This window comes from Gordonia sp. NPDC003376, from assembly GCF_053589235.1.
On the sequence record NZ_JBSFRM010000024.1, the window covers coordinates 14718 to 71788 of the forward strand.

General features: G+C 67.6%; 58 protein-coding genes. 47 read left to right on the plus strand and 11 right to left on the minus strand.

Annotation, left to right across the window (positions count from 1 at the left end):
* The first annotated feature begins 634 nt into the window (after positions 1–634).
* The 14 genes from rpsH to ACWDUA_RS20240 all read left to right on the plus strand — a co-directional run bounded on the left by rpsH (position 635) and on the right by ACWDUA_RS20240 (position 13164).
* Positions 635–1033: a 30S ribosomal protein S8 gene (rpsH, locus tag ACWDUA_RS20175; protein WP_449752789.1), complete on the plus strand. Its 399-nt coding sequence runs from the start codon at positions 635–637 to the stop codon at positions 1031–1033.
* 15 nt (positions 1034–1048) lie between these two features.
* Positions 1049–1585, plus strand: coding sequence for a 50S ribosomal protein L6 (gene rplF / locus ACWDUA_RS20180; protein ID WP_449752790.1), 537 nt, complete (start codon positions 1049–1051; stop codon positions 1583–1585).
* A gap of 3 nt (positions 1586–1588) precedes the next feature.
* Positions 1589–1993, plus strand: a complete 405-nt coding sequence (gene rplR, locus ACWDUA_RS20185; protein WP_449752791.1) for a 50S ribosomal protein L18 — start codon at positions 1589–1591, stop codon at positions 1991–1993.
* A 43-nt stretch (positions 1994–2036) separates the two neighbouring features.
* The gene (gene rpsE, locus ACWDUA_RS20190) at positions 2037–2687 is read left to right on the plus strand and encodes a 30S ribosomal protein S5 (RefSeq protein ID WP_449752792.1); all 651 of its coding nucleotides are present in this window, start codon (positions 2037–2039) and stop codon (positions 2685–2687) included.
* Between the two features lie 3 nt (positions 2688–2690).
* A complete protein-coding gene (gene rpmD, locus ACWDUA_RS20195) occupies positions 2691–2873 on the plus strand; it encodes a 50S ribosomal protein L30 (protein ID WP_449752793.1) in 183 nt (60 codons plus the stop codon).
* Complete coding sequence (gene rplO, locus ACWDUA_RS20200) at positions 2873–3313, plus strand: 50S ribosomal protein L15 (protein WP_449752794.1); 441 nt, start codon at positions 2873–2875, stop codon at positions 3311–3313. Before rpmD ends, rplO begins: the two co-directional genes overlap by 1 nt.
* Positions 3314–3588: 275 nt before the next feature.
* Positions 3589–4905, plus strand: a complete 1317-nt coding sequence (secY, locus tag ACWDUA_RS20205; RefSeq protein ID WP_449752795.1) for a preprotein translocase subunit SecY — start codon at positions 3589–3591, stop codon at positions 4903–4905.
* A complete protein-coding gene (locus ACWDUA_RS20210; RefSeq protein WP_449752796.1) occupies positions 4902–5456 on the plus strand; it encodes an adenylate kinase in 555 nt (184 codons plus the stop codon). The genes secY and ACWDUA_RS20210 overlap by 4 nt, the downstream gene beginning before the upstream one ends.
* A gap of 154 nt (positions 5457–5610) precedes the next feature.
* The gene (gene map / locus ACWDUA_RS20215; protein WP_449752797.1) at positions 5611–6408 is read left to right on the plus strand and encodes a type I methionyl aminopeptidase; all 798 of its coding nucleotides are present in this window, start codon (positions 5611–5613) and stop codon (positions 6406–6408) included.
* 157 nt (positions 6409–6565) lie between these two features.
* Positions 6566–8647 carry a bifunctional lysylphosphatidylglycerol flippase/synthetase MprF gene (locus tag ACWDUA_RS20220; protein ID WP_449752798.1) on the plus strand — a complete coding sequence of 694 codons (2082 nt, stop codon included), beginning with the start codon at positions 6566–6568 and terminating at the stop codon, positions 8645–8647.
* Positions 8648–8841: 194 nt separating this feature from the next.
* A complete protein-coding gene (locus ACWDUA_RS20225; protein ID WP_449752799.1) occupies positions 8842–9756 on the plus strand; it encodes a carbohydrate ABC transporter permease in 915 nt (304 codons plus the stop codon).
* Positions 9756–10592, plus strand: coding sequence for a carbohydrate ABC transporter permease (locus tag ACWDUA_RS20230; protein WP_449752800.1), 837 nt, complete (start codon positions 9756–9758; stop codon positions 10590–10592). Before ACWDUA_RS20225 ends, ACWDUA_RS20230 begins: the two co-directional genes overlap by 1 nt.
* A 52-nt stretch (positions 10593–10644) precedes the next feature.
* Positions 10645–11967, plus strand: a complete 1323-nt coding sequence (locus ACWDUA_RS20235; protein ID WP_449752801.1) for an ABC transporter substrate-binding protein — start codon at positions 10645–10647, stop codon at positions 11965–11967.
* A 126-nt stretch (positions 11968–12093) separates the two neighbouring features.
* Entirely contained in the window at positions 12094–13164 is a 1071-nt protein-coding gene (locus ACWDUA_RS20240) for an ABC transporter ATP-binding protein (RefSeq protein ID WP_449752802.1), read from the plus strand.
* 130 nt (positions 13165–13294) lie between these two features.
* Here ACWDUA_RS20240 and fdhD read toward each other — a convergent pair whose 3' ends face one another.
* Both fdhD and dtd read right to left on the minus strand, forming a co-directional pair.
* Positions 13295–14131 (minus strand): formate dehydrogenase accessory sulfurtransferase FdhD, encoded by an 837-nt coding sequence (gene fdhD, locus ACWDUA_RS20245; protein ID WP_449752803.1) that lies wholly within the window; start codon positions 14129–14131, stop codon positions 13295–13297.
* Positions 14131–14583 (minus strand): D-aminoacyl-tRNA deacylase, encoded by a 453-nt coding sequence (gene dtd / locus ACWDUA_RS20250; protein WP_449752804.1) that lies wholly within the window; start codon positions 14581–14583, stop codon positions 14131–14133. Before dtd ends, fdhD begins: the two co-directional genes overlap by 1 nt.
* A gap of 242 nt (positions 14584–14825) precedes the next feature.
* Between dtd and ACWDUA_RS20255 the strand changes: the two genes are divergently transcribed.
* Positions 14826–15671, plus strand: coding sequence for an LLM class F420-dependent oxidoreductase (locus ACWDUA_RS20255; protein WP_449752805.1), 846 nt, complete (start codon positions 14826–14828; stop codon positions 15669–15671).
* A gap of 621 nt (positions 15672–16292) precedes the next feature.
* Here the strand turns inward: ACWDUA_RS20255 and ACWDUA_RS20260 are convergent.
* Positions 16293–16697 carry a phage holin family protein gene (locus ACWDUA_RS20260; RefSeq protein WP_449752806.1) on the minus strand — a complete coding sequence of 135 codons (405 nt, stop codon included), beginning with the start codon at positions 16695–16697 and terminating at the stop codon, positions 16293–16295.
* Between the two features lie 263 nt (positions 16698–16960).
* Between ACWDUA_RS20260 and infA the strand changes: the two genes are divergently transcribed.
* From infA to truA, 8 genes are all read left to right on the plus strand, one after another.
* Positions 16961–17182, plus strand: coding sequence for a translation initiation factor IF-1 (infA, locus tag ACWDUA_RS20265; RefSeq protein ID WP_005170487.1), 222 nt, complete (start codon positions 16961–16963; stop codon positions 17180–17182).
* A gap of 90 nt (positions 17183–17272) precedes the next feature.
* Complete coding sequence (gene rpmJ / locus ACWDUA_RS20270) at positions 17273–17386, plus strand: 50S ribosomal protein L36 (RefSeq protein WP_005207978.1); 114 nt, start codon at positions 17273–17275, stop codon at positions 17384–17386.
* A gap of 233 nt (positions 17387–17619) precedes the next feature.
* Complete coding sequence (gene rpsM, locus ACWDUA_RS20275) at positions 17620–17988, plus strand: 30S ribosomal protein S13 (RefSeq protein WP_020790663.1); 369 nt, start codon at positions 17620–17622, stop codon at positions 17986–17988.
* Entirely contained in the window at positions 17988–18395 is a 408-nt protein-coding gene (gene rpsK, locus ACWDUA_RS20280; RefSeq protein WP_006338095.1) for a 30S ribosomal protein S11, read from the plus strand. Before rpsM ends, rpsK begins: the two co-directional genes overlap by 1 nt.
* Positions 18396–18419: 24 nt before the next feature.
* Entirely contained in the window at positions 18420–19025 is a 606-nt protein-coding gene (gene rpsD / locus ACWDUA_RS20285) for a 30S ribosomal protein S4 (protein ID WP_449752807.1), read from the plus strand.
* Between the two features lie 151 nt (positions 19026–19176).
* A complete protein-coding gene (locus ACWDUA_RS20290) occupies positions 19177–20229 on the plus strand; it encodes a DNA-directed RNA polymerase subunit alpha (RefSeq protein WP_449752808.1) in 1053 nt (350 codons plus the stop codon).
* 61 nt (positions 20230–20290) lie between these two features.
* Positions 20291–20827: a 50S ribosomal protein L17 gene (gene rplQ / locus ACWDUA_RS20295; RefSeq protein ID WP_449752809.1), complete on the plus strand. Its 537-nt coding sequence runs from the start codon at positions 20291–20293 to the stop codon at positions 20825–20827.
* Between the two features lie 14 nt (positions 20828–20841).
* Complete coding sequence (truA, locus tag ACWDUA_RS20300) at positions 20842–21720, plus strand: tRNA pseudouridine(38-40) synthase TruA (RefSeq protein WP_449752810.1); 879 nt, start codon at positions 20842–20844, stop codon at positions 21718–21720.
* A gap of 34 nt (positions 21721–21754) precedes the next feature.
* Here the strand turns inward: truA and ACWDUA_RS20305 are convergent, their stop codons facing one another.
* From ACWDUA_RS20305 to ACWDUA_RS20315, 3 genes are all read right to left on the minus strand, one after another.
* A complete protein-coding gene (locus tag ACWDUA_RS20305; RefSeq protein WP_449752811.1) occupies positions 21755–22417 on the minus strand; it encodes an NINE protein in 663 nt (220 codons plus the stop codon).
* Positions 22418–22558: 141 nt separating this feature from the next.
* Positions 22559–23074: a hypothetical protein gene (locus ACWDUA_RS20310; protein WP_449752812.1), complete on the minus strand. Its 516-nt coding sequence runs from the start codon at positions 23072–23074 to the stop codon at positions 22559–22561.
* A gap of 26 nt (positions 23075–23100) precedes the next feature.
* Positions 23101–24201 (minus strand): alpha/beta fold hydrolase, encoded by a 1101-nt coding sequence (locus tag ACWDUA_RS20315; protein ID WP_449752813.1) that lies wholly within the window; start codon positions 24199–24201, stop codon positions 23101–23103.
* A gap of 235 nt (positions 24202–24436) precedes the next feature.
* On the opposite strand from ACWDUA_RS20315, the gene ACWDUA_RS20320 reads away from it, so the two are divergent.
* Positions 24437–25144: a DedA family protein gene (locus tag ACWDUA_RS20320; protein WP_449752814.1), complete on the plus strand. Its 708-nt coding sequence runs from the start codon at positions 24437–24439 to the stop codon at positions 25142–25144.
* Between the two features lie 57 nt (positions 25145–25201).
* On the opposite strand, the gene ACWDUA_RS20325 is transcribed toward ACWDUA_RS20320, so the two are convergent.
* Positions 25202–26599 carry a MinD/ParA family ATP-binding protein gene (locus ACWDUA_RS20325; protein WP_449752840.1) on the minus strand — a complete coding sequence of 466 codons (1398 nt, stop codon included), beginning with the start codon at positions 26597–26599 and terminating at the stop codon, positions 25202–25204.
* 385 nt (positions 26600–26984) lie between these two features.
* Between ACWDUA_RS20325 and ACWDUA_RS20330 the strand changes: the two genes are divergently transcribed.
* The 11 genes from ACWDUA_RS20330 to ahcY all read left to right on the plus strand — a co-directional run bounded on the left by ACWDUA_RS20330 (position 26985) and on the right by ahcY (position 36037).
* Positions 26985–27368, plus strand: coding sequence for a hypothetical protein (locus tag ACWDUA_RS20330; protein ID WP_449752815.1), 384 nt, complete (start codon positions 26985–26987; stop codon positions 27366–27368).
* 7 nt (positions 27369–27375) lie between these two features.
* Entirely contained in the window at positions 27376–27699 is a 324-nt protein-coding gene (locus ACWDUA_RS20335; protein ID WP_449752816.1) for a YbaB/EbfC family DNA-binding protein, read from the plus strand.
* Between the two features lie 151 nt (positions 27700–27850).
* Positions 27851–28159, plus strand: coding sequence for a type VII secretion target (locus ACWDUA_RS20340; RefSeq protein ID WP_449752817.1), 309 nt, complete (start codon positions 27851–27853; stop codon positions 28157–28159).
* A 92-nt stretch (positions 28160–28251) separates the two neighbouring features.
* Positions 28252–29538: a hypothetical protein gene (locus tag ACWDUA_RS20345; protein ID WP_449752841.1), complete on the plus strand. Its 1287-nt coding sequence runs from the start codon at positions 28252–28254 to the stop codon at positions 29536–29538.
* A 42-nt stretch (positions 29539–29580) separates the two neighbouring features.
* Positions 29581–29895 (plus strand): PE domain-containing protein, encoded by a 315-nt coding sequence (locus ACWDUA_RS20350; protein ID WP_449752818.1) that lies wholly within the window; start codon positions 29581–29583, stop codon positions 29893–29895.
* A gap of 108 nt (positions 29896–30003) precedes the next feature.
* Positions 30004–31014: a PPE domain-containing protein gene (locus ACWDUA_RS20355; protein WP_449752819.1), complete on the plus strand. Its 1011-nt coding sequence runs from the start codon at positions 30004–30006 to the stop codon at positions 31012–31014.
* Positions 31011–31853: an ESX secretion-associated protein EspG gene (locus ACWDUA_RS20360; RefSeq protein WP_449752820.1), complete on the plus strand. Its 843-nt coding sequence runs from the start codon at positions 31011–31013 to the stop codon at positions 31851–31853. Before ACWDUA_RS20355 ends, ACWDUA_RS20360 begins: the two co-directional genes overlap by 4 nt.
* Positions 31854–31956: 103 nt before the next feature.
* Positions 31957–32283, plus strand: coding sequence for a WXG100 family type VII secretion target (locus ACWDUA_RS20365; RefSeq protein ID WP_449752821.1), 327 nt, complete (start codon positions 31957–31959; stop codon positions 32281–32283).
* A gap of 112 nt (positions 32284–32395) precedes the next feature.
* A complete protein-coding gene (locus ACWDUA_RS20370) occupies positions 32396–32695 on the plus strand; it encodes a WXG100 family type VII secretion target (RefSeq protein WP_020793342.1) in 300 nt (99 codons plus the stop codon).
* A gap of 203 nt (positions 32696–32898) precedes the next feature.
* On the plus strand, positions 32899–34425 hold the full coding sequence (locus ACWDUA_RS20375) for an amino acid permease (RefSeq protein WP_449752822.1): 1527 nt from the start codon (positions 32899–32901) through the stop codon (positions 34423–34425).
* A 139-nt stretch (positions 34426–34564) separates the two neighbouring features.
* A complete protein-coding gene (gene ahcY / locus ACWDUA_RS20380) occupies positions 34565–36037 on the plus strand; it encodes an adenosylhomocysteinase (protein ID WP_449752823.1) in 1473 nt (490 codons plus the stop codon).
* A 93-nt stretch (positions 36038–36130) separates the two neighbouring features.
* Here ahcY and ACWDUA_RS20385 read toward each other — a convergent pair whose 3' ends face one another.
* Both ACWDUA_RS20385 and ACWDUA_RS20390 read right to left on the minus strand, forming a co-directional pair.
* Entirely contained in the window at positions 36131–37099 is a 969-nt protein-coding gene (locus ACWDUA_RS20385; RefSeq protein WP_449752824.1) for a hypothetical protein, read from the minus strand.
* 65 nt (positions 37100–37164) lie between these two features.
* The gene (locus ACWDUA_RS20390) at positions 37165–37818 is read right to left on the minus strand and encodes a dTMP kinase (protein ID WP_449752825.1); all 654 of its coding nucleotides are present in this window, start codon (positions 37816–37818) and stop codon (positions 37165–37167) included.
* 170 nt (positions 37819–37988) lie between these two features.
* On the opposite strand from ACWDUA_RS20390, the gene mtrA reads away from it, so the two are divergent.
* Genes mtrA through lpqB form a run of 3 tightly spaced genes read left to right on the plus strand, consistent with a single transcriptional unit; the run spans position 37989 to position 42107 of the window.
* Entirely contained in the window at positions 37989–38666 is a 678-nt protein-coding gene (mtrA, locus tag ACWDUA_RS20395) for an MtrAB system response regulator MtrA (RefSeq protein WP_020792982.1), read from the plus strand.
* Positions 38663–40342, plus strand: a complete 1680-nt coding sequence (gene mtrB / locus ACWDUA_RS20400) for an MtrAB system histidine kinase MtrB (RefSeq protein ID WP_449752826.1) — start codon at positions 38663–38665, stop codon at positions 40340–40342. The genes mtrA and mtrB overlap by 4 nt, the downstream gene beginning before the upstream one ends.
* Positions 40343–40355: 13 nt before the next feature.
* On the plus strand, positions 40356–42107 hold the full coding sequence (gene lpqB / locus ACWDUA_RS20405; RefSeq protein WP_449752842.1) for an MtrAB system accessory lipoprotein LpqB: 1752 nt from the start codon (positions 40356–40358) through the stop codon (positions 42105–42107).
* Between the two features lie 49 nt (positions 42108–42156).
* Here lpqB and ACWDUA_RS20410 read toward each other — a convergent pair whose 3' ends face one another.
* Positions 42157–42846: a ComF family protein gene (locus ACWDUA_RS20410; protein ID WP_449752827.1), complete on the minus strand. Its 690-nt coding sequence runs from the start codon at positions 42844–42846 to the stop codon at positions 42157–42159.
* A 510-nt stretch (positions 42847–43356) separates the two neighbouring features.
* On the opposite strand from ACWDUA_RS20410, the gene hpf reads away from it, so the two are divergent.
* The 3 genes from hpf (at position 43357) to ACWDUA_RS20425 (ending at position 48450) form a co-directional block, all read left to right on the plus strand.
* Positions 43357–44109, plus strand: coding sequence for a ribosome hibernation-promoting factor, HPF/YfiA family (gene hpf, locus ACWDUA_RS20415; RefSeq protein ID WP_449752828.1), 753 nt, complete (start codon positions 43357–43359; stop codon positions 44107–44109).
* A 180-nt stretch (positions 44110–44289) separates the two neighbouring features.
* Positions 44290–47112 (plus strand): preprotein translocase subunit SecA, encoded by a 2823-nt coding sequence (gene secA, locus ACWDUA_RS20420; protein WP_449752829.1) that lies wholly within the window; start codon positions 44290–44292, stop codon positions 47110–47112.
* Between the two features lie 708 nt (positions 47113–47820).
* Positions 47821–48450: an Rv3235 family protein gene (locus ACWDUA_RS20425; protein ID WP_449752830.1), complete on the plus strand. Its 630-nt coding sequence runs from the start codon at positions 47821–47823 to the stop codon at positions 48448–48450.
* 14 nt (positions 48451–48464) lie between these two features.
* Here the strand turns inward: ACWDUA_RS20425 and ACWDUA_RS20430 are convergent, their stop codons facing one another.
* The gene (locus tag ACWDUA_RS20430; RefSeq protein WP_449752831.1) at positions 48465–49544 is read right to left on the minus strand and encodes a 2,3-butanediol dehydrogenase; all 1080 of its coding nucleotides are present in this window, start codon (positions 49542–49544) and stop codon (positions 48465–48467) included.
* A gap of 109 nt (positions 49545–49653) precedes the next feature.
* On the opposite strand from ACWDUA_RS20430, the gene ACWDUA_RS20435 reads away from it, so the two are divergent.
* The 6 genes from ACWDUA_RS20435 to ACWDUA_RS20460 all read left to right on the plus strand — a co-directional run bounded on the left by ACWDUA_RS20435 (position 49654) and on the right by ACWDUA_RS20460 (position 57041).
* On the plus strand, positions 49654–51123 hold the full coding sequence (locus ACWDUA_RS20435) for a wax ester/triacylglycerol synthase domain-containing protein (RefSeq protein ID WP_449752832.1): 1470 nt from the start codon (positions 49654–49656) through the stop codon (positions 51121–51123).
* 73 nt (positions 51124–51196) lie between these two features.
* The gene (locus ACWDUA_RS20440) at positions 51197–51763 is read left to right on the plus strand and encodes a DUF6912 family protein (RefSeq protein WP_449752833.1); all 567 of its coding nucleotides are present in this window, start codon (positions 51197–51199) and stop codon (positions 51761–51763) included.
* Positions 51764–51975: 212 nt separating this feature from the next.
* Entirely contained in the window at positions 51976–53103 is a 1128-nt protein-coding gene (locus ACWDUA_RS20445) for a ferredoxin reductase (RefSeq protein ID WP_449752834.1), read from the plus strand.
* Between the two features lie 86 nt (positions 53104–53189).
* On the plus strand, positions 53190–54293 hold the full coding sequence (locus tag ACWDUA_RS20450; RefSeq protein WP_449752835.1) for a GNAT family N-acetyltransferase: 1104 nt from the start codon (positions 53190–53192) through the stop codon (positions 54291–54293).
* 165 nt (positions 54294–54458) lie between these two features.
* On the plus strand, positions 54459–55781 hold the full coding sequence (locus tag ACWDUA_RS20455; protein WP_449752836.1) for a fatty acid desaturase family protein: 1323 nt from the start codon (positions 54459–54461) through the stop codon (positions 55779–55781).
* 45 nt (positions 55782–55826) lie between these two features.
* A complete protein-coding gene (locus ACWDUA_RS20460) occupies positions 55827–57041 on the plus strand; it encodes a fatty acid desaturase family protein (protein ID WP_449752837.1) in 1215 nt (404 codons plus the stop codon).
* Positions 57042–57071 lie beyond the last annotated feature (30 nt).

A 57071-nucleotide genomic window follows, 5' to 3' on the forward strand; every position in this document is an offset into this window, starting at 1 on the left:
GTGTGTTTGGTGGTTGAGCTGCTGAGGAGCGCAGCGACGAGGTGTGTCGAAACCTTCGAGGTGGTTGGCGACATTGTCGGGTTGCGGGGTCTCGACACGGGTCCTCGCGATGCTCGGTCCCGGCTCGACCACCAACGAACGGTGGTTGAGCTGCTGAGGAGCGGAGCGACGAGGCGTGTGTGTTTGGTGGTTGAGCTGCTGAGGAGCGCAGCGACGAGGTGTGTCGAAACCTTCGAGGTGGTTGGCGACATTGTCGGGTTGCGGGGTCTCGACTCGGGTCCTCGCGATGCTCGGTCCCGGCTCGACCATCGGAGGGGCTTTCGGACGCTGGTCGAGCCGATGGGGTGCGGGGCAACGCGGCGTGCCGCGCGTGGCGACCGGTTTGCGTCGGGGGAGTGGGGCGCCGATTTGGTCCTGAGCTCGGTGTTCTCTACACTAGAGCGGTTGCCTGTGCACTTCAGGTGCTCGGGACACAACTGAATAGTCTCCGGTGCCGGCGAAAAGCCAAGGGCACCGGCGACGAGAACCTTCAGATACAACTATCCACTTCGTGGAAGGCCCACCGCAGGTCAGGGATTCGCATCCCCGTGCTGCGTTGTATGGGAACCGCTACGAGAAAGGTTGACGGTCAACCATGACCATGACTGACCCGATCGCAGACTTCTTGACGCGTCTGCGTAACGCCAATTCGGCGTTCCATGACGAGGTGACTCTTCCCTCGTCGAAGATCAAGGTGAACATCGCCGAGATCCTCAAGCGTGAGGGCTACATCACCGACTACCGCGTCGAGGACGCGGAGGTCGGCAAGAGCCTCATCGTCTCCCTCAAGTACGGCCCCAGCCGTGAGCGCAGCATTGCCGGTCTGCGTCGCGTGTCCAAGCCGGGTCTGCGTGTGTACGCAAAGTCCAACAACCTGCCCAAGGTCCTCGGCGGCCTCGGCGTGGCGATCATCTCCACGTCGTCCGGTCTGCTCACCGATCGTCAGGCAGCCAACCAGGGTGTGGGCGGCGAAGTCCTCGCCTACGTCTGGTAAGGGAGGTAGCAACACATGTCACGTATCGGTAAGAACCCGATCCAGATCCCGGCTGGTGTCACCGTCTCCATCGACGGTCAGAACGTCACCGTCAAGGGACCCAAGGGTGAGCTCACCCACGCCGTCACCGAGCCGATCGCCGTCGCCCAGGAAGACGGCGCCATCGTGGTGACCCGCCCCAACGACGAGCGTCGCAGCCGTGCCCTGCACGGCCTGAACCGTTCGCTGGTGAACAACCTGGTCACCGGCGTCACGCAGGGCTACACCACGAAGATGGAGATCTTCGGTGTCGGCTACCGCGTCCAGGCCAAGGGCAAGGACCTCGAGTTCGCGCTCGGTTACAGCCACCCCGTGCCGATCGAGGCTCCCGAGGGCATCACCTTTGCCGTCGAGTCGCCCACCAAGTTCTCGGTGTCGGGTATCGATAAGCAGCAAGTCGGCCAGATCTCGGCGAACATCCGCCGCCTGCGTCGTCCGGACCCCTACAAGGGCAAGGGCATTCGCTACGAGGGTGAGCAGATCCGTCGCAAGGTCGGAAAGACGGGTAAGTAAGCCATGAGTGATACCGCAACCAAGAACGATCGCAAGCCCCTCGGCAAGGACGTCTCGACCCGTCGTCGCACCGCGACCACCCGTCGTCACTTCCGCCTGCGCAAGAAGGTCTCCGGCACGCCTGAGCGTCCGCGCCTGGCCGTCAAGCGTTCCAGCCGTCACATCCACGTGCAGGTCATCGACGACCTGGCCGGCAAGACCCTGGCTGCCGCGTCGACCATCGAGGCCGACGTCCGCGCTGCCGGTGGTGACAAGTCGGCGCAGGCCCGCAAGGTCGGCGAGCTGATCGCCGCCCGCGCCAAGGCCGCCGGTGTCGAGGCCGTCGTGTTCGACCGTGGTGGCAAGGAGTACCACGGCCGGATCGCCGCGCTCGCCGACGCCGCCCGTGAGGGAGGCCTGAGCTTCTGATGACCACTCTTATCTTCACCAACATGACCGGAGGGAACCTCTGATGCCCGGACGTCAGCGTGACGGCGGAAACGGACCCGCCGGTAACGACAACAACAACCCGAACGCCGGTGGCGATCGCAACGACCGTCGCGGTGGCCGCGACCGTCGCGGCGGTGACCGTGGTGGTCGCGACCAGGATCGCAACCAGCTCGAGCGCGTCGTCGCGATCAACCGCGTCTCCAAGGTGGTCAAGGGTGGCCGCCGGTTCTCCTTCACCGCCCTCGTGGTGGTCGGTGACGGCCAGGGCATGGTCGGCGTCGGCTACGGCAAGGCCAAGGAAGTTCCGGCCGCGATCCAGAAGGGCGTCGAAGAGGCTCGCAAGAACTTCTTCCGCGTGCCGCTGATCGGCGGCACCGTGACCCACCCGGTCCAGGGCGAGGCAGCTGCCGGTGTCGTGATGCTGCGTCCGGCCAGCCCGGGTACCGGTGTGATCGCCGGTGGCGCCGTGCGCGCCGTGCTCGAGTGCGCCGGTGTGCGTGACGTGCTCGCCAAGAGCCTCGGCTCGGACAACGCCATCAACGTCGTCCACGCGACCGTGGCAGCCCTGAAGATGCTGCAGCGTCCGGAAGAGGTCGCCGCACGTCGTGGTCTGCCGATCGAAGACGTCGCTCCCGCGGGCATGCTCCGGGCGCGCGCAGGGCAGGGAGTCTAAACCATGGCCGAGCTGAAGATCACCCAGATCAAGGGCACCATCGGTACCAAGAAGAACCAGCGTGACAGCCTGCGGACCCTCGGACTGAGGGGCATCCGCAAGAGCGTCACCCGCGAGGACAATGCGGTCAATCGCGGCCTCATCAACGTGGTGCGGCACCTCGTGACAGTCGAAGAGGTTAAGTAATGACCATCAAGCTCCATCACCTGCGCCCCGCGCCGGGTGCGAAGACCGAGAAGACCCGTGTGGGTCGCGGTGAGGGCTCCAAGGGTAAGACCGCCGGTCGCGGCACCAAGGGCACCAAGGCCCGCAAGAACGTCCCCGCCGGCTTCGAGGGCGGCCAGATGCCGATCCACATGCGGCTGCCGAAGCTCAAGGGCTTCACCAACCGCAACCGGATCGAGTACCAGGTCGTCAACGTCGGCGACATCGCGAAGCTGCTCCCGCAGGGCGGCACCATCGGCGTCGACGAGCTCGTCGCCGCGGGTGCGGTTCGCAAGAACCAGCTCGTGAAGGTTCTCGGCGACGGCGAGCTGGGCGTGGCGGTCAACGTCACCGCCGACAAGTTCACCGCTTCGGCCAAAGAGAAGATCGCCGCTGCCGGTGGCAGCGTGACCGAGCTCTGACACAACCGATATGTGCCGGGTCCGCAGTGGGAGGCGAGCAATCGTCCCCACTGCGGACTTCGGTGTTCTGTCGTCATCGGTGAGGCCGGTCGCCGCGCGGACGTCGTGCGATCGTCGGAACACGACGACGTCACAGCGTCCGTCTGACCGGCACCGATCCGGCGGCTGTTAGAGTTTCACACGGTGTTGCCCAGCAACCCGATCAACGTCGATAGCCGAGCACGTGCAACCGGGATCCCGGTGACCCTGATGCGTGGTCGTCCAAGGAGGAATTAGTGCTCTCCCCCCTCGTCGCGGCCTTTCGGACGCCCGATCTGAGGAAGAAGATCCTCTTCGTCGTCGGCATCATCGTGCTCTATCGACTGGGTGCGACGGTCCCGTCACCGGGAGTGAACTACAAGGTCGTCCACGAGTGCCTCGACACGCTCAACAGCGGTGGCGGCAACCAGGTCTACTCGCTGATCAACCTGTTCTCCGGCGGCGCGCTGCTGCAGCTGTCGGTGTTCGCGATCGGCATCATGCCCTACATCACGGCGAGCATCATCGTGCAGCTGCTGACCGTGGTCATCCCGCGCTTCGAGCAGTTGCGCAAGGAAGGCCAGTCCGGCCAGGCCAAGATGACGCAGTACACCCGCTACCTGACGGTGGCGCTCGCATTGCTGCAGGCCACCGGCATCGTCGCCCTCGCCGACCGCGGAAACCTGCTCCCGTCCAACTGTGACCAGCCGCTCAACGACCAGTCCATCTTCGGACTGGCGATCATCGTGCTCGTCATGACCGCCGGCGCCTGCCTGGTCATGTGGTTCGGTGAGCTGATCACCGAGCGCGGCATCGGCAACGGTATGTCGCTGCTCATCTTCGCCGGCATCGCCGCCCGTATCCCCGCCGAGGGTCGCACCATCCTGACCAGCCGCGGTGGTCTCGTCTTCGCCCTCGTGTGTTTGGCCGCGCTCATCATCGTGGTCGGCGTGGTGTTCATCGAGCAGGGTCAGCGTCGTATCCCGGTGCAGTACGCCAAGCGCATGGTCGGCCGCAAGATGTACGGCGGATCGTCGACCTATCTGCCCCTCAAGGTCAACCAGGCCGGCGTCATCCCGGTGATCTTCGCATCGTCGCTGCTGTATCTGCCGCAGCTGATCGTGGAGCTCACCAGAGGGTCGGACGCGCCCAACGGATGGCAGCTGTGGGTGCAGACGTACCTGACCGACCCGAGCAATTACGTCTACATCATCGTCTACTTCCTGATGATCATCTTCTTCACGTACTTCTACGTGGCGGTGACCTTCAATCCGGAAGAACGCGCCGATGACATGAAGAAGTACGGCGGCTTCATCCCAGGAATTCGCCCCGGTCAGCCGACCGCCGACTACCTCGGATACGTGCTGAGCCGCATCACCCTGCCAGGCTCCATCTACCTGGGTATCATCGCCGTACTGCCGAACCTGTTCCTCGAGATCGGGAACAGCGGTGGTGTACAGAACCTGCCATTTGGGGGCACGGCCGTCCTGATCATGGTCGGTGTGGGTCTGGACACCATGAAGCAGATCAACAGTCAATTGATGCAACGCAAGTACGAAGGATTCCTGAAGTGAGACTTGTCATTCTCGGCCCCCCCGGAGCAGGTAAGGGTACCCAGGCGGAACTGCTGAGCGAAGCGCTCGGCATCCCGCACATCTCCACCGGAGACCTGTTCCGCGCGAACATCTCACAGGGAACGCCGGTCGGTATCGAGGCCAAGCGTTACCTCGACGCCGGAGACCTCGTGCCGTCGGAGATCACCGTCGACATGGTCCGCGCCCGCGTATCCGAGCCGGATGCCGCGAAGGGCTTCATCCTCGACGGCTTCCCGCGCTCGACCGAGCAGGCCGATGCCCTCAAGGACATCCTGGCCAACGCCGGCGGATCCCTCGACGCCGTGCTGTCGTTCGTCGTCGACGCCGACGTCGTGGTGGAGCGGATGCTCTCCCGCGGTCGCGCCGACGACACCGAGGCCGTCATCCGCAACCGCATGTCGGTGTACCAGTCGGAGACCGCGCCGCTGCTCGACTACTACGGCGATCAGGTCAAGACCATCGACGCCGTCGGCGACATCAACGATGTGCACCAGCGCGTGCTGAGCGCTCTCGGGGCGGGCGTCTCCTAGGGGGCCGTGTCTCCCTCCCTGCGCGGTTCTTTGCGGCCGGCAGACGAATGGGGAGACACCACCCTCGCGAGACACCACCACAGTGATCTCCCGACGCCGGGCCACACCGATCGATCGGTGTGGCCCGGCGTCCTATTTGCTCTAGGGGTTGGACATGGGATTCCGTAAGAAGCGCGTACCTTTCCGCAGCGCAGGCGAACTCGACGCGATGGCCGCAGCCGGCGCGATCGTCGGTGCCGCGCTCGTCGCCGTCCGCGACGCCGCAAAGGTGGGTGTGAGCACACTCGACCTCGACGAGGTCGCCGAAACCGTCATCCGCGAGGCCGGCGCCGTGCCGTCGTTCAAGGGCTATCACGGGTTCCCCGGTTCGATCTGCTCGTCGGTCAACGACGTGGTGGTGCACGGCATCCCGTCGGCCGACGTGGTGCTCGCCGAGGGCGACCTCGTGTCGATCGACTGCGGCGCCATCCTCGACGGCTGGCACGGGGATTCCGCCTGGACCTTCGGTGTGGGCGCGCTCACCCAGGACGACGCCGAGTTGTCGGAGGCCACGCGACTGTCGATGGAGGCGGGTATCGCCGCGATGATCGAGGGCAACCGACTCACCGACATCTCGCACGCGATCGAGAACGGAACACATGACGCCGAACGGAAGTTCGGCCGGTCCTTCGGCATCGTCGACGGCTACGGCGGGCACGGCATCGGCCGCGAGATGCACATGGACCCGTTCCTGGCCAACGAGGGCGCACCCGGCAAGGGGCCGCACCTGGTGATCGGTTCGACCCTGGCGATCGAACCGATGCTCACCCTCGGCACCTGCGACACCTCCGTCCTCGACGACGACTGGACCGTCGTCACCGACGATGGCACCCGCGCCGCACACTGGGAACACACCTTCGCGGTCACCGCCGACGGCCCCCGAATCCTGACACCGCGACCCGCCGGGGCCTGACACCCGCGAGGGGCCGAACACCTGCAGGGGTCGGGACCGGCCCGTCGTCCACGCCGGTTCACGCGTACGGCAACGGATCCACGACGTCGTCGACGAATTCGGGACCGATCACGGTCCAACCGGGCGTCCCGACGGCGTGTGCGTCGTAGTGTTGTTCATGCACCTTCATGTGTCCTGGCGTGAAGCCGCGCGTCGGCTGCCGTTCACCTTTGCGCTGATCCTCACGCTGGTGGTCGTGGGCGTGGCGACCGGATCGCTGTGGGGAAGGGCCTCGGACAAATCCTGGTATCGCGACGTGGCGTTCGGACTGCCCGCCCTCCGCGAGGGCCGATGGTGGACTCCGCTCAGTTCGGTGGTCGTCGAACCCGGACCCTGGCTGTACCTGGTCTTCGTCGCAGTGGTCGCGATCGGAATGGGTTGGGCCGAATGGCAACTCGGCACCGTGAAGGCGATCCTCGTCGGCGTCGGTGGGCATGTGGTGTCGTGCCTGCTGACCGTCGCCCTGGTGTGGCTGTTCTCTTCGGGATTCACCTCGTGGCGCTGGGCCGACCAGCTCGCCGACACCCGGGCGACGGGGGTCGGAGCACTGGTGGTGTCGGCAGTGGCGGTCGCCTCGGCAACCATCCGCTCACCGTGGCGGCTGCGCGTGCGGGTGCTGCTGGGTTCTGTCGTCGCGATCGTCTTCTTGTTCCAGGGCACGCTTGCCTCGGTGGAATATGTTCTCGCGGCGGTGATCATGCTGATCGTCGGCGAGAAGTTCTTCGCGGTCAACGAACACGGATATGTGCCGCGGACCCGCCGCGAGGTCCGGATGCTCGGCTGTGCGTCGCTGGTGGTGATCGCGGGCGCCAACCTGATGGTGTTCCTGTTCCCGGGCAGCGGACCACTGGGCCCGACCGATGCCGGTGACGAATCGGTGTTCACCATGCTGATCGGTCTGGTGATCAATCTCCTGATCGCCGACCAGCTCCGGCGCGGTAAGCGCTGGGCGTGGTGGGTGGCGGTGATCCTCGGTGCGCTCAACGTGATCGTGACCACGGTGGTGATCGCCCTGGTGGCGTTCACCGACGTCGACACCCGAGGCGCGGTGACCGTCGGTACGACGCTGCTGTGGGGGCTGGTGCTGGCGATCCTCATCCCGGGGCGGTTCGCATTCGCGGTGCCGTGGCGGGTGCGGCACATCGGGACATCGGCCGGTGAGGTGGAGAACGAGCCGGTCGACCACGTGCGGGCGCTGCTGGCGGAGTTCGGCGGCGGCACGATGTCGTGGATGACGACGTGGCCCGGGAACCACTACCTGTTCACCGACGACGGACGGTCGGTGGTGACCTATCAGCCTCACGTCGGAACGCTTCTCGCGCTGGCCGATCCGGTCTGCGCACCGGACCGGCGGCGCGCCGCGGTGGACGCCTTCGTCGACCTCGCCGAGAGATCGGGCGCCACACCCTGCTGGTTCTCGATCGGCAGCGAGACATCGGAGATCATCACCGATCGCGGATGGCTCAGCATCCAGATCGCCGAGGACACCATCGTCGACCTGCCGGACCTGGAGTTCAAGGGCAAACCATGGCAACACGTGCGGTCGGCGATGAACAAGGCGGCCAAGCAGGACATCTCGATGCGGATGGTCGTCCTGCCCGAGGAGTCGTTCGCTGTCCGCACCCAGGTCCGCGCGATCTCCGAGGAATGGGTCGGGGACAAGGGGCTTCCCGAGATGGGATTCACTCTCGGCAGCGTCGAGGAGGCGATGGACCCGCAGGTGCGGGTGGCCCTCGCGGTGGACCCGGACGGCAATGTGCACGGGGTGCTGTCGTGGTTGCCGGTGTTCGCACCCGGCGGTGATGTCGCGGGCTGGACGCTCGACATCATGCGTCGGCGCACCGATGGTTTCGGACCGGTGGTGGAGTATCTGATCGCGTCGTCGGCGGTGGCGTTCAAAGACGAGGGTGCCCAGTTCATCTCGTTGTCGGGGGCGCCGCTGGCACGGACCGGGGAATCAGACGCCGAACCACTGGACAACCTGCTCGACGCGTTGGGGCAAGCGCTGGAACCGTATTACGGATTCCGGTCGCTGCACACGTTCAAGAAGAAGTTCAACCCCCGGTACGAGCCGGTGTATCTCGCGTTCCGGGACGAGTCGGATCTTCCCCGGATCGGGTTGGCGGTGTCGCGGGCGTATCTGCCCGATGCGACCGCGGGGCAACTGCTCCGGCTGGCCGCCTCCGCCAAGGAGGACTGACCCGGCGCCGGCGTCGTCTGCTCCGAGTGCGAGGCGCCGAGGCCGGCCGAGCACCACCGACGACGTCGAATCCTGTTGGTCACCAGTGGGTCACCTGGCGTGGGGTGCGCGCGCACGCATCCGTCGACGGCTGGTCACCGGAACGCCACCGGATCGTTCGCAAGGCGTACGAATCGGGCTGAATACTCCCCCGAGTGCCTGCGGTGACCGAACATGTACTGCCCCCAGCGGGGCGACGACGTCCGTGGCGTACCTACGCGTTGTTCCTCGCTATCGTCGGCCCGAATCTCATTCTGCTGGCGGTGTTCACCTACCGTCCGCTGATCGAGAACATCCGGATGTCGTTCTACGACTGGAACATCTCGTCACCGGGCGCCACGTTCATCGGCTGGGCGAACTATCGTGAATGGGCGACCCGCTCGGACACCTGGACGATCGTCTCGAACACCGTGATCTTCACGCTGTTCGCGGTGGTGGGCAGCATGGTGATCGGGCTGGCGCTCGCGCTGCTGCTCGATCGTGCGCTCAGGGGACGAAACCTGGTGCGGTCGACCATCTTCGCTCCGTTCGTCATCTCCGGCGCCGCGGTGGGCATCGCCTTCCAGTTCGTCTTCGATCCGCACTTCGGCCTGATCAACGACCTGATGTCGCGGTTCGGGCTCGGTGCGGCGCCGGATTTCTACCAGCAGCCGCACTGGGCGCTGTTCATGGTGACGGTGACCTACCTGTGGAAGAACATCGGCTACACCTTCGTCATCTACCTCGCCGCGCTGCAGGCCCGACGCAGTGACCTTGACGAGGCCGCGAAGATCGACGGGGCCGGTCCCGCAACACATTTCCGGCGCGTCCTACTGCCGCAGCTGCGCCCCACGACCTACTTCCTGTCGATCACGGTGATGCTCAACTCGCTGCAGGTCTTCGACATCATCAACGTGATGACCCGCGGCGGGCCGCTCGGTAACGGCACCACCACGATGGTCTATCAGGTGTACGAGGAGTCGTTCCGGAACTTCCGTGCCGGCTACGGCGCCACCGTCGCGACGATCATGTTCCTCGTGTTGCTGATCATCACCGTCGCGCAGGTGCGGTTCATGGATCGAGAGGGCTGATGAGCACGTCGACCAGGTCACGGATCGCCATCGTCTGCGGCTACGTCGCAATGCTGCTGGTGGTGCTCGTCGTGGCCCTGCCGCTGGTGTGGATCGTGCTGGCGTCCTTCAAGGACCGCTCCGAGATCTACGTCCAGCCCGCGATCTGGTGGCCGTCCGCCTGGCATCCCGAGAACTATACGGAGGCAACGACATCGGTGCCATTCTGGCAGTTCCTCCGGAACTCGATCATCGTCACGGGAATCCTCACCGTGGTGAAGTTCGTGCTCGGAGTGCTCAGCGCCTACGGGCTGGTGTTCCTCCGGTTCCCGTTCAAGAACGTGGTGTTCATCGTGATCATCGCGGCCCTGATGGTGCCCAACCAGATCACCGTGATCACCAACTATTCGCTGGTCGCGCAACTCGGTTTCCGTAACACCTTCATCGGCATCATCGTGCCGCTGGCGGGGGTGGCATTCGGGACCTTCTTGATGCGCAACCACTTTCTGTCCATCCCCGGCGAGATCATCGAGGCCGCGCGGATGGACGGTGCAGGTCACCTGCGGCTGCTGCTGCGGGTGGTGCTGCCGATCTCGATCCCCACGATGGTCGCCTTCGCGCTCATCACCCTGGTCAACGAGTGGAACGAATATCTGTGGCCGTTCTTGATGGCCGACGACTACTCCGTGGCCACCCTGCCGGTGGGTCTGACCCAGCTGCAGAACAACGACGGTGTCACCAACTGGGGCCCGGTGATGGCTGCGACCGTGCTGGCGATGCTACCGATTCTGGTGGTGTTCCTGGTGCTGCAACGTCAGATGATCAAGGGCCTGACCTCCGGAGCGGTCAAAGGCTGACCGCCTCGGGCACAACGTATCTCGACAACAACCACAAAAGGGGTATGACAGCATGACCGACATCTCGCGTCGCGGGTTCCTCACCGCGGCCGCCGCAGCGGCCGCCGGCCTGACCCTGGCCGCGTGCGCCGGGTCCGGCGACGGCGGTTCCTCCTCGTCGTCCGGTGGCGGCGACGCCGGCAACCTCACCTGGTGGTCGAACCACCCGGGCAAGTCCGGGGATGTGGAGAAAGAACTGATCAGCCGGTTCGAGGCCGCCAATCCCGGCATCAAGGTGCAGTTGGTCGACGGTGGCAAGAACTACGAAGAGGTCGCGCAGAAGTTCAACGCGGCACTGTCGGGGGGATCGGTGCCCGACATCGTCGTGCTGTCGGATGTGTGGTGGTTCAACTTCGCACTGATGGGCGCGATCTCGCCGCTCGACGACCTCTTCGGCAAGGCCGGGGTGAACACCTCGGAGTACGTCGCCTCGCTGGTCGCCGACTACGAGTGGAACAACCAGCACTGGGCGTTGCCGTATGCCCGCTCGACCCCGCTGTTCTACTACAACAAGGACGTCTGGTCCAAAGCCGGTCTGCCCGACCGCGGTCCGGCGAGCTGGCAGGAATTCGGCGAGTGGGGCCCCAAGATCCAGCAGGTCGTGGGTTCCGGTAAGCAGGCGCACGGGTGGGGTAACGCCACCGACTACCTCGGCTGGACCTTCGAGGGACCCACCTGGACCTTCGGCGGTGCGTACTCCGATCAGTGGGAGCTGAAGTTCACCGATCCCAAGACGATCCAGGCGGCACAGTACCTGTCGGATTCGATCAACAAGGACAGGTACGCAGCGATCTCCAACGACATCGCCGCCGACTTCAGCGCGGGGATCATCGCCTCGACCATCGCGTCGACCGGTGACCTCTCCGGCATCACCAAGGGCGCCTCGTTCGACTTCGGCACCGCGTTCCTGCCGGCGCCGAACGGTGTGAAGGGCTGCCCGACGGGTGGTGCGGGCCTGGCCATCCCGGCCAAGATCTCCGATGAGCGGAAGGTCAACGCGCTCAAGTTCATCGACTTCATCACCAATACCGCCAACACCTCGTACTTCTCGCAGAACGTCGGCTACATGCCGGTCCGCGCCGGCGCGGCGAGCGATCCGTCGATGGCGGCGTTCCTGGCGAAGAACCCGAACTTCACGACCGCCATCGAACAGCTGCCGAACACCAGGTCGCAGGACTACGCGCGCGTGTTCCTGCCCGGTGCGGACAAGATCATCGGTACGGGTTACGAGCAGATCGGGCTGCAGAACGCCGATGTGACCAAAGCGCTCGGCGACGTCCAGCAGCAGTTGCAGCGGATCTACGACGGCCAGATCAAGCCCAAGCTGCCGGCCTGATCGGCCACCGAAGTCGATGACCCGGGGAACGATCCGATCGGATCGTTCCCCGGTGATCATCACCCCATCCCGTGACACGGCGCCGGCTGACAGCGCCGTGCGACAGAGCAGGATTCGAGAGATCTCATGGCCTCAGTGACCTTTGATGCGGCGACCCGCCGATTCGCCGACGACATGCCGCCCGCCGTCGACGCCCTCGACCTGCACATCGGGGACGGCGAGTTCATGGTGCTCGTCGGACCGTCCGGGTGTGGCAAGTCCACCACGCTGCGCATGCTCGCCGGACTCGAGTCGATCGAGTCGGGCCGTATCCTGATCGACGCCGGCGACGTGTCGGGGATGGCGCCCAAAGAACGCGACGTGGCGATGGTCTTCCAGAACTATGCGCTGTATCCCAACATGACCGTCGCGGGGAACATGGGCTTCGCCCTGCGCAATGCCGGGATGTCCAAGGCCGACACCGCTGCCCGCGTCGCCGAGGTCGCCCGGATGCTCGAACTCGAGGCCTTTCTGGACCGTAAGCCCGCGAAACTGTCCGGCGGACAGCGTCAGCGGGTCGCGATGGGACGGGCGATCGTGCGGCGCCCGCAGGTGTTCTGCATGGACGAACCGTTGTCCAATCTCGACGCCAAGCTTCGGGTCGGCACGCGCGCCCAGATCGCGTCCCTGCAACGCGAACTCGGCACCACCACGCTCTACGTCACCCACGATCAGGTGGAGGCGATGACGATGGGGCATCGTGTCGCCGTCCTGGATCGTGGTGTGCTGCAGCAGGTCGGGACCCCACGGGAGATCTATCGCCGACCGGCCAACATGTTCGTCGCCGGGTTCATGGGGACTCCGCAGATGTGTTTGGTCGACGCCGACACCTCGACCGGCACAGCATCATTCGCCGGCGTCGAGGTGCCGCTGCCGACCGGTGCGCCGGCCCGCACGACGGTGGGGCTGCGCGCCGAGGCGTGGGAACTCGGGCCGGTGGGTCCGGGTGCGGTGACCGCACAGGTCGACCTCGTGGAGGAACTCGGGGCCGAGCAGTTCGTGTACTGCACCGCCGACGCCGCGATCCGACATGGCCGCATCGTCGTTCGCGCCGATCATCGTCAGGAGTTCGTCGTCGGCGAGGAGATCGGCCTGACACCGGTCGTTCGGGAACTGCACTGGTTCGACACCGAGTCCGGGGAGCGGTTCGACATCTGACGTGTCCCGGCGGTGGTGACTGCAACCGGTCGTGGGGACGGTACCCGGTCGACGGGATGTGGTGTCCGGTGAACGTGTTGGGGTGCCCGGTCGATGCGATGTGGCGCCCGGTCGACGGGAGACGGTGCGGTCAGGCGACGGTGATGTCGGTGACGCGTTCGGTGTGGGTGTACAGCACCATCGACTCGCCGCGGACGAAGCCGGCCAGGGTGAGGCCCTGTTCGTCGGCCAGATCGGCGGCCAGCGACGACGGTGCCGACACCGCCGCCAGCATCGGGATGCCGGCCATCACCGCTTTCTGCACGAGCTCGAATCCGGCCCGTCCGGACACCTGCAGGATGTGGCCGCGCAGCGGCAGCAGGTCCCGCGCCAGGGCCCATCCGATCACCTTGTCCACTGCGTTGTGGCGTCCGATGTCCTCGCGGATCACCAGCATCTCGCCGGTGGCCGCATCGATCAACCCGGCTGCGTGCAACCCGCCGGTCTTGTCGAAGGTCTTCTGCCCCTGGCGAAGTCGATCCGGTAGCGCCAGAACCGTCGCGGCGTCCACACGCATGTCGTCGGCGCCGAGGTCGAACCGTGAACGGACTGCGACGTCATCGATGCTGTCCTTGCCGCACACTCCGCAGGCGCTGCTCGCCGGTAGTGACCGGTTGGGTTCGGGCGGCGTGACGTGCGGGGCGAGGGCGACGTCGAGGACGTTGTAGGTGTTGGCGCCGGTGGCGTCGGTCCCGGCGCAGTACCGGGCGGTGACGAGGTCGTCGGCGCGCGCGATGATGCCCTCGGACACCAGGAATCCGGCCGCGAGATCCACATCGTTGCCGGGCGTGCGCATGGTGACGGTGAAGGACTGCCCACCGATCCGGATCTCCAGTGGTTCCTCGCCCGCGAGGGTGTCGGCGCGTGTGGTGGGTTCGGTCCCGCGTCGGATGCGGACCACACGGCGACGGGCGGTGACGCGGCCCATCAGACCTCCAACAGGATTGTCACCGGGCCGTCGTTGACCAGGTCGACCTCCATGTGGGCGCCGAAACGCCCGGTGGCCACCTGTGCACCGGCATCGCGCAGCGCGGCGGCGACGGCGTCGACGAGGGGTTCGGCGACGGGGCCGGGTGCGGCCGCGTTCCACGACGGTCGTCGGCCCTTGGCGGTGTTGGCGTACAGGGTGAACTGGCTGATCACCAGGATCGGAGCGCCCAGGTCGGCGGCGGCACGCTCCGGTCCGCCGTCGGCCCCGCCGAAGATCCGCAACCGCCAGATCTTGTCGGCGAGGGTGGCCGCCGAATCCGAGGTGTCGTCATGGGTGACGCCGACGAGGGCGACGAGCCCGTGCCCGCCGGGAGCGATGTCGAGGGCACCGACCACCTCGCCGTCGACCCGGACGCTGGCCTCGGTGACTCGCTGGATGACCGCACGCACCGGTCCAGCATGCCAGGTGGGGCCGGGGCGTAGGTGCCGGGCCGACGACGGGCACCGGTCGGGGGCGAACGGTCGCGGCCAGGGGAGTGACCGCGATCCGCGGGTAGCGTGGCCAGGGTGAGGCGAGGGGCGACCTCGACGCACACCAAACGCACACACCACGGACTTCACACCCGGGCGTACTCGCTGTGGGAATTCTCCGGGACGCGGAGTCGTGCGGTGACATCACAGGGAGGATTCACGTGTCCACGACCGACCGATCTGCACATGTCGAACGATTCGGAACCCACGGCGTCTGGGGCGGGTGGGGGCAGTTCTCCCCGGACCAGGCCGCCGAGTTCGAGAACCTGGGTGTCGGCACCATCTGGCTCGGTGGATCGCCACAGCATCTGAAGCCGGTTCGCAAGGTACTCGAGGCCACCGAACACATCACCGTGGCCACCGGGATCGTCAACATCTGGAACACCGACGCCGCGACGATCGCCGGCGAGTTCCATGCCCTCGAGAGCGACTTCCCGGGGCGCTTCTATCTCGGGATCGGTGCCGGACACCCGGAGGCGACCGCCGAGTACACCACCCCGTACGCCGCGGTGAACGCCTACCTCGACGTGCTCGACGCCCAGGGCGTGCCCACGCTGCGCCGGGTGCTGGCCGCGCTCGGCCCCAAGATGCTGCGCCTGTCCGCCGACCGGGCGCTGGGTGCCCACCCGTATCTGACGCCGCCGGCACACACTCGGGTCGCGCGCGAGACCCTCGGTGACGGGGTGCTGCTGGCACCCGAGCACAAGGTGGTGCTCGACACCGATCCGGTCGCGGCGCGCAAGGTCGGTCGACCGCCGGTCGACAACCCCTACCTGCACCTGCGCAACTACACGTCGAACCTCAAACGGCTCGGCTACACCGATGCCGACATCGCCGACGGGGGCAGTGACGACCTGATCGACGCGCTCGTCGCGCACGGTGACGACGTCGCCGTCCGGAGTCAGGTGGACGCCCACCTCGCCGCCGGGGCCGACCACGTCGCGATCCAGGTGCTCGGGTCGCAGACCCCGACGATCGACATCGCCAGGATTCTCGGGGCGATCTGACCGAACCGCTCCGGCCGGACGTCGCTGCTCCGGCCGGCGAGTCGCCGGGGCAGGGGTCTCGACGGATGCGGACTTCACCGGTGATGTGTGCGAAGATGGCATCTGCGAGATGCCCTTTCTTTGTGTGTGGATCGAACCTTCGACAAGTCTGATTCTCACACTCGGACAAGGGCATCTCGTGCTTCCGGCGCCGTATCGGGCCCGGATTCTTCCACCCGGATCGGCGGAGTCAGGTTGAGCCGATGACGAGCGCAGGGCGGATTCACGGGGTCAGCGACGAGACGGTTGTGTTCGATGGTTGAGCCGATGAGGAGCGCAGCGACGAGGCGTGTGTTGCGCTGACCCCTTGAATCCGCCCAGCGACGAGGCGTGTGTTTTCGATGGTTGAGCCGAGGAGGAGCGCAGCGACGAGGCGTGTCGAAACCTCCGTCGGCCGACGTCGGTGGGCGGCCACCTCGGAGGTGGGTGCGGACCAGCGAGTCTCACCGGATCTCGACGGCCGGTCGGTGTCGCTTCGCGACAACGTCCTGATCGATCATCGATGAGGGTCTCTCGGTTGCAGGCTGGTTGAGCCGTGTGTTTTCGGTGGTTGAGCGTGAATCCACCGATCGGGCGGACCGGTCAGGCCCGATAGACCTCGGGTTCCTTCATCACCAGGGCGATCAGCCAGCCGACCACCGAGATGACGATGGCGCCGAAGACCGCCGACCACCAGAAGCTGTCCACTTCGAGGCCCCAGCCGGTGGTGTTGCGGGTGAACCACGAGGTCAGCTCGATCATCAGTGCATTGATGATGATGTGGATCAGACCGAGCGTGAGGATGTAGAGCGGGATCGACAGGATCTGCACGATCGGCTTGATGAACGAGTTGATCACGCCGAAGACCAGCGCGACGAAGAAGACGATGCCCACCTTCTGCCAGGTGGCGTCGTCGACATCCCAGACGAAGAACAGACCCGGGACGATCAACGTGGCGATCCAGAGCGACAGGCCGGTGAACACGGTGCGGATCAGGAAGGCGCGCATGCGCAATATTCTGCCAGTGGATGTGGCGCCGACCACGCTCCTGTGTCGACTCGGAGTGGGTCGATCGTGCCGGTTTGGACTGTTCCCGCAGTTCGCGTAAGATCGAACGTCGGTGCGCACTGCGCGCCGGTATGTGCGTGTCATGGGTCCGGGTCACCGGGGCCGTTCGGGCCTGCCGGTGACGCCCAGGCGTGCCAACACAGTAACGGAAACGTACGGATTCAACCGGGTGACGTCGCGGCGTCACCAGGATCGCGGAGGACATGGCGAAGAAAGACGGGGCCATCGAGGTCGAGGGTCGGGTGATCGAGCCGCTGCCGAATGCGATGTTTCGCATCGAGCTGGAGAACGGTCACAAGGTGCTCGCCCACATCAGCGGCAAGATGCGGCAGCACTACATCCGCATCCTGCCCGAGGATCGGGTCGTCGTGGAACTGTCGCCCTACGACCTCGGTCGTGGGCGGATCGTCTACCGCTACAAGTAAGAACCTCCCGGCCCAACCGGTTCGGGAAACCACACCTGCAGGGAGCGGTCGTGAGGTCGTGCCCTGTGGGCGACAACAGGAGAGATTGACGTGAAGGTTCAGCCGAGCGTCAAGCCGATCTGTGAGAAGTGCAAAGTGATCCGCCGCAACGGCCGGGTCATGGTGATCTGCGAGAACCTGCGCCACAAGCAGCGTCAGGGCTGAGCACACCCACACCAGATCGCTTGGTGAAACACCACAAGTGAAAACAGTGGACAACTGAATACGCATCAGAGCTGAACAGAACTTTGTGAAGCCCTCCCGGCACCAGCGTCGACAGACGGGTCGCCGCCCACCTCCGGTTCAGAGGCCGGAGCCTGCCACGCCAGACATCACGGTCTGGCCATCGGAGCAGGACGGACCGGGAGCAGACCTCTGAGATCAAGAAGGAATGCCACATGGCACGTGTTGCTGGTGTGGATCTCCCCCGCGAGAAGCGGCTGGAGATCGCACTGACCTACATCTATGGAGTTGGGCGTACCACCTCCAAGGAGATCCTGGCGGGTACCGGTCTGTCCGCAGACCTGCGCGCCAAGGATCTCACCGACGCCGATGTCGCCAAGCTGCGCGAATACATCGAGGCCTCGGTGAAGGTCGAGGGTGACCTGCGTCGCGAGGTGCAGGCCGATATCCGTCGCAAGATCGAGATCGGTTGCTACCAGGGTCTGCGCCACCGTCGTGGCCTGCCGGTCCACGGACAGCGCACCAAGACCAATGCCCGCACTCGTAAGGGCCCGAAGAAGACCATCGCCGGGAAGAAGAAGTAATGCCTCCGAAGTCACGTAGCGCAGGCCCCAAGAAGGGTGCACGGCGTCGCGATAAGAAGAACGTCCCGCACGGTAACGCGCACATCAAGTCGACGTTCAACAACACCATCGTCTCGATCACCGATCCGAACGGCAACGTCATCAGCTGGGCGTCGTCGGGTCACGTGGGCTTCAAGGGCTCGCGCAAGAGCACTCCGTTCGCGGCTCAGCTCGCGGCCGAGAACGCTGCGCGCAAGGCCGCTGAGCACGGCGTGAAGAAGGTCGACGTCTTCGTCAAGGGCCCGGGCTCGGGTCGTGAGACCGCCATCCGGTCGCTGCAGGCCGCCGGCCTCGAGGTCGGAACCATTTCTGATGTCACCCCGCAGCCGCACAACGGTTGCCGGCCGCCCAAGCGGCGTCGGGTCTAGCGGGAAAGGGAGGAATAGAGAAACATGGCTCGTTATACCGGCCCCGCAACAAAGAAGTCCCGTCGTCTGCGCGTCGATCTGATCGGCGGCGACCAGGCGTTCGAGCGTCGCCCCTACCCGCCCGGCCAGCACGGCCGCGCGCGGATCAAGGAGAGCGAGTACCTGCTCCAGCTGCAGGAGAAGCAGAAGGCACGTTTCACCTACGGCGTGCTCGAGAAGCAGTTCCGCCGCTACTACGAAGAGGCCAACCGCCGCTCCGGCAAGACCGGTGACGAGCTGCTGCGCATCCTCGAGACCCGTCTGGACAACGTCGTGTACCGCGCCGGTCTGGCCCGTACCCGTCGCCAGGCCCGTCAGCTGGTCAGCCACGGTCACTTCACCGTCAACGGTGTGAAGGTGGACGTCCCCAGCTACCGCGTCGGCCAGTACGACATCATCGATGTCCGTCCGAAGTCGCTGGCCACCACCCCGTTCCAGATCGCCAAGGAGCTCGTCGGCGATCGTCCGGTCCCGGGTTGGCTGCAGGTCGTCCCCTCGACCCTGCGCATCCTCGTGCACAACGTGCCCGAGCGCGCCCAGATCGAGGTCCCGCTCACCGAGCAGCTCATCGTCGAGTTCTACTCGAAGTAGTCCCACGAGGGCTCTGGCCCTCGGGTAACCCGAGAAGCCCACGCGCACGCGACGGGTGGATCGGGGGACTACACCGACAACCAGCAGCAACAGCTGCTCGGTCCACTTCTAGGCCGTCAAATAGCGGGCGGCCACAAGGAGAAACGCGAAAATGCTCATCTCACAGCGACCCACCCTGTCCGAGGAGATCCTCGCCGACAACCGGTCGAAGTTCGTCATCGAACCGCTCGAGCCCGGCTTCGGCTACACCCTCGGCAACTCGCTGCGTCGTACCCTGCTCAGCTCCATCCCGGGCGCTGCCATCACCAGCATCCGGATCGATGGGGTCCTGCACGAGTTCACCACCGTCCCGGGTGTGAAGGAAGACGTCACCGACATCATCCTGAACCTCAAGGGCCTCGTGGTGAGCTCCGAAGAGGACGAGCCGGTCACCATGTACGTGCGCAAGCAGGGTCCGGGCACCGTCACCGGCGCCGACATCGTGCCCCCGGCCGGTGTCACCGTGCACAACCCCGATCTGCACATCGCGACCCTCAACGACAAGGGCAAGCTCGAGATCGAGCTCGTCGTCGAGCGGGGCCGCGGCTACGTGCCGGCCGTGCAGAACAAGGCGTCGGGTGCCGAGATCGGCCGTATCCCGGTCGATTCGATCTACTCTCCGGTGCTCAAGGTGACCTACAAGGTCGAGGCCACCCGTGTCGAGCAGCGCACCGACTTCGATCGTCTGGTGCTCGACGTGGAGACCAAGAACTCGATCAGCGCGCGTGACGCGCTGGCGTCGGCGGGCAAGACCCTGGTGGAGCTCTTCGGACTCGCCCGGGAGCTCAACGTCGAGGCCGAGGGCATCGAGATCGGACCGTCGCCGGCCGAGGCCGATCACATCGCATCGTTCAGCCTGCCCATCGAGGATCTGGATCTGACCGTGCGGTCGTACAACTGCCTCAAGCGCGAGGGTGTCCACACCGTCGGCGAGCTGGTCGCACGGACCGAGTCGGATCTGCTCGACATCCGTAACTTCGGGCAGAAGTCGATCGATGAGGTCAAGGTCAAGCTGCACGCGCTCGGACTGTCCCTCAAGGACAGCCCGGCCAGCTTCGACCCGTCGCAGGTCGCCGGTTACGACCCGGCCACCGGTACGTGGTCGGACGATGCATCGTTCGACGGCGACACCGGCGAGGATTTCGCAGAGACCGAGCAGCTGTAAGGCGCTCGCCAATACCCTGACTTCCGGTCGTGAGATCGTGAGTCCCTTCTAGGAGAAGACAATGCCCAAGCCCACCAAGGGTGCCCGCCTCGGCGGGTCGGCCAGCCACCAGAAGGCGATCCTGGCGAACCTCGCCACCTCGCTCTTCGAGCACGGCCGTATCACCACCACCGAGGCCAAGGCCAAGCGCCTTCGCCCGTACGCCGAGAAGCTGATCACCCACGCCAAGGCCGGCAAGCTGGCCAACCGGCGTGAGGTGCTCAAGGTGATCCGCGACAAGGACGTCGTCCACTCGCTGTTCGAGGAGATCGGCCCCGGCTTCGCAGAGCGCAACGGCGGCTACACCCGCATCATCAAGACCCTGCCGCGCAAGGGCGACAACGCCCCGATGGCAGTGATCGAGCTGGTGACCGGGTCGACCGTGGCCACCGAGGCCAACCGCGCCAACCGGGTCGCCGCGTCGAAGCAGGTCGAGGAGGCCCCCGCCGCAGCCGAGACCGCAGAGGCCGAGACCGAGGCCGTCGAGGCCGAGGCTGTCGAGGCAGCTGCCGACGAGGCCCCCGCAGAGGTTGCCGACGAGAAGAAGTCGGACGACTGAGCGAGGACACACGCATGACCGAACCCGCCGTCACCACACCCGGTGACGGCGGGTTCGTTCGTCTGCGATTCGACATCGGGTACGACGGCACCGACTTCGCCGGGTGGGCCCGTCAGACCTCACAGCGCACCGTGTGCGAGACCCTCGAGGACCGGCTGTCGACGGTGCTGCGGGTCCCGGTCCGGCTGACCGTGGCGGGCCGCACCGATGCCGGCGTGCATGCCACCGGGCAGGTGTGCCATGCCGACGTGCCGGCCGCGGCGTTGCAGACCCGCTCGATCGGTGGGGACCCGTCCACGCTGGTCGGCCGACTCGCGAAGATGCTGCCCGACGACGTGCGCGTCAAGGCCGTCACCACCGTCACCACCGACTTCGACGCGCGGTTCTCGGCGTTGCGCCGTCACTATCGCTATCGGCTGACCGACACCCGCTGGGGTGCCGAGCCGACCGTCGCCCGGATCACCGCCGCCTGGCGACACCGGCTCGACGCCGACGCGATGAACGCGGCGGCCCAGACTCTGCTGGGGCTCAACGACTTCGCCGCGTTCTGCCGGCGACGCGAGGGTGCGACGACCATCCGCGACCTCCAGCGCTTCGCCTGGACCCGCGACGCCGACGGCGTGCTGGTCGGCGAGGTGAGTGCCGACGCGTTCTGCTGGTCGATGGTGCGCTCGCTGGTCGGTGCGGTCGCCTGCGTCGGCGACGGGCGCCGCGACGTCGACTGGTGTCACGCGCTGCTCACCGAGCGCACCCGCAACTCGAGGGTGCCGGTCGCCGAGGCACGTGGTCTGTGTCTGGTGGGCGTGGACTACCCGGCCGCAGGCGAGCTCGCAGCCCGAAACGAGATCACCCGGGACGTCCGTACCTCCACCGGCGGTTGCTGCGGCGGGTGACGGACGCCCCGGGTGACCGGGAGCGTCGGGGGGATCAGCCTCGGAGCTTGCGACCCTGTCCGTCCCGGACACTGCCGGTGAACATCATGATCGCGTCGACCAGCACCCAGATGCTGACCGCGAAGATGACCGCGACCCCCACGAACACCAGCAGCACGCCGAACACCGCGCCACCGTCGGAGTTGTTGGTGCTCGAGACGCCGATGAAGACGAAGCCGAGGATGAACAGGACCCAGGACAGGACGTTCAGACCGAGCTGGATCGAGGCGATCTTCATGTCGCCGATGTAGAAGCGCCCGGCGGCGAATCCACCGAGGAACAACTGCAGGAGACCGGCGGTGACCTTGGACTTGTCCGACAGCGGCTCACCGGTGGCCGGGTCGACGTCCGGGCCGTATCCGTAGCCCGGATACCCGGGGGTGCCGTAGCCGGCCGCGGGGTAGCCCGGCTGGGCGCCGTAGGCGGGCTGCGCCCCGTACCCCGGTTGCGCCCCGTACCCCGATTCCGCGCCGTAGGCGGGCTGTGCGCCGTAACCGGGCTGAGAGCCATACCCCGGCTGCGATCCGTACCCCGGCTGCGATCCGTACCCCGGCTGCGATCCGTATCCGGGTTGGGATCCTTGGCCCGGCTGGGATCCGTATCCGGGCTGGTTGCCATACGGATCGGGTGTGCCGTAAGGGTTCGGCTGGTAGCTCATGACGGCCATCTTCTCACGTACGGAAGTGAATCGGCGGCTCCGTCGGTTGTCCGGTCGACTCCGACGGCCGGGATCCGCATCGGATGAGCTCCGGAGGATCCTCGCCCGTGCAGCCGGACCCAAGCGGCGTGGCGGTCGTGGTCAGGCGGCGGCGAGGGTGCGCGCGTACTGTACGCGGTTGCTGATGTCGAACATCGCGCCGGCGTTGAGGGCCGGGATGTTGGTGACGTGGGTGATGCCGTGGCCGTGCACCGTCACCTGGATGTACCCGGTGGTCTTGGTCTCCTTCATCAGCAGGAACAGCAGACTCAGCGCGCAGATCAACACGAAGCCGACGAGGGCCAGGATGATGCCGGTCTGCGAGATCTCCTCGCTCGTCCGAGACATGTCCAGCACCGACCACTGTGTCCCGGCGATGGGGAAGGTCCCCGACGGCGTGATCACATGTGTCTGGGTGCAGGTGATGTCGCCGATGACCACCAGCGCCGGACCGGCCGCCCCCGGACCCATCCCGGGCGTGGGTGGCGGTCCGTAGGCAGGCATGCCGTAACCGGGTGTCGGATATCCCGGGGCCGGCGGCGGACCGGGAGGTGCGTGCTTCGTCAGGTCCGGCGGGAGCCGCTGGGGGTCGTGCTCGTGCGGGAACGGGCCACTCATCGGCTCATCGTCGCACGAATGCCGTATCAGGTGGCGGAACGTTCGTCCTCGATCGCGTCGAGCACGGCCTCCACGGTGTCGTCGTCGCCGACGAATTCCTCGGGCCGGGGACCGCCGGTCGACATGAGCTCACGCCAATGACGCGCGTCGAAGACCACCGGGTCGGTCTGCTCCAGGAAAGTGGTCACCACCTGCACGAACAGCTCGGGATCGTCATGGAAGGGGAAGTGACCGGCGCCGGGGAACGTCTGCAGCCGGGAGTGCGGGATGGCGGCATGCCCGATCAGGGCGTGTTCGTAGGGGATGACGGTGTCCTCGTCGCCCCAGATGAACAACACGGGGAGTCGTTCGGTCAGATAACACCGGTCGAGCATCGTCACCGATTGCCCCCGCCAGTCGACGACGGCGCGAAGGGTTCGCATGAACGCCGCCGATGCGTGGGGGTCGGCAAGATCACCGAGTACGCGGACGAGGTCCTCGTGGTCGTTGAGGGCCCGGCGCGGTGAGAGCGACCGGGGTACGCCGGGGACATGCGGCAGGGACACGAGGGCACCGGCGATCCCGCGCAGCGCAGGCATCACGCCGGGGATCCGGAGCAGGGTGAGGACCTCGTTGACCACCGGCAGGGTGGCCGCCCGCAACGCGGGGTTGACCTCGCGGGTCACGCCGCCGGCGGCGACGAGCACGAGGCGTTCGACGAACCGGGGGAACTGATAGCAGAACTGCATCGCGACACCGCCGCCGAGTGAATGACCGACGACGGTGACCTTGCTGATCCCGAGGACCACCAGCAGATCGCGCATGCCGTTGGCGAAGGCCGGGACGGAATAGTCGGCGCGCGGCTTGTCGGAGAGTCCGTGGCCGAGCAGATCCGGTGCGATCACGGTGTAGTGCTGGGCGAGCATCGGGATGATCTCGTTCCAGGTGGACGAGTTGTCGCCGATGCCGTGGATCAGGAGCAGCGCCGGTCCGCTGCCGGCGATGCGGTAGGCGCGTCGATATCCGTGGATGGTGTGATAGTCGACCCGGACCTCGGTGTCGGAGACCGGGCGCAGGTTGGGCGTCGAGGTCCCGCCGGTCGGGATCGAACGGGTCGGCGGCACGGGATGTCGGGGTCCGGTCATCATCGACTCCTTGCTCACGGCGCTGTGATGTGGCCATCGGGGGACAGGTCGCCGGGTGGACCGTCCGGCTTCCCTGTCGTGCGGTGGATCCGATCGGTGTTGGAATCCGACGGATCTTTACCCTTGAGTAAACCCCAGGTGGGCACATTTCGCCCGTCGTGTTGCCTGTGGGTGACGTCCGGGCGAACTGAACGACCCGGAGTGGGACAGCCGTCCAGAAGCCCTAGGCTGGACGGTGATGAATCCGTTCGACATCGACTCGTTCCTCGCGACCGGCGGCCTGATCGGCCTGTGTGTGCTGATCTTCGTCGAGACCGGTCTGCTGATCGGCTTCGTGTTCCCTGGTGATTCCGTGCTGTTCACAGCAGGAGTCCTTGCTGCACAGCCGAACCCGTTCACCGAGGTCTGGTGGCTGTGCATCCTTGTCCCGGCCGCCGCCGTGCTCGGCGACCAATGCGGGTACTTCATCGGCCGGCGTGTCGGCCGCAGTGTGGTGGAGGGCAGGATGATGCGGGCGGTCGGGCCGGAGTATGTCGAGCGCACCCATCGGTTCTTCGAGCGATATGGACCGCTGACGGTCTTCTTCGGACGGTTCATCGGCGTGGTCCGCACGCTCACCCCGCTGTTCGCCGGTTTCAGTGGCATGCCCTACCGGGTGTTCACGCTGTTCTCGGTGCTCGGCAGCGTCGTATGGGCGGCGGGCATCGTGATGCTCGGCTACTTCCTCGGCCAGGTGCCACTGATCCGTGACCACCTCGAGGTGTTCATCATCGCCTCGGTGTTCACCGTCGTCGTGCCGATGGGGATCGCGATGGGCCGCCGCTGGCTGCGGAGTCGGCGCGGAACACGCGGCGCCGATGCCGCCGCGGCCGCTGACGCCGCCGACGCGTCCGCAGGCCCGGGGCCGGAGTCGACCGCCGACAACGGTCGCACCGGCCGCGACTGACGCTCACCGGGACCGTCGTTCACCGTCCGTGCCCACGGTCGCGGGTGTGGCCGCCGGTCACTGGTTCACCAGCGGTTCCGGGTGCCGGTGACCGGTGGGTGCGAAGTCGTCGGCCATGATGGCGGCCAGCTCGACGAAGGCATGCCGGGTGCCCTTGCCGACCAGTTCGAGGTCGACGTCGGCGCCCTCGGACAGGTGATCGTCGAACGGGATGGTCTGGACCGCACGGCACCGGGTCAGGAAGTGCTGGGCGAGTTGGTCGACGTCGATGGTGGAGGCACCCGCGCGGGATGAACTGAGCACCACGACCGCCCGCGACACCAGGTGGGAATACCCGTGCGCCTCGAGCCAGTCGAGTGTGGCCGACGCGCTGCGGGCGCCGTCGAGCGCGGGGGAGGAGACCAGGATGATCGCGTTCGCGAGGTCGAGGACGCCGTTCATCGCACTGTGGGAGAGTCCGGTCCCGCAGTCGGTGACGATGATGTTGTAGAACCGCTGCAGAATGCCGATCACGCCGCGGTACTCCTCCTCGCTGAAGGCCTCGGCCATCGCCGGATCCCGTTCGGAGGCGAGAACTTCCAGCCGGCTCGGCGCCTGCGAGGTGTGGGCGCGGACGTCGCTGTAGCGGTAGACGTTGCCGTCGGCGAGCAGATCCCGCACCGTCGAGGCGGTCTGCTGCGGGATGCGCTGGGCCAGGGTGCCGAGGTCGGGGTTGGCGTCGACGGCGATCACGCGATCACCACGGAGCGAGGCGAAGGTGGAGCCGAGGCCGACGGTTGTCGTGGTCTTGCCGACGCCACCCTTCAACGACAGCACCGCGATCCGATAGTCCCCGCGGACCGGACGCCGAAGCCGTTCCAGCAGTTGCTGATAGCGCAACTCGGTGGACGAGTCGCCGGGGTTGATCGCGCCGGCCGACAAGGTGTGGACGGCGCGACGCCACCCGCGGGCCGGGGCGCGACGGGCCTTGCGGAGCAGGGCGACGTCGTCGAGCGCGGGGCCAGGATGCCCGAAACCGTTGGCCGGAAACGGCTGTGGTGCGGCCGACGGCGGTGCGCCGAAGTGCTGTGGCATCGGTGGCGTCTCGCCCATCGGGGGCGCTGCCGGCGGGAACGGGAACGTGGTCGGTGCCGGTGCCGGTGCCGGTGCCGGTGTCGCGGCCGTGTACGGGGCACCGGGCGGTGGTGGTTCCGGGAGCGGCGTTCCCACACCGGGTGGGAAGGTGGGGTACGCGCCCGGATTCGACGCAGTCTCCGTCCGGACAGGAACCGAACCGAGCTGTGGCACAACGGTATCCGTCATCAATGGGTTCGTCGTTGCGGCGGGGGACGGGATCGGCGCCGGCGGGAGATCGTGAGCGGGGTCGGGGGCCACGCCCGTCGCAGGGGTCGGGGCGGATGCTGCACCGGGTACCGGCGGCAGCGGTTCGGGTGCGGTCGGTGCGGCGAACTGCAGCCACGGCGGTGGCGCCGGGGCGGGGGCCCGAGGGTCGGCGACCGGCTCGGGGGGAACGTGTCCCCGATGGGTCGCGTCGGGAGCCGGATGTGGGTCGATTCGATCTGGATGCATGTGGTCCCCCCTGTGCAGGTGTCCGATGGTCCCCGTCTGGCGGTGCCGGGCGGACATGGGAGCGGAGTCTACCCACGAATGCCCGGTTCACGTGCGGCGATCGGTTGTGGATGGAATCCGGCCGGGTTGCCGGAATTGTGGCATCATCAGGACCCACTGAGATCGGAGTCACACGTCCCGGACGGGCGGATGGCAGAGATCCCGGTGTTGCCAGGGGAACCGCAACGGGGCGGGGTGCGTCTTATGGATCGACGCTCACAGGGGGAAGATCATGGTTCACGACCACATCGTCACCGACGGAATCGGTGGCCGCGCGCAGGATCAGGTCTGCGGACTGTCGGGCACGTCCGCCGCGCGGTCACGCTCGGGCCGGCTGTCGGTGATCACCACCGGGCAGGGGCTGCCGCTGGCGGTGCGCATCGACGACGCGGAACTCGCCAAGGGGCCGACGCTGCTCGCCGAAGAGATCCTGCGCCTGTGCCGGCAGTCGGCGATGGCGGCAGGCATCCGCCTGCGTTCCGAGCTGATCGGAGCGGGGATCGCGCGGGACACCGTCGACCTGATGGGACTGCCACGCCCGGACGATCTCGCGGCCGAAGAACTCCGCGACGACGACGAGGTGTCCGCACCCGAGTCGTGGCTCAGATCGCTGTGAGGCCCAGATGACCTGGCCGATGGACGAACTCGAGGCGCGGGCCGCAGCGCAACTGGGCCGCCTCCGTGAGTTCGGTGAGCAGCTGGCGCGTATCCGGGTCCGGGAGACCTCGGCCGATGACACGGTGACCATCGAGGTGGACGGCAACGGTGCGCTGCTCGGACTGTGGCTGGCCGACGGGATGGATCGGCTCGGCGGGACGCGCCTCGGCGAGACCGTCGTGACCACCGCAGCTCTCGCCGCGCAACGCGCGTTTGCCGCCCGGGCCGCGCTCACCGAGGACTTCACCGACTCGTTCACCGAACTCGTCGGGACGCGACCGGACGGATGAGCGCGCCGGAGGCCGGGGGCGTCGCCGGGACGAGTCCGTGACAGGCGCGGTCGGCGACAGGGGGTCTGTCGGGTGGGGGCCGGTCGGTGGGGGTCCCGGTCGGTGTGAGACGCAATGAGAACACGAGGACACACAGATCGAGGGGGCAATCGTGGGTGATGTGTCGGTGACACCGGAGGTCCTGCAGGGTTTCGCGGCCACCAATGCTGCGATCGGGACCGCCGTGACCACAGCCGGATCGGTGAACGCGGCGGCGAACACCCTGGCCATGGTTCCGGTGTTCGGGCTGATCGGCCAGGAATTCCTGGCGGCGTTCATCGCCGCCCAGGCCGCACATCTGGGCTCGGTCGGGAGCCTGGCCGCGGTGCACGCGGCGACCGCCGCCGAGGCCGTCCTCGGTCTCGCCGACCTCGAGTCGGTCGACGGCGACTCCGCCGCGACGCTGCGGGAGATGCTGTGACAGGGGTGGGGGCCGTACCCGACACGGGGGCGGTGTCGGACGTGGGTGTGGGGTCGCAACTGCCTGCGCTGAGCGAGATATCGGTGAACGACATGATCGCGGCGACCCCGCTCGGGCCGATCCTGGATCGCCCGGTGGCCGACGTCCTCGTCGGTCTCGGGCTGCCGGGTCTGCCCGAGATCCCTCCGCTGCCACCACTTCCCGGCCTGCCGCCGCTGCCGACCGTGGACCTGGGGTTGTTGGTCAAGCCGATCACCGATCTGCTCGGCGGGTTCGGCACCGGTGACCTCGCGACGGCCGATTTCGACCCGACGATGGTGTTCGACGGTCTGTCCACGGTGCTCGAGACCTCGATGACGATGGCGCAGAGCGCCCTCGAACTCGCCGACACTCTGTGGGTGGGACAGAGTTCGATCGCGGCGGCCGCCAAGACCGGCGAGGCGAGTGTCAACAGCGGCCAGTTGTCGGCGCAGGGCACCGGCATCTCCTTCGACATCCAGACCGCCGCGGGGATCGTCGCCGCCGGGCTCGCCGCGGTCCAGGCCATCCTCGCGGCCACCGTCGGCAAGATGCTGGCAGCCGTACCGCTCATCCCGAGCGGGGCGGGATTGCCGCTGGTGACCGGGTTCGCCGCCGAGGGGCTGTCGGAGGCGACCGCTGCGGTCGCGGTGACCCGCGCCCAACTCCTTGCCCCGACCACCCACATGACCGTCAACGGTGTGCCGGTTCCGGTGACCGCGGCCCCCACCGCGGCCACCGGGGCCGCCGCCCAGTCACCGTTCGCCGTCGCCGCCACCGTTCTCGATGCGATCGCCCCGATGGTGTCCACCGCCACCGAATTGCCGTCGATGCTGGTCACGCCGATGACGAAGATGCTCGCCGCCGACGAGACCACGCTCGTCCGGCCTGGGGACCGCGCACGCACCGACGATCCCGACGGGGCGGGAGGCGGCCCTCCCACCGGGGCGGGCACCGTGCCGGTCCGTGCGGCCGCGGGCGGCGGTGGCGGTTCTCTCGGGGTGGCAGCGGGCGTGACCGCGCCGCTCGGAGCGGCGCGAACGCCGGTGCCCGGCGGCGTCGGCGCCACCGAACCGGCGAGCTATACGCCCGGACCGTCCGCGCGTGGCGCATCGGTCGCCGCGACCCCCGTCCCGGCGTCGATGGCCCCGGTGGCCGCCGCCGGGGCGGCACGTGGACTCGGTGGTGAAGGGCACCACGAGGTGCCGGACTACCTGGTCACCGAGGACAACGGCCGCGACCTGGTCGGTGCGACTCCCGGGGTCGCGCCGCCGGTGCTCGGCGACGACGCCACTGACGCCCCGCCCGAACCCATGCCCGACATCAGGCTCCGACTCGGCCCCGACGGGCCGACGATCTGACCCGAACCCCCACGTCCGGAACCCGACCGTTCAGGAGACATCATGAGCAGCAACAGAATCGACATCGATCCCGACGCGCTGGCCGATGCCGCAGCCGAACTCGACACCATCGCCGACGCCCTCGAGGCCGGACTCGCACGATGGTCCCCGGCACTCGACGTTCCGCCGGCCGGCCGCGACGAGGTGTCGATCACGGTGGCACACACCGTGTCCGAGGTCGCGGACGGGTTCGGTACCGACGCCACCGGTGGGGTGCTGCGGCTACGGGCCCTCGCCGCGGCGCTGCGCGACCAGGCGCATGGCGTGAGCGCCGCCGACGCCGACGCCGCGAGTGGTCTACGCGTGACACCGGCCTGACCGGTCGCCGGCGAGCACACGGCAGCTCGAACGACGGACATGTGCGGCCACCGCGGCGGATCTCCGATACCAGCGACATCACCCGGCGAGTGACGAGAGGAATGGGCAATGACCGGATTCAGCGGCGTCATCTGGGACGCGCGCACCAGTGCGCGACTGGCCACCGATCTCGGTGCCGGTCCCGGACCCGTCCCACTTGCGGAGGCGGCGATCGCATGGTCGGTTGTGTCGGCCGAGATCGAAAGGGCGGCAATCAAGTACGGAAAGGTCTTGTCCGATCTCGGGGCCGGATGGGTGTCGGAGTCGGCGGAGTCCACACTCGGGCAGCTGTCCGCTCTGGGCGGTTGGCTGGCCGACATGTCCGCGCACGCCGCCACCGCGTCGGTCCTCGTCGAGCAGCAGGCCGCCGTCGTCACCGTCGCGCGGCTCGCGATGCCGAACGCCGCCGAGATCGCTCTCGTCGACGGTCTCGCCGACCTCGCCGCCACCGCCGCGTCGGTGGTGCCGATCGTCTCCGGCGCGGCCGCACACGCCGAACGGGCCGTCCACGATCAGCGGGTCCGCGCCGCCCGTGTGATGGAAGCCTACGAGGTGGCCGCCGAACCGGTCGCACGACCCTGGCGGGCACCACATCCGGTGCCCGGGGATGTGTTCACGGAAGCGTCCCCGGAGACCCGATCGTCCTCGGCTGGATCGTCCCCGCCGGCCACCTCGGCGGCCCGGCCCGCCTCGGGACTCGGGGCGGTGGCCGTACCTCCCGGGCCGACCATCCGCGGCGCCTACACCCCGACCGTCCCCGCATCCACGGTCACCGACCCGCCGCGTGTGTCGGTTCCGGTCGAATCCCGGCCACACCCTCCCGCCATCACGCCGCCGGTCGCCCCGATGACCCCGGCTGCGGCGATTGCATCGGCCCAGCGTGACGACATCCGCGCGCAGCCGATGGCGGTCGCGGCCACGGTCACACCCGAATCGTCGGACGGACCGGGTGTCGGCGGGCCGATCACGTGGGCGGAGGTCGCGGTCGCCGACGGACCGGTGGTCGAGGGCGCCCGCGGTCTCGATCCGCGCCATCTCCGCGAGACCTTCGTGTTGCCGGGAGACGAGGTGAACCGATGACGTCGACAAGAACCCGGGCGGGCGCCCTCGCCGACACCTCTCCCACGATCACCTTCGGTGCCGAACTCGGCGTCGCGACGTTTCGTCGGCTCGGCGAGCGCATCGGGACACCGACGTGGCCGATCGTCCTCGATCTGTGGCCCACCGTCGACGCTGCGGATCGCGCGGCCGCGGCCGACCGTGCGGCCGACCGCGAACTCGAGCAGTGCGGCGCTCTCGTCGCCGACGACCCAGACCACTGGGCGCAGACCGCCGTGCGGGTTCTCACCGATCCCGAGCGTGAACTCGCCGTCCGGGTCTACGGTGCCGACGGCACACGCCGCGTCTGCCTCGCGCGCCGCGGCCACGAACATGTGGTCGCGGTGCGGACCGGAGAGCGGATTGCCCTCGGATTCCCCGACATCACCGACGACGCCGGTCTCGGTGCGGTGATCAGAGCGCTGTGCGGGGATGCGACTCCGATGACCTTCGCCGACATCCGCGTGCCCTCCGACGAGCTCGTCGATCGACTGGCGCGCTGCCGCGATCGGTACGACACCGCTGCGGTGCTGCGGACGATCGGCGCGGGCGTGGACGATGCGACGCGGGTGGCGGCGGCCCTGACCGCACCGGCGGCGCGGACCGAGATCGTGGCGATCGCGCACGGCGCGGGTGTCGTCACCCAGAGTTGTGGGGCGCTCGCCGTCGTCGACGGTGAGCGGGGCCGAATCGTGCTCAGCCCCAGTAGATCTCTCGATGGTGGTCGCTGGACCACGCTCACACCGGGGATCGGCCATCGGCTGGCGCAGGGGGTACGCCTGCTGGTCGAGACGCTCCCGGACGGGCGGTGGTTCCCGTGACCGATCGGGGAAGGCCCGGGCACCGACCGGGTATCAGTGGCATCCGCACCGGATGTCACTCGGGGGCATCGCTGCGTCGGTGCCGGAACACAGGAGGAGCACCATGAATCTCGAAGGGGCTGCAGGGGCTGTCGACATCGACGTCTCATCCGGTCTCGCCACCGCACAGACGGTGTCGCAGATCGTCGACGACATGCAGGGGGTGATCCGGCAGATCGCGTCCACCGCGTCGACCGGGATGGCCACCTGGAGCGGGCGGGCATCGACCGCCTTCGACGCCACCCACACCGACTGGAATTCGTCGGCGAACGCACTCAACCAGGCGCTCGACGACATCCGGACCAAACTGACCACGGGCTTCACCGGCTACGAGGATCACGACGCGATGGCCGCGGTAGACCTCGGTTCCGAAGGGCCGCTGCGGTTGTAGGGGCGCAGGGAACGCCGCGAGGCGTTCACGTCACGACCCCGCGACCACATCCACCGGCACGTCGTCGCCGGTGGTCGCCATGACCAACACACCACCGACCGGAAGGACGGACATGTCCGGGAGAATCCAGTACGACTTCGCCGCACTCGGCGATCTGCAGGGCGGACTCAACAATCAATTCCAGCGGCTCGAAGACCTTGCCGCGCAACTCAAACGACAGGTCGCCGCGCTCGACGGCAACTGGCGGTCGCCGGCCGCCAAGTCGGCCTACGAGCAGGCCCAACAGCATTGGGATCAGGTGTTCGCCCAGTCCCGCGAACAGCTCGTCGGACTCGGCCGCGGAGTCGGCAACGCCCGCAACGTCATGCACGAGACCGACTCGATGATCGCGCGACGGTTCTCCGGCGCGTGAGTTCGGTTCCGGCTGCGAGATCCGGGTGACCCGGGCCCCGGTTCGGTGGGTCGCCGACCCGCCGAACCGGGGCCCGTGGAACCGACACGCGCTGCGTGCCGGTTCCGCCTCCTGCGCTGTACCGAAGGACTAACGTCGCCACCACACAACTCGTGCGGGCCGTCCTCAGGGATGGAGCCGATGTCGGAGGAGGAGCTGGGACCGTGGCCAATGCGCTGACCCGGACAAAGTCCATCGAGCAGTCGATGGCGGACACCGACGAACCGGGACACCGACTTCGGAAGAACCTGACCTCGTGGGATCTCATGGTCTTCGGTGTCTCGGTGGTCATCGGAGCCGGTATCTTCACCGTCACCGCGACCACCGCGGGCAACAAGGCCGGTCCGGCCATCTCCCTCGCGTTCGTGATGGCCGCCATCGCCTGCGCGCTCGCCGCCCTCTGCTACGCCGAGTTCGCATCCACTGTCCCGGTCGCCGGGTCGGCATACACCTTCGGTTACGCCACCTTCGGTGAGTTCCTGGCCTGGATTCTCGGTTGGGATCTCATCCTCGAGTTCGCGGTCGGCGCCGCGGTCGTGGCCAAGGGGTGGTCGTCCTATCTGGGCAGCGTCTTCGGCTTCGGCGGCGGGACAGTCGAGGTCGGTTCCCGGACGATCGACTGGGGGGCGATCGTCATCATCGCCGTGGTCGCGGTTCTGCTCGCCCTGGGAACCAAACTGTCGTCGCGGTTCAGTGCGGTGATCACCGCGATCAAGGTGGGCGTGGTGCTGTTGGTGATCGTGGTGGGCTTCTTCTACGTGAAGTCGAGCAACTACAGCCCGTTCATCCCGCCGGCGGAGAAGGGCGCCGGGATCGAGAAGTCCGTCGACTCCTCGCTGTTCTCCCTGATCACCGGTGGTGGTGACAGCTCCTACGGCTGGTACGGCGTACTCGCGGCCGCCTCGATCGTGTTCTTCGCCTTCATCGGTTTCGACGTGGTCGCCACCACCGCGGAGGAGACCCGGAACCCGCGCAAGGACGTACCACGCGGCATCCTGGGCTCGCTGGCCATCGTCACAGTGCTCTACGTGCTGGTGACCATCGTCGTGACCGGCATGGTCAGCTACACCCAGCTCGCCACCAGCGCCGGTGACGGGAAACCGAAGAACCTCGCCACCGCATTCGCCCTCAACGGGGTGACCTGGGCGGAGAAGATCATCGCGATCGGTGCGCTGGCAGGACTCACCACCGTGGTCATGGTGCTCGTGCTCGGCCAGTCCCGGGTGTTGTTCGCCATGTGCCGCGACGGTCTCCTGCCGCGGGGCCTGGCCGCGACGAGCCCCCGCTTCGGTACCCCGATCCGGCTGACCGCGCTGATCGGTGTGGTCGTCGCAGTGGTCGCCGGATTCTTCCCGATCGACCGCCTCGAGGAGATGGTCAACGTGGGCACCCTCTTCGCGTTCATTGTGGTGGCCGGCGGCGTGATGATCCTTCGCCGCCGTCGCCCCGACCTGCAACGCGGGTTCACCGTCCCGGGCGGGCCGATCATCCCGGTGCTCGCGATCGCGGCATGCCTGTGGCTGATGCTGAACCTCACCGCACTGACCTGGCTGCGTTTCGTGATCTGGATGATCATCGGCGTCGCGGTCTACTTCCTCTACGGGATGCGGCACTCGATGGTCGGGCGCCGCGAGCGTGGCGAGATCCCGGACCCGGTCGGTGCGGTCGGCGGTGCGTCCGGAGACCACTGACGTCGTGAACTGAAGGTCGGATAGCCTGGTCTGCGGATCCATGGCGTCGCCACGCCCCCACGCGCCCACCTGCGCGACGGTGCACGACTCCACTGCAGTTCTCTCGACCAGAGTTCGACCGACACACAAAGGGGAACACATGACCACGGTGCCCAACGACGCACCTACGGCAGACACGCGCAACGGGATCGACTTCAAGGTCGCCGATCTCTCCCTGGCCGAGTTCGGCCGCAAGGAGATCTCGCTGGCCGAGCACGAGATGCCCGGTCTGATGGCCCTGCGCCGCGAATACGCAGAGGTGCTGCCGCTCAAGGGGGCCCGCGTGTCCGGTTCGCTGCACATGACCGTGCAGACCGCAGTCCTGATCGAGACCCTGGTGGCACTCGGCGCCGAGGTCCGCTGGGCCTCATGCAATATCTTCTCCACCCAGGATCATGCCGCGGCCGCGATCGTCGTCGGCCCGCACGGCACGCCCGAGGAGCCACAGGGCGTCCCGGTGTTCGCCTGGAAGGGCGAGTCCCTGGAGGAGTACTGGTGGGCGGCCGAGCAGATGCTCACCTGGCCCGGCGAACCGGCCAACATGATTCTCGACGACGGCGGCGACGCGACCATGCTGGTCCTGCGCGGGGCGCAGTTCGAGAAGGCGGGTGTGGTTCCGCCGGCCGACGAGAACGACTCGGCCGAGTACAAGGTGTTCCTGGAACTGTTGCGCGCGTCGTTCGAGACCGACGCCAAGAAGTGGTCGACCATCGCCGAGTCGGTCCAGGGCGTCACCGAGGAGACCACCACCGGTGTCCTGCGCCTGTACCAGTTCGCTGCGGCCGGTGAGCTGGTGTTCCCGGCGATCAACGTCAACGACTCGGTCACCAAGAGCAAGTTCGACAACAAGTACGGCACCCGCCACTCGCTGGTCGACGGCATCAACCGCGGCACCGACGTCCTGATCGGTGGCAAGAAGGTGCTGATCTGTGGCTATGGCGACGTGGGCAAGGGCTGCGCGGAGTCGCTGGCCGGCCAGGGCGCCCGCGTCCAGGTCACCGAGATCGACCCGATCAACGCGCTGCAGGCGCTGATGGACGGCTTCGACGTGGTCACCGTCGAGGAGGCGATCGGCAACGCCGACATCGTCGTCACCTCCACCGGCAACAAGGACATCATCCTTCTCGAGCACATGGAGAAGATGAAGAACCAGGCCATCCTCGGCAACATCGGCCACTTCGACAACGAGATCGACATGGCCGGCCTCGAGCGTTCCGGTGCCACCCGCCTCAACATCAAGCCGCAGGTCGACCAGTGGACCTTCGCCGACGGTCGCTCGATCATCGTGCTCAGCGAGGGACGTCTGCTGAACCTGGGCAACGCGACCGGTCACCCGTCGTTCGTGATGAGCAACAGCTTCTCCAACCAGGTCATCGCCCAGATCGAGCTGTGGACCAAGAACGAGGAATACGACAACGAGGTCTACCGCCTGCCCAAGCACCTGGACGAGAAGGTTGCGCGTATCCATGTCGAGGCTCTCGGTGGCACGTTGACCAAGCTCACCAAGGAGCAGGCCGAGTACATCAACGTCGACGTCGAGGGCCCCTACAAGCCCGAGCACTACCGCTACTGAGCGAGAGTCGACCCGACGAGCGGGCCCCGGCGACGGCCGTCGCCGGGGCCCGCTCGTGTCCGTGTCGTCGAGGTCGGTCGGACTCCGGTGTCCCTAGATTCCGATGTCGGCCTCGGTGCCCGGGCAGTAGAACCAGGTGCCCTGTTCAAGCCGAAAGGACGCCTGTTTCGTATCGGGTGCGGAACTCTGTGATCCGACCTCGGTGTGAATGACCACGTCCGACGTCGCGACGTCGCCGGTGACCGATCGCAGCGCGAGCCGGTCGAGGACGATGGTGCCGCCGTTGTTCGAGGGGGACGGCACCTCGTCGCGGACCTCGCTGCACACCGCGCTTCGCATCCGGGTCAGGTCCCGTGCGTTCAACGCATCGAGGTAGCGCTGCATCGCCTCGGCCACGGCGTACGCGACGGTGGGGTCGCCCGTGGTCGGTGCGGTCGCCTCGCCCGATGTGGGGTTCGATCCGGTGGGGTTCGATCCGGTGGGGTTCGATCCGGTGGGTCCGGTCCCGGTGCCCGGTGTGGTCGATCCGATACCGGTCGCGACGGTCGTGTCGTTGCCGGTGTTCTGCACGATGAGCGTGATCGCGAGGGCGGCGATGGCGAGGACGGCGACGACGCCGAGGGATATCGCGGTGATCGCCCCCCAGTTGCGGCGCGGACCCCCCGGCGGGGGGTGGCCCGGGCCCATGCCACCCGGGCCCATGCCACCCGGGCCCATACCCCCGGGTCCCACGCCGACCGGGAGACCGCCGACCGGGATCTGCGGGCCGTATCCCGGTCCGGCCTGCGGGGGGATGGGTGCATGGGGAGAGGGCTGCGGGTGCGGCTGCATCGGTGGTCGAGGCGCCTGCTGTGGCGGAACCGGCAGCTGGGACATCGGCTGCCGGGGATCAGGTGCCGGCGGACTGGCCGGTTGCGGATATTCCTGCGGTACCTGCGGATACGGCGCAGGCGCGTCCTGTCCGGACGGGGGCGCCCGGTGGGTTCCCATCACACGCGTCGGCATCTGACCGGGGTTCGGCCCCCACTGCTGGGGCGGACCGCCGGCGGGCGGTTGGGTCATGGGACGTCCTCGCGATGTTCGATGAGATCCAGGCTAGCGGAGCAGATGCAGGTGGTCGGGCAGGGTCATTCGCTCGATTCGGCCGCCGGCGCGAGCAGGTCGTCGGCGAGGTCGGCGGGTGCCTGGTCGACGGCTTGCGTCCACGGTGACATCCAGCCGGTCGCGGCCAGGCTGCGGTAGCCGGCGTCGACACGGACCTGCAGGTCGTCGTCGCGCTCGTAGTGGTCGCGGGCGCGTCCCGGATCGGTCGACGCCCGCGAACGGGCCCGCGCCATAGCGACCTCTGCGGGTACGCCGAGCAGCAGGTGACGATCGGGGACGGGCAGGCCGAACCGGCCGAACTCGAGATCGTGCACCCACCTCACCACGGCGCCGTCGGTGTCCTCACCCAGGCGGGCGGCACTGTAGGCGGCATTGGAGGCCACATAGCGGTCGACGATGACGACGTCGTTGCCGCCGATCGCCGACCGCAGTTCGGCTGCGGTGGCAGAGCGATCGAGGGCGAACAGCAGCGCCATCGCGTACACGCTCTCGCGTAGGTCGCCGTGTTCGCCGTGCAGGGCCTCCGATGCGACGTCGGCGAAGATCGTCCGTCCGTACCGCGGGAACGCGAAGGTGGCCACCTGCAGACCCGCGGTCCGCCAGTGGTCGACGAGCCCGGTCACGAGGGTGTTCTTGCCTGCGCCGTCGATCCCCTCGACCGCTATCAACCGGCCCACACGGTCCTCCTCGCATCTCGTCGGTGTGTCGTGTGCCGATTGTTCCCCATCGTGGCGTCGGCGCGGCCGCCGACTCGACGGTGTCCACAGACCGGCTTCGACCTGCGGTGATCCACAGTCCGGCGCGTCGGTCACCACGCCGCGGTCACGGAAGTGTCACCATTGGGGGCATGAAGCCACGGATCCTCGTCGTCGATGATGATGCCGCGCTCGCCGAGATGCTGACGATCGTGCTGAAGGGCGAGGGGTTCGAACCCTTCGTCGTCGGCGACGGGACACAGGCACTCACCGCGGTGCGCGAGATCCGCCCCGACCTGGTGTTGCTCGATCTGATGCTGCCCGGGATGAACGGCATCGACGTCTGTCGTGTGTTGCGTGCGGACTCGGGTGTGCCGATCGTCATGCTGACCGCGAAGTCCGACACCGTCGACGTCGTCCTGGGTCTGGAGTCCGGCGCCGACGACTACATGGTCAAGCCGTTCAAGCCGAAAGAACTGGTGGCGCGCGTACGTGCCCGGCTGCGTCGCACCGACGAGGAGCCGGCCGAACTCCTCTCCATCGGTCCGGTGGAGATCGATGTGCCTGCGCACAAGGTCACCCGCGACGGTGTGCCGATCTCGCTGACCCCGCTCGAGTTCGACCTGCTGGTGGCACTGGCCCGCAAGCCGCGTCAGGTGTTCACCCGTGACGTACTGCTGGAACAGGTCTGGGGTTACCGGCATCCCGCCGACACCCGGCTGGTCAACGTGCACGTACAGCGTCTGCGCGCCAAGGTCGAGACCGACCCGGAGAATCCGGAGGTCGTTCTCACGGTGAGGGGGGTCGGCTACAAGGCCGGCCCGCCGTGATCGGTCGCACCCGACGGCGCGTCAACGGCACCATCGGACGTCTGACCCGGACCGCGACCGGCATCGGCGCGGTCTTCGGTCATATCTGGCGACGTTCGCTGCAGCTGCGTGTCGTGGTGTCGACGTTGGTGCTGTCGGTGGTGGTCCTGTTGATCCTCGGCTTCGTGCTGATGAGTCAGATCACCGACCGGCTGCTCGACGCGAAACTGACCGCGGCAACCGAGGAGATCGATCGCGCGCGGATCGCGGTGGAACGCGATCTGGCCAGTGGTGACAGCAACATGTCGATCCAGAACCGTCTGCGGCAGACACGGTCGACCCTGACCGACCGGGATGTCGACAGCGGCCAGAACGCCGGCACCGTGGGCAGCTTCGACATCGTCCTGATGGTGCCGGTGAACAATCGAGACGGTGAGGACACCGGGGTCGGCCCGGTGTCGGAGATCCCACAGCCACTGCGAGACATGGTGCAGGGCGGGCAGATCGCCTATCAGTACGCGTCGGTCCCCAACGGTTCCGGTGGCAGCGGACCGGCGCTGATCGTCGGGACCCCCACCAACTCCACCGTGCCCGGCCTCGAGTTGTATCTGGTGTTCCCGCTGGCGGGTGAACAGAACACCGTGGACCTGGTCCGCGGCACCCTGTTGACCGGTGGTGTGGTGTTGCTCGGCCTGCTGATGGCGATCGCGTGGCTGGTGTCGCGGCAGGTGGTCCTGCCGGTGCGGTCGGCGTCGCGAATCGCGGTCCGGTTCGCCGACGGCCGGCTCAACGAACGCATGCCGGTGCGCGGCGAGGACGACATGGCGCGGCTGGCGATGTCGTTCAACGACATGGCCGAGAGCCTGTCCAAACAGATCACCCACCTCGAGGAGTTCGGTGGGCTGCAACGCCAGTTCACCTCCGACGTCAGCCACGAGCTGCGCACCCCGCTGACCACTGTCCGGATGGCCAGCGATGTGCTCTACGACGGCCGCGACGAGCTCGACCCGATCCGCCGCCGGTCGGTGGAACTGCTCGACAAGGAACTCGACCGGTTCGAGACGCTGCTGAACGAACTGCTCGAGATCTCCCGGCACGACGCGGGTATGGCCGAGCTCGCCGCCGAACGGATGGACATGGCCATCCCGATCGACGCCGCCCTGGCCACCGTCTCCCACCTGGCGGAGGAGACCGGGACCGAACTGATCCTGGATCTGCCCGCCGAGCCGGTGCTGGCCGAGATCGACCCGCGCCGCGTCGAACGTATCCTGCGGAACCTGCTCGCCAATGCGATCGACCACGGCGAACGAAACCCGGTCACCCTGAGCATGCGATCCGACGGCGACGCGGTCGCGATCACCGTCCGTGACCAGGGGATCGGCCTCCGGCCGGGTGAGGAGAAGCTCGTCTTCAACCGATTCTGGCGGTCGGACCCGTCGCGATTCCGACGATCGGGTGGTACCGGACTGGGGCTGGCGATCAGCATCGAGGACGCGCGGTTGCACCAGGGACGCCTGGAGGCATGGGGCGAACCCGGCCAGGGTGCCTGCTTCCGGCTGACGTTGCCGCTGGTGCGCGGGCACAAGGTACTGGGCAGCCCGCTGCCGCTGAAACCGGTCGGGGCGGCCAAGCCGGCGTCCCGGTCGACGACCAAGACCTCCGGTCGCGTCGGTGAGGGAGCGACCGGCGATGAGTGAGCCGGCGAACGGCATGCGCGGCGGTGGGGTGTACCGCCGATCGGCGGCGATGGTGATCATCGGTCTGGTGCTGGCGCTTCTCACCGCATGCGGGGGAGTCCCGACCAGTTCCTCGCCGCAGCCGATCAGTTCCTTCGCGCGTCAGGGACCGTCGGATTCGGTACCGGAACCGCAGGCGGACATGGATCCGGAGGCCCTTGTCCGGGCGTTCCTGAAGGCGACCGCGGCACCCGCGGACGGTCATGCCGCGGCCCGGAAGTTCCTGACCACCTCGGCCGCCGGGCAGTGGGACGACCGGGGGGCCGCGCTGATCCTCGACGAGATCAACACCTACGTCGACCAGCGCAGCGAGAACAGCGTGCGCATGCGCCTGGTCGGCGACAACGTGGGCGTGCTGATGAGCGACGGACAGCTGACCCCGGCCACCGGTCGGGTGGAGACCACGGTGACGCTGTCGAAGGTGGGCCGGCAGTGGCGGATCGACGGCACCTTGCCCGAGCGCACCATGATCGACCGCACCCAGTTCGAGGTCACCCATCGTGCGGTGTCGGCGTACTTCACCGACCGCACCCGATCACACCTCGTGCCCGACCCACGGTGGTTGTACTTCGGTCTCGACTCTGACGCGACGACGCTGGTCGGGGTGCTGCTCGCCGGTCCCGCCGCCGACCTCGCATCGGCCGTCGACTCGGCCCTGCCAACCGGGGCGTCCCTGCGTGGTCCGGTGACCCCGGGTGCGAACGGTGGCGTACGGATCGAGCTGGTCGGGATCGGGAATCTGTCGGTGCGCGATCGGACTGTGCTGGCCGCGCAGATCATCTGGACGCTCAACGGCGCCGACATCGGCGGCCCGTATGTGATCAACGCCGACGGTGCCCCGCTGCTCGCCGACCGGGCCAGCGGTTGGCAGACCGCCGACGTGCGGTCGTTCGATCCGACCGTGATGCCGGCCACCGATGTCGGACTCAACGTCATCCGGGATGGGGCGCTGCTGAAGGTCACCGACACCGGGACGGTGGCGGTGGGTGGTCCGCTCGGGACAAGTCGCCTGGTGCGGTCGGCGGCGTTGTCGGCCGACGGGAGAAAGGTTGCGGCGGTCCTGGCCGGGGAGGGAGCCGACCCGCGGCTGAACCTCACGGTCGGCGACTACGGGTCGGCGACGGCGCCGATCGCGTCCGGGCTGACGGTGACCAGACCGTCGTTCGGGCCGGGGTCGGATGTCGTGTGGGCGGTGGTCGACGGCAAACCGATCCAGTGGGTTCGCGACGACGAGACGGGTGAACCCCGAATCGCCGAGATCGATCCGGGGCAGGTGAACGCGCTGGTGCGCGGCTCGATCACCGACCTGCAGGTCGCCCCGGACGGGGTGCGCGTGGGACTGATCGTCGGCGGTCAGGTGGTGTTCGCCGTGCTCGCGACCAACGCCGACGGACGGTTGACCCTGGCCCACCCGCGGATCGCCGCGTACAACATCGGCAGCCGCGCGGTGTCTCTGGACTGGGCGTCGCCGACAACGCTGATGATCGCCCGGGAGAGCTGGGACTCGCCGGTGGTGCAGTTGTCGATCAACGGCACCCCTGCGGTGGGGCTGCTCAGCGGCAACGTGTCGCCGCCGGTCACCGCGGTGGTGGCGAACCCCACCACGGTCTACATCTCCGACCAGCGTGGGGTGCTCCGGTTGGGCAGCAGCAACGGGCAGGCCGACGAGTACTGGACCGAGGTCGAACCGGCGATGACCCCGGGCACCATCCCGGTCATCCCCTGAGCGATCGGGATCGAGCCCGACCGCGGGTGTCACCGAGGCATGGTGGGCCTCACGCCCCGGCCAGTACCACGACCGCCACGACGTCGATGTCCGCATGTCGCAGGACCCGCACCGACTCGGCGGCGGTGGCGCCCGTGGTGAGCACGTCGTCGACGAGGACCGCCACCATCCGTGCGGTTCGCGGATGGTGGGTTCGCATCCGGATGCCGCCCCGGAGGTTCGCACGCCGATCCCGCGCCGACAGCCCGGCCGAGTCCCGGGTGGACGGCGCCGTGTACAGCAACGGTGCGGTGTCCACCCGTGGACCGAGCCTGGCGGCGGCGACGCCGGCGATCCCGGTGACCGGATCGCCGCCTCGGCGTCGGGCGGCCGCGCGGCGTGTGGGTGCCGGGACGAGCGTCAGCCGCGGAGTGTCGGGCAGTTCGCCCCAGCGGGCGACGGTCGTCAGGGTGTCGGCGAGAGCGGTTCCGAGCGGACCGGTCAGGTCGCGGCGCCCGTGTTCCTTCACCGCGAGGATGGCGTGGCGCAGTGGACCCCGATAGCGGCCGGCCGCCCACACCGTGGCACCGACGTCGACCCGCGGGCGCAGTTCGACCGGGGCGTCGGCGACGTACCGCGCGCACCGCGGACACCAGTCGGTGTCGGCGGCGCCGCATCCGACGCAGGTGCGGGGCAGGACGAGGTCGGCACCGGCGGCGGCAATCGCCCTCGGTACCCCGGACACACGGTGTGCGGACATGGCGCCGAGTGTGCCGCGCGCGCGGTGGTGCCGGCCTGGTCCGCGGTGCGGTCCCGGGGACGGACGGCGAACTGGGGACAACCGGTGGATCGGGGATGGATGGTGGACCTCCGACACGCGGTGCCAGGGGAGGAAACATCCATCGTGATGGGACCGAAGGCGTCCCCGCGCAGGGGCTTTTGTCCCGATCTGCGAAACGGGATGTGACCCGCTGCGCCGAATCATGGCCGAAAGGCAAACATCCGACTACGGTCGTGGGTACTGGAGGTAGCTGGTCATCGCGGACCGCTCGCAGGAGCGGCCCACGCCGGGAGGTGAAGCCCCTGAACATGAGTGCCGGTCGTCGATCGGCATTGCCACGGTTCCTGCGTCCGAATCCATCCGCGGTTTGTGTCGGAATCCCGAATCTCGTTGAGCGTCAATATCTTCCATCCTCTGGTCGCGCTCGGATCGGGTTCCCCGTGACTCCCGGAGTCGGGTCCGTCGACGCACTTTCCAGGAGGTAGTTGAATGTCATCTGTCATGCACCGCAAGGGTCAGCGCGAATCACGTATCGCCGCGGCCGACGACTACGACGCCGCATCGGCCTTCGTCCTGCCGCCCGGCACCATCGAGTCCGAGGAACCTGCCGAACCGAACGCGACCGTCGTCTTCAAGGGTCGCAACGTCGACATCCCGGAGCACTACCGCGTCTACGTCGGCGACAAGCTCGCCCGTCTCGAGCGGTATGACCCGTCGATCTTCCGTTTCGACGTCGAGCTCTATCACGAACGAAATCGTCGGCAGTCCAAGGTGTGTCAACAGGTGGAGCTCACCGCGACCGGCAAGGGTCCGGTCGTGCGTGCTCAGGCGTGTGGGGACAACTTCTACGCCGCGCTCGAGTCGGCACTCGACAAGATCGAGTCGCGACTCCGCCGGGTGAAGGATCGCCGTCGCGTCCATCACGGAAACCGCCGCCCGCAGTCGGTGGCCGAGGCCACCGAGGTCGGTGCACCGCCGCTACAGGGCAACCAACTCGGCGTCGACGGGCCACCGGCCACATTCGCCGAACCGGCGTGGGACGACGGCGTCGCCGATCGCGAGCCCGGCCGGGTGGTGCGCATCAAGGAGCACCAGGCGGCGCCGATGTCGGTGGACGAGGCGCTCTACGAGATGGAACTCGTCGGACACGACTTCTTCCTTTTCCATGACAGGGAATCCGATCGGCCGTCGGTGGTCTATCGCCGCCACGCGTTCGACTACGGCCTGATCCGGCTCGCGTGAGCTCCGGGGGTGGCGCCGGTGACCCCGGCGCCACCCCCCGGGCGGGTCCCACGCGGATGCGAACTGCCACTCCTCCGACGACGTCGGTACCATGAACGATGGCCTGTGCACCATTGCGGAGGCCGCCATCGAGGAGGCCCCAGTCTCCGGCGTCGACAACAGTGAGGAACTCGATCCACGGTGCTGAACAAGCTTCTGCGCATCGGCGAAGGCCGCATGGTCAAGCGACTCGATGCGATCGCATCCCACGTCGAATCACTGTCCGACGAGATCGAGGCGCTCTCCGATGACGAGCTGAGGGCCAAGACCGACGAGTTCCGGAACCGATACGCCGACGGGGAGACCCTCGACGAGCTGCTGCCCGAGGCGTTCGCCGTCGCCCGTGAGGCGGCGTGGCGTGTCCTCGACCAGAAGCACTTCCACGTACAGATCATGGGCGGCGCGGCGCTGCACTACGGCAACATCGCCGAGATGAAGACCGGTGAGGGCAAGACCCTCACCTGTGTGCTGCCCGCCTACCTCAACGCCGTCTCCGGCGACGGCGTGCACGTCGTCACCGTCAACGACTACCTGGCCAAGCGCGACGCCGAGTGGATGGGACGCGTGCACCGCTTCCTGGGTCTCGACACCGCGGTCATCCTGACCGGTATGTCCCCGGACCAGCGCCGCGCCGCCTACGCCGCCGACATCACCTACGGCACCAACAACGAGTTCGGCTTCGACTACCTGCGCGACAACATGGCGCACGCGCTCACCGAGCTCGTCCAGCGCGGACACAACTTCGCGATCGTCGACGAGGTCGACTCGATCCTGGTCGACGAGGCCCGTACCCCACTGATCATCTCGGGCCCGGCCGAGTCGTCGAGCAAGTGGTACGTGGAGTTCGCGCGGATCGCCCCGCTGCTCGAGCGCGACGTGCACTACGAGGTCGACATCAAGAAGAAGACGATCGGCGTGCACGAGGCCGGAGTCGAGTTCGTCGAGGACCAGCTCGGCATCGACAACCTGTACGAGGCCGCCAACTCGCCGCTGGTCAGCTACCTGAACAACTCGATCAAGGTCAAGGAACTCTTCCAGCGCGACAAGGATTACATCGTCCGTAACGGCGAGGTCCTCATCGTCGACGAGTTCACCGGCCGCGTGCTCGACGGACGCCGCTTCAACGAGGGCCTGCACCAGGCCATCGAGGCCAAGGAACGCGTCGAGATCAAGGCCGAGAACCAGACCCTCGCCACGATCACGCTGCAGAACTACTTCCGCATGTACGACAAGCTCAGCGGCATGACCGGTACCGCCGAGACCGAGGCCGCCGAGTTCGACCAGATCTACAAGCTCGGTGTGCTGCCGATCCCCACCAACCGGCCGATGCTGCGCAAGGATCAGACCGACCTCATCTACAAGACCGAAGAGGCCAAGTTCGCCGCGGTCGTCGACGACGTCACCGAACGTCACCAGGCCGGGCAGCCGGTGCTGATCGGTACCACCAGCGTCGAGCGGTCGGAGTACCTGTCCCGGCAGCTGGCCAAGCGTGACATCCCGCACACCGTGCTGAACGCCAAGTTCCACGAGCAGGAGGCGCAGATCATCGCCGAGGCCGGCCGGATCGGCGCGGTCACCGTGGCCACCAACATGGCCGGTCGTGGCACCGACGTCGTGCTCGGTGGCAACCCCGACATCATCGCCGACACACGGCTGCGCAAGGCCGGACTCGACCCGGTGTCCACCCCCGACGAGTACGAGGCGGCATGGGACGAGGCGATCGAGACCGCCCGCACCGAGGCCGCCGACCAGGCCGACAAGGTCCGTGAGGCCGGCGGTCTGTACGTGCTGGGCACCGAGCGCCACGAATCCCGCCGGATCGACAACCAGTTGCGTGGTCGTTCCGGCCGCCAGGGCGATCCGGGTGAGTCACGGTTCTACCTGTCACTCGGGGACGAGCTCATGCGGCGCTTCAACGGTGCCGCGCTCGAGGTCATCATGAACCGGGTCAACCTGCCCGACGACGTGCCGATCGAGGCGAAGATGGTCACCAAGGCCATCCGCAGCGCGCAGACCCAGGTGGAGCAGCAGAACTTCGAGGTCCGCAAGAACGTCCTCAAGTACGACGAGGTCATGAACGAGCAGCGCAAGGTGATCTACTCCGAGCGCCGCACCATCCTCGAGGGCACCGATCACCGTGAGCAGGTCCTCGAGATGGTCGCCGAGGTCGTCGGCGCCTACGTGGAGGGGGCGACGACCGAGGGATACGCCGAGGACTGGGACCTCGACGAGCTGTGGGGTGCGCTGAAATCGCTGTATCCGATCACCCTCGACCCCAAGGAGGTCGTCGGCGAGAACGAGTTCGGTGAGCGCGACGACATCTCCGCCGAGGAACTCAAGATCCTGCTGGTCGCCGACGCGCAGGCCGCCTACGCAGCCCGCGAGGACGAGATCACCTCGGTCGCCGGCGACGGCGCGATGCGTCAGCTCGAGCGCACCATCCTGCTCAGTGTCCTGGACCGCAAATGGCGCGACCATCTCTACGAGATGGACTACCTGCGCGAGGGCATCCACCTGCGGTCGATGGCCCAGCGTGACCCGGTGGTGGAATACCAGCGCGAGGGCTACGACATGTTCACCGGCATGCTCGAGGGACTGAAGGAAGAGAGCCTGCAGTTCCTGTTCAACGTGCAGGTACAGACCGAACCCGCACCGGTCCCGGCGCCCGCCGCGGCCACCGACCGCAATCCGGCTCCGGCGCTCGCCGGAGCGGCCGCCACCAACGGCGCCCAGCAGGCCCCGGCGGCACTGCGCGCGGTCGGCGTCAACGGCGCGGAGTCCGACGAGGCGGCACGCACCTTCTCCGGCCCCAACGAGGACGGCGGAACCGTGGTGCACTCGGAGGACGAGGAGCTCGACGATCCGGCGGTCACCTCCGCGAACCGTCGCGAGCGCCGAGCCGCGGCGCGGGCCGGCGCCCGATCGGGACCGAAACCGCCGAAGGCGAAGAAGAAGCGCAACTGAGTTCGAGACTCCGGTAGCCGAAGCAGGAGTCGGCGTTCGGTGATCGGCCGAGCTTGTGGAGTGGGCCGGTTGTTGCCTGCCGAGGCCGATGATGATCCTTCACTTCAGGGCGGGGTGCTCGGCCGAGGGAGGCTGCGAAGACTTCGACACGTGGCCTCCCGTATCGATCAGCGCGGTGCAGTTGCCGGTTGAGCCGACGAGGAGCGAAGCGACGAGGCGTGTCGAGACCGCTGTCGGACGGGTTCGGCGCCGTGGCCACCTCTGGGGTGGTTGCGGACTTCGTCGTGTCGCTGGGTCTCGACACGGGTCCTCGCCTTTCGGGCTCGGTCCCGGCTCGATCATCCAGGGTGGATGCGATGGCCTGCTCGGTCAGCAGACCCTCGGGTCGCGGCTCGACCATCCAGGGTGGATGCGATGGCCTGCTCGGTCAGCAGACCCTCGGGTCGCGGCTCGACCATCCCGGGTGGATGCGATGGCCTGCTCGGTCAGCAGACCCTCGGGTCGCGGCTCGATCAGTGGCGTGCGGTTTGCTGGTTGAGCCGACGAGGAGCGAAGCGACGAGGCGTGTCGAAACCTCCGCCGGACGGGTTCGGTCGGTGACCACGGCCGACGTCGGTTTCGATGGTCGCTTTCACGAGGATGCCCCGGGACCGCGAAACTTTTTCTCGGGAAGTGGAACCGCGCGACGCTTCGCTGCGTCTGATTTCCATGTCGCCCATTGCGCAGTCGCTCGATACCCAGCAGCAGGACCCGTCCCGTTCCCGCATCCGGATCGTCGCCGCGCCGGTGTACGAGCCGGCACCGGCCGATGCTCCCTCGGTCGTGGTCACCACGACGCCGGCGGCGGTGACCACCGCGCACTCCGGCCCGAGGGCGTCACCACAGCCCCGGGTCTCCAGGAAGCCGCAGCGCCCGGTGTCCGTGCCCGCATCCACCGTCGCGGCGCACCGATTCGCACAGGCGACGGTGACCGCGCTGTTCGAGATCCTCGACCATCGCCGTCCACTCGCCCATGTCGGCGCCCTGGTGTCGGCGTCGCTTCTGGAACGGGTCGAGACGCTCGTCGGTGCCGATCTCGCCCGCACCGGTGCGGAGGGCCAGACCGGGGCCGCCCGGGTGCGGCGCGTACACGTGCAGATGTGCGGGCCGGCTGCCGCGGAGATCTTCGGGACGTACTCGCGGGGCCGGCGGGTGCGGGCCTTTGCCGGTCGGATCGAACGGGTCCCATGCCGCGTGCGCGACGATGCGGCCGGGGCGGGCCCGGCCGCATCACGGTATCGGAGTACGGCATTCAAGACCGAATACCGTTGGCGGCTCGTGGTCTTCGAGCTGACCTGAGGCGCCGTCCCGGTTCAGTCCAGTCCTGCACCCGAGGGCGACACCAGGATCTTCACCGCGGTCTCGTTGCGGTGCAGCAATGTGTCGAAGCCTTCGTCGAGGAGCTGGTCGAGTCCGATCCGGCCGGTGATGAACGGGGACAGATCCACCTTGCCCTCCTCGACCAGCGCGATGGTCGCCGGATGACTGTTGACGTAGGCGATCGTGCCGCGCATGTCGATCTCCTTGAGCACCAGCTTCTGCATCTCGACGCTGCCCGGATGGCCCCAGATCGACACCACCACCAGCACACCGGTGGGCTTGAGCGCGTCGAAGAGGGTGTCCAGGGCCGGCTGCACCGAGGTGCACTCGAATCCGACGTCGGCGCCACGACCATCGGTGAGTTCGGCGACCCGGGCGACGACGTCGTCGGCGCTCGGATCGATCACGTGGTCGGCGACCTTCGACTCGAGGGCCTTGGCCCGGCGCAGAGGCGACGGCTCGCTGAGGATCGTGGTGATCCCCTCGGCCTTGCACACTGCGGCGGTCAGCAGGCCGATCGGCCCGGCGCCGGTGATCAGGGCGACGTCACCGGAGTGTGCGCCACTGCGCTCGACCGCGTGATAGCCCACCGACAGCGGTTCGATCAGGGCGGCCTGATCGAGCGGGATGGACTTCGAGATGGCGTGTACCCAGCGGCGTTTCACGACGATCTTCTCGCCGAGGCCGCCACCGCAGCCGCCGAGGCCGATGAAGTTCATGTCGTGCGACAGGTGGTAGTCGTGGCTGTCCGGGCCGGTGTCGACGTCATCGGCGACGATGTAGGGCTCCACCACCACGTGGTCACCGACGGCGAGGTCGTCGACACCGTCGCCGACCGCATAGACCACGCCGGACATCTCGTGTCCCAGGGTGACCGGCGCGCTCTCACCGCTGATCGGCTGCGGATGCCCCGACGGCGGGATGAAGATCGGGCCGTCGGCGTACTCGTGGAGATCGGTGCCACAGATGCCGCACCAGGCGACGTCGATGCCGACCGTACCCGGGGCGACCTCGGGCTCGGGGATGTCCTCGATCCGGATGTCGCCGCGGTCGTAATAGCGTGCTGCGCGCATGATGTGCTCCGTTCGGTGTCGGGCGTGCGCTCCCGAGTCAAGGAGTCGGAGGGCGGCACTGTCAACGGTTGCCGACGGTTGCAACCCTCGGTGCCCTAGGATCGGCAAAGTGGTCAACCGGTTGTCGCCACGCGAGGCGATGTACTACTTCCTGGACCCCTCGGGGGCCACGAGTCATCTCGGCGCATTGCTCGTCTTCGGACCCGAGCACAAGTCCCGGTCGGGTCGTTCGTCGACCGCCCGCGGGGGCGGTGCGCCGAAGTCGGATCCGCTGCCCGGGCCGGACTATCCGGCGCTGGTGTCGCTGGTCGAGAACCGGCTGCAGCTCGCGCCCCGGTACCGGCAGGTGGTCCGATCGGTCTCGCTGGGACTGGCCCGGCCGGTATGGGTCGACGATCCCGACTTCGACATCAACTTCCACATCCGACGATCCGGGTTGCCCCGGCCGGGGACGATGACGGATCTCGCCGACCTGATCTCACGGGTGATGTCGCGGCCCCTCGACCGGTCGCGGCCGCTGTGGGAGATGTATCTCGTCGAGGGTCTGCCCGACGGTGGATTCGCGGTGCTGACCAAAACCCACCGTTGCCTGGTCGACGACTCCTCCGGCCCGGAGATCAGCCAGGTGATCTGTGACGACGGACCGACGGTCCGCGAGTTCGACGAGGACCTGTGGATGCCGCGGCATCTGCCCGGATCGACGGCCCTGGTGATCGGAGCGATCGCCGAGGCCGTTTCTCGGCCCGGTGATTTCGTCGAGTCGATGGTGACCGGCAACGGGATCGTGGGGACCGCACGATCGGTGGTCGGCAGCATCGTGCGCCGCGCGGGCGATCTGATCCGGGAGGTCACCGACGCCGCACCGGACAGTCCGCTCAACACCCCGGGTAGCTCGTCGCAGATCTTCGCGGTGGCCTCGGTGCCGCGTCGGGGGTGCGCCAAGATCGCCGAGCACCACGGCTGCACCGTGCACGATGTGGAACTGGCGATCATCACCGGCGTGATCCGGCGATGGTTGCTGTCCTACGACGTCGCGGCCACCATCACCGACACCGTGCGCGTCGAGATCCCACTCGCCACCCGCGATCCCGGCGTCGGCCGGCTCGACGACGATCCCGGGTGGGTCGACGTCGGGACACCAGGATTTGTCACCGACCTCCCTGTGGGAGAAGACAATCCGACAGTTCGTCTGGCGCAGGTGGCCGGCCTCGCGGATCGCTATGCGCAATCGGCGCGGCGGGTCACGCCCGGTCCCAGCCCGATTCTGGGTGACCTCGGGATGGTTCCGTTCCCCGAGTTGAGCTCGTGGGCCTTCCGGTCGTTGGGCAGCCGCGGCTACAACGTCCCGGTGTCGCTGTTCACCGCGCCGATCCCAGACCGATATGTGTTGGGCCGCAAGGTCTCCGGTATCTTCCCGGTGCCGGGTCTGATCGCGGGACACGCCCTGGCGATCGGCGTCGTCGAGTATCGCGGTCGGCTGCATTTCGGGTTCATCGCCGACCGGGGGGTGATCGGTGATCTGCCGGCGCTCGCCGACTACGTGGGGGAGGCGTACGGCGAACTCTCGGGCGCCGGGTGAGCCGGGTGGGCGTCAGGCGACTAGGGTCGGGACCGGCAGACGCGAAGGTCTGGCAGTCGAGAAGGATCGAGGGATGAGGGTCTACTTTCCGGCGACGCTGGCGATGCTGATGGAGTTGGACTCGACCGGCGAGTTCCGGCCGATCGGGGGTACCGGGTTCGCGCTGACCCCGGCACTACGGGAGTCCTTCCTGTCGGGTGACGACGAGGAGCTCGCCGAGGTCGCGATGCGGGAGGCGGCCCGGGCGTCGTTGCGGTTGCTCGCCGGGGAGGCGCCAGAACCCGCCGACACCGCGGCCGACGCGGATCTCGTCACCGATGCCGAGGAGACCAAGCCGGGCGACACGCCCAGACTCCCGCCGCGACGTGCGGTGGTCGCCGCCGACGTGGAGGCGGTCACGCTTCGTCCCGAACTCGACGACGCAGTGGTGAAGGTGCCCGGCCCGATCGCGCGATCGGCGGTGGCGTCGGTGCACGTCGACGGCGCCGACGCCGAGGCGGCGGTGCGCACCGCGGTGATCGTCGTCGACGCGGCCGACCTGGGTGACGAGGATGCCGAACTGGCGATCGGTGACGTCGAGGACTTCGATCTCGCCTGGTATGCGACGCAGGAGTTACCCTTCCTGCTCGAACTGCTCTGAGGCCATCCCACCTCTTCCGAACCGGCACCGTATTTGCCGAACCGTCACCGTATTTTCCGAACCGGCACCGGACCGTGGGTCCTGTTCCGGGGGTCGCTCCCCGCGGCCGGCTGTGGCGGTGGTCGCACGCCGGTCGCGGTCGGGCCGTCTCGTCGCGTAACCTACGGAAGCGTAGGTTGTGTTCTCGGCGCAGTGCGCCGGCGAGTCGGAGGATGGTGTTCGGCGTGGGTTGGCGCGAACGATTTGAGGCACCGGTGTCGGATATCGCCGCACGTAGCCGCGGCGGCCAGTGGGTCCGCGCCGTGGTGGCGCGCGTGACCACCCCGTTGCTGCCCGATGACTACCTGCACCTGGCCAATCCGCTGTGGTCGGCCCGTGAGCTGCGCGGTCGGATCGTGTCGGTGGTGGCCGAGACCGACGATTCGGCGACCATCCGGATCCGCCCGGGCTGGGGCTTCTCACTCGACTATGTGCCCGGGCAGTACATCGGCATCGGTGTGCTCGTCGACGGCCGCTGGACGTGGCGCTCGTACTCGCTGACGTCGGTGCCCGACTCCACGGCCACCGACAAGACCATCGCGATCACGGTCAAGGCGATGCCCGAGGGCTTTCTCTCTTCGCACCTGGTCAACGGCCTGCAGCCGGGTACCATCGTGCGGCTTGCGGCCCCGCAGGGCGAGTTCGTCCTGCCCGAGCCGCTGCCGGAGAAGATCCTGTTCGTCACCGCGGGCAGCGGCATCACCCCGATCATCTCGATGCTGCGGACCATGGCCCACCGCGGGCAGCGCACCGACATCCGGGTGATCCACTCCGCCCCGAATCCCGACGACGTGCTCTTCGCCGACGAACTCGCCCGACTGGCCACGACGGGCGTCGTGGACCTTCACGTCCAGCACACCCGCACCGACGGCAAGGTGACCGCCGAGACCCTGCCCGAGCTGTGTCCGGACTGGTCGGAGCGACAGACCTGGGCGTGCGGGCCGTCGGCCTTTCTCGACATGGTGTCGCACTTCTTCGAGACCGGTGGTCACCCCGAACTGCTGCACATCGAACGATTCGCGCTCGAACGCGGCGCGGTGGGCGCGCAGGGCGGCACGGTCACCTTCGGTCGGACCGGGCAGACCGTCGAGGCCGACGGTGCCACCACCCTGCTCGAGGCCGGCGAGGACGCGGGCGTCCTGATGCCGTTCGGTTGCCGGATGGGGATCTGCCAGAGTTGTGTGGTGATGCTCGACAAGGGGTGCGTCCGAGATCTGCGGAGCGGTGCCGAGCACGTCGAGGGCGAACGGATTCAGACCTGTGTGAGCGCCGCGGCAGGGGACTGCACCCTCGACGTCTGACGAGATCGCACCCCTGGTAACGCCCGGTGGTCGTCGAATCCGGCTAGTCTCGGAACAGACAGCAATCGACCACGGAGGTTTTCCGCGTGCGATCTGAGGTTCTGGAACTGTTCGAGACGATCACCGTGCCGGTGTTGACCGACGGGGTGGTCACACTCCGCAAACACTCCCACGACGACGTCGACCGGATCGTGGGTTATGCGACCGATCCGCTGACCATGCGCTGGGCGCGGATGCCGTCCCCGTACGGCCGCTCCGACGCCGAGCGGTTCATCGTCGGCGCTCTGCGCGGCTGGGACACCGGGCTGGCGATGACCTGGGCCATCGAGTTCGAGGGTCGATTCGTCGGCAGTGTGGCCCTGGAGGGTGCCGGACGCGTCGTCGACGTCGGGTTCGTGCTGCACCCCGACGCCCGTGGCCGGGGTGTCGCGCGACGCGCGGTGCAGCTCGCGATGCGCTACGCCTCCACCGAGCGTGATGTCGAGGTGGTGCGCTGGGAGGCCGCCGAGGGCAATCTGGCGAGCCTGCGTGCCGCACACGCGGCCGGGTTCACCCTGCTCTCGCGCATGCCCGACTGGCTGGAGATGAACAGCAAGGTGGTCGACGCGTGGACCGCCATCTGGCGGGCCGGTGACGGCTTCGAGCCGACGTCCACGTGGCGGGCGACCACCTTCGAGACCGAGCGGTTCCGGATGCGGCCGCTGGTGGAGGACGACGACGAGCGTATCCGGGAGACCCTCGACGACCCGGTCTCACGCACCTACCTGTTCGGGCGTCCCGATCCGCTCACCGTCGAGCACGCGGGTGCCGAACGCACCCGCAAGTGGTGGACCGCCGCCTGCGGCCAGACGTGCACCTGGGTGGTCGCCGACAAGGGCGACGATCGCTACCTCGCCGACATCTCGCTGTTCAAGATCGACCCCACCACCGGCGCCGAGGCCGGCTTCTACACCCATCCCGAGGCACGGGGGCGTGGCGTGCTGGGGGAGACGTTCCCGGCCGCGGTGCGGCACGCCTTCACCGAATTGGACATGCGGCGGCTGACCCTGTTCGCCGCGGAGTCCAACAAGGGCAGCATCGCCCTGGCCCGGTCGGCGGGGATGCACGAGTTCGGTGTGCAGCCGCTGGCCGCCGACTCCGGTGGTGAGATCGAGGACCTCGTCGGCTTCGAGTTGCTGCGCGATCGCTAGCGCAACCGAAACGCGATCGCCAGGCGTCCGTCGCGCGTCACTTCTGCTGCGTCACACCCTCTGGACAGTCGGCCCCGCCGTAACTTACGCTATCGTAGGTTACGGAAACGTAGCCGCGGGCCGGACGACACGGATTCGGCCGCGGCATGACGCGGAAGGTCGAGCATGGCGATCAGCGACATCCCCGAGTACGCCCACCTGTCGGAGGCCGACGTCGAGGCCCTCGGGATCGAACTCGATGCGATCCGGGCGGATATCGAGGCTGCTCGCGGGGAACGCGATGCCCGCTACATCCGCAACACGATCCGCTTCCAGCGGGGCCTGGAGCTCGCCGGTCGCGCGATGATCATGGGATCGCGCAAGCGCTCGCTGTGGTGGGCCGGTGCCGCATCGCTGGGCGTCGCGAAGATCGTCGAGAACATGGAACTCGGCCACAACGTGATGCACGGGCAGTGGGACTGGATGAACGATCCCGAGGTGCACTCGTCCACCTGGGAGTGGGACAACACCGATCCGTCCGCGCACTGGAAGCACACCCACAACTACATCCACCACAAGTACACCAACGTCCTGGGGATGGATGCGGACGTGGGCTACGGACTGCTGCGCGTCACGCGCGATCAGCGCTGGCAGCCGTTCTACCTCGGCAACATCGCCTACAACACGTTGCTCGCCGTCTTCTTCCAGTGGGGGGTGGCCGCCCAGCACCTGGAACTGGCCAAGAAGCGACGCACGCCGGAGCAGAAGGAACAGTTCCGGCGCGATCTGGCCGATGTGGGCACCAAGATCGGCAAGCAGGTCGGTAAAGACTACGTGGTGTTCCCGGCGCTGGCCGCGGCCGTCGCGGTCGCACTGCCCGGCGGTGATTCCCGCTCTGCGGCAAAGGCATTCGGCAAGGCGTCGTCGGCCGATGCGATGGCCAACCTCATCCGTAACCTGTGGACCAACGCGGTGATCTTCTGCGGGCACTTCCCCGACGGCGCCGAGAAGTTCACCAAGCAGGACGTCGACAGCGAGACCCAGGCCGAGTGGTATCTCCGCCAGATGCTGGGCAGCGCGAACTTCCGGTGTGGCCCGGTGCTGGGCTTCATGTCCGGCAACCTGTCGTACCAGATCGAGCACCATATCTTCCCGGACCTGCCGAGCAATCGTCTCGCCGAGATCTCGGTGCGGGTGCGAGCCCTGTGTGAGAAGTACGACCTGCCTTACACCACCGGCTCGTTCCCGCTCCAGTACCTCAAGTCGTGGCGAACCATCGCCAAGCTGTCGCTGCCGGACAAGTACTTGAAGGCCGACGCCGACGACGCGCCGGAGACCGCCTCGGAACGGCGATTCAAGCAAGATCTGCCGGCCGGGGTGCGCCTGGAGTCGAGCGTGGACCCGTTGACCGGACGGCGCCGCGGCCTGCGGTCGGCGATCGGTGCACTTCGGGGGCGTAAGGCCCGACTTGGACGATCGTCCCAGGTCATCGACGCGGCAGCGGCCTGAGGCCGGTTTCCCGACTCCCCGCTCGCGGGGGCATAATGGGTGCCAATGGCGATCACGGACATCTCTGAGTACGCACATCTGACCGACGCGGACATCGAGGCCCTCGGGCATGAGCTCGACACTCTGCGTCGGGAGATCGAGGCGGATCGCGGACCACGCGACGTCCGCTACCTGCGGCGGACGATCGCCGCGCAACGCAGTCTCGAGGTCATCGGCCGCGTGGCGCTGCTGGGCAGCCACCGCCGCCCGCTGTGGCTATTGGGAACCGCTGCGCTCTCGTTGTCGAAGATCATCGAGAACATGGAGCTCGGGCACAACGTGATGCACGGGCAGTGGGACTGGATGAACGATCCCGAGGTGCACTCGACCACCTGGGAATGGGACATGGTGTGCGCCTCGCCGCACTGGAAGCACTCCCACAACTACATCCATCACAAGTACACCAACGTCGTCGGCATGGACGACGACGTGGGCTACAAGATCCTGCGCGTCACCCGCGACGAGCCGTGGGAGCCGCGGCGTGCGCTGCAGCCGATCTTCAACGTACTGCTGGCACTCACCTTCGAGTGGGGGATCGGTCTGCACGATCTCGCCCTCAAGGACGTGATCAAGGGCGAGAAACCGATGGAGATCGCGCGGCCGCAGCTCAAGGAGTTCGGTCGCAAGATCGGTAAGCAGGTGACCAAGGACTACCTGCTCTACCCGGCGCTGACCGGGCCGAACTTCCGGCACACCCTGACGGCCGATCTGACCGCGAACCTGGTCCGCAACCTGTGGGCCTATGTGGTGATCTTCTGTGGGCACTTCCCCGACGGCGCCGAGAAATTCACCGTCGACAGCCTCGAGGACGAGACCCGGGGGCAGTGGTACCTCCGACAGATGTTGGGGTCGGCCAACTTCGACGCAGGACCGGCGCTGGCCTTCCTGTCGGGCAACCTCTGTTATCAGATCGAGCACCACCTGTACCCGGACCTGCCGAGCAATCGGATGGCCGACATCGGCGTCCGGGTGCGTGAGCTGTGCGAGAAGTACGACCTGCCCTACACGACCGGCCCGTTGTGGGTGCAGTACCTCAAGACCCTGCGCACCATCAACAAGCTGGCGTTGCCGGATCGGTTCCTGCACGACACCGCCGACGACGCCCCGGAGACCGCCTCCGAGCGACGCTTCGTCGGGATGCCGCGAACCAGGGGACTCAAGACGGCGATCGCCGAGCTGCGTCGTACCCGCCGCGAACGGCGGCGGGCCCGCCGGGCCTGACACCGCGCGTCGGTCTCTCGGTGCCTCGCG

Bases quoted from the DNA above. Each gene is read 5' to 3' on its own strand.
- rpsH (WP_449752789.1), top strand. From the start codon at position 635: ATGACCATGACTGACCCGATCGCAGACTTCTTGACGCGTCTGCGTAAC.
- rplF (WP_449752790.1), top strand. From the start codon at position 1,049: ATGTCACGTATCGGTAAGAACCCGATCCAGATCCCGGCTGGTGTCACC.
- rplR (WP_449752791.1), top strand. From the start codon at position 1,589: ATGAGTGATACCGCAACCAAGAACGATCGCAAGCCCCTCGGCAAGGAC.
- rpsE (WP_449752792.1), top strand. From the start codon at position 2,037: ATGCCCGGACGTCAGCGTGACGGCGGAAACGGACCCGCCGGTAACGAC.
- rpmD (WP_449752793.1), top strand. From the start codon at position 2,691: ATGGCCGAGCTGAAGATCACCCAGATCAAGGGCACCATCGGTACCAAG.
- rplO (WP_449752794.1), top strand. From the start codon at position 2,873: ATGACCATCAAGCTCCATCACCTGCGCCCCGCGCCGGGTGCGAAGACC.
- map (WP_449752797.1), top strand. From the start codon at position 5,611: ATGGGATTCCGTAAGAAGCGCGTACCTTTCCGCAGCGCAGGCGAACTC.
- ACWDUA_RS20220 (WP_449752798.1), top strand. From the start codon at position 6,566: ATGCACCTTCATGTGTCCTGGCGTGAAGCCGCGCGTCGGCTGCCGTTC.
- ACWDUA_RS20230 (WP_449752800.1), top strand. From the start codon at position 9,756: ATGAGCACGTCGACCAGGTCACGGATCGCCATCGTCTGCGGCTACGTC.
- ACWDUA_RS20235 (WP_449752801.1), top strand. From the start codon at position 10,645: ATGACCGACATCTCGCGTCGCGGGTTCCTCACCGCGGCCGCCGCAGCG.
- ACWDUA_RS20240 (WP_449752802.1), top strand. From the start codon at position 12,094: ATGGCCTCAGTGACCTTTGATGCGGCGACCCGCCGATTCGCCGACGAC.
- fdhD (WP_449752803.1), bottom strand. From the start codon at position 14,131: ATGGGCCGCGTCACCGCCCGTCGCCGTGTGGTCCGCATCCGACGCGGG.
- ACWDUA_RS20260 (WP_449752806.1), bottom strand. From the start codon at position 16,697: ATGCGCGCCTTCCTGATCCGCACCGTGTTCACCGGCCTGTCGCTCTGG.
- infA (WP_005170487.1), top strand. From the start codon at position 16,961: ATGGCGAAGAAAGACGGGGCCATCGAGGTCGAGGGTCGGGTGATCGAG.
- rpsM (WP_020790663.1), top strand. From the start codon at position 17,620: ATGGCACGTGTTGCTGGTGTGGATCTCCCCCGCGAGAAGCGGCTGGAG.
- rpsK (WP_006338095.1), top strand. From the start codon at position 17,988: ATGCCTCCGAAGTCACGTAGCGCAGGCCCCAAGAAGGGTGCACGGCGT.
- rpsD (WP_449752807.1), top strand. From the start codon at position 18,420: ATGGCTCGTTATACCGGCCCCGCAACAAAGAAGTCCCGTCGTCTGCGC.
- ACWDUA_RS20290 (WP_449752808.1), top strand. From the start codon at position 19,177: ATGCTCATCTCACAGCGACCCACCCTGTCCGAGGAGATCCTCGCCGAC.
- rplQ (WP_449752809.1), top strand. From the start codon at position 20,291: ATGCCCAAGCCCACCAAGGGTGCCCGCCTCGGCGGGTCGGCCAGCCAC.
- truA (WP_449752810.1), top strand. From the start codon at position 20,842: ATGACCGAACCCGCCGTCACCACACCCGGTGACGGCGGGTTCGTTCGT.
- ACWDUA_RS20305 (WP_449752811.1), bottom strand. From the start codon at position 22,417: ATGAGCTACCAGCCGAACCCTTACGGCACACCCGATCCGTATGGCAAC.
- ACWDUA_RS20310 (WP_449752812.1), bottom strand. From the start codon at position 23,074: ATGAGTGGCCCGTTCCCGCACGAGCACGACCCCCAGCGGCTCCCGCCG.
- ACWDUA_RS20315 (WP_449752813.1), bottom strand. From the start codon at position 24,201: ATGATGACCGGACCCCGACATCCCGTGCCGCCGACCCGTTCGATCCCG.
- ACWDUA_RS20320 (WP_449752814.1), top strand. From the start codon at position 24,437: ATGAATCCGTTCGACATCGACTCGTTCCTCGCGACCGGCGGCCTGATC.
- ACWDUA_RS20330 (WP_449752815.1), top strand. From the start codon at position 26,985: ATGGTTCACGACCACATCGTCACCGACGGAATCGGTGGCCGCGCGCAG.
- ACWDUA_RS20335 (WP_449752816.1), top strand. From the start codon at position 27,376: ATGACCTGGCCGATGGACGAACTCGAGGCGCGGGCCGCAGCGCAACTG.
- ACWDUA_RS20345 (WP_449752841.1), top strand. From the start codon at position 28,252: ATGATCGCGGCGACCCCGCTCGGGCCGATCCTGGATCGCCCGGTGGCC.
- ACWDUA_RS20350 (WP_449752818.1), top strand. From the start codon at position 29,581: ATGAGCAGCAACAGAATCGACATCGATCCCGACGCGCTGGCCGATGCC.
- ACWDUA_RS20355 (WP_449752819.1), top strand. From the start codon at position 30,004: ATGACCGGATTCAGCGGCGTCATCTGGGACGCGCGCACCAGTGCGCGA.
- ACWDUA_RS20360 (WP_449752820.1), top strand. From the start codon at position 31,011: ATGACGTCGACAAGAACCCGGGCGGGCGCCCTCGCCGACACCTCTCCC.
- ACWDUA_RS20365 (WP_449752821.1), top strand. From the start codon at position 31,957: ATGAATCTCGAAGGGGCTGCAGGGGCTGTCGACATCGACGTCTCATCC.
- ACWDUA_RS20370 (WP_020793342.1), top strand. From the start codon at position 32,396: ATGTCCGGGAGAATCCAGTACGACTTCGCCGCACTCGGCGATCTGCAG.
- ahcY (WP_449752823.1), top strand. From the start codon at position 34,565: ATGACCACGGTGCCCAACGACGCACCTACGGCAGACACGCGCAACGGG.
- ACWDUA_RS20385 (WP_449752824.1), bottom strand. From the start codon at position 37,099: ATGACCCAACCGCCCGCCGGCGGTCCGCCCCAGCAGTGGGGGCCGAAC.
- mtrA (WP_020792982.1), top strand. From the start codon at position 37,989: ATGAAGCCACGGATCCTCGTCGTCGATGATGATGCCGCGCTCGCCGAG.
- lpqB (WP_449752842.1), top strand. From the start codon at position 40,356: ATGCGCGGCGGTGGGGTGTACCGCCGATCGGCGGCGATGGTGATCATC.
- ACWDUA_RS20410 (WP_449752827.1), bottom strand. From the start codon at position 42,846: ATGTCCGCACACCGTGTGTCCGGGGTACCGAGGGCGATTGCCGCCGCC.
- hpf (WP_449752828.1), top strand. From the start codon at position 43,357: ATGTCATCTGTCATGCACCGCAAGGGTCAGCGCGAATCACGTATCGCC.
- ACWDUA_RS20425 (WP_449752830.1), top strand. From the start codon at position 47,821: ATGTCGCCCATTGCGCAGTCGCTCGATACCCAGCAGCAGGACCCGTCC.
- ACWDUA_RS20430 (WP_449752831.1), bottom strand. From the start codon at position 49,544: ATGCGCGCAGCACGCTATTACGACCGCGGCGACATCCGGATCGAGGAC.
- ACWDUA_RS20440 (WP_449752833.1), top strand. From the start codon at position 51,197: ATGAGGGTCTACTTTCCGGCGACGCTGGCGATGCTGATGGAGTTGGAC.
- ACWDUA_RS20445 (WP_449752834.1), top strand. From the start codon at position 51,976: ATGGTGTTCGGCGTGGGTTGGCGCGAACGATTTGAGGCACCGGTGTCG.
- ACWDUA_RS20455 (WP_449752836.1), top strand. From the start codon at position 54,459: ATGGCGATCAGCGACATCCCCGAGTACGCCCACCTGTCGGAGGCCGAC.
- ACWDUA_RS20460 (WP_449752837.1), top strand. From the start codon at position 55,827: ATGGCGATCACGGACATCTCTGAGTACGCACATCTGACCGACGCGGAC.